Below are 57,671 nucleotides of genomic sequence, written 5' to 3' on the forward strand. Positions count from 1 at the left end.
CATCATTTTTAACCCCTCCTTTACTGGACTTCTCTCTTTTAAGTATAACTTGAAAAAAGCAAAAAAAGAGGCACAAATTCGAACTGTTCCGAGTTTGTGCCTCTTTATAAAAATCAAGTGCCTTAAGTTAATGACATTGCAAGTAATTGCTGCGCTTTTTTGGTCTTTCTAAGATCAAAAGATGTTTCATAATCAAAAAAATCTTACAGCCATTTGCGTATCTTTCTGAAAAAGGGGAAGATGTAAATGGAGCTGACTGGTCAGCGTTTATTATTAAAGGAATGGTGTACGTTTTATCCTCAGGCTGATTTGACGCAGGCTGAAAAAATTCCTGCAATGGTGAAGCTTAATAAGGATTGGGTGTGTCAGCGATGTGGTGAAGTCTCTCAAGAAAAGGTACCCGCAGGATTTTTCTACTGTCCGGCTTGCTTGACCTTGGGACGTGTGGATAGTAATAGTTCGCTGTATTTCTTTCCTATTAAAAAGGCCGTTCCGAAAAAAGTGGTTCTCACCTGGTCGGGAATACTTTCAGATGCGCAGCAGAAAATTGCTGATGCTTTACTTAAGGATCAGCTTAAGGGGTGTTCCTTTCTGCTTTGGGCAGTCACTGGCGCGGGGAAAACAGAGATTCTTTTTCCGCTTTTAAAGAGTCTTTTAGAGAAAGGCAAGCGAATTGCTGTGACTTCTCCGCGGGTAGATGTTTGCAATGAAGTTTTTCTTCGCTTTCGCCAAGCCTTTCCTGATGAAAAAATTAGCCTTTTTCATGGACAGGAACGAAAAGATGCAGGCGATCAGTTTGTCGTGTGCACCGTTCACCAGCTTTTACGTTATCACGATTTTTTTGATTTAGTGATCGTTGATGAAGTCGATGCTTTCCCCTATGCTGAGGACCCCTTACTGCATCGAGCAGTAGACACCGCGCAGAAAAGAGAAGGAAAACGTGTGTATTTAAGCGCGACACCGGATAAGGCGTTAAAAAAGACTGTTGATCGGGTTTATTATTTGCCAGCACGTTATCATCGCCGCAAGCTGCCCGTTCCGCAAGTGTTGTTCTCTTGGCGCTTAGAGAAATACTTACTTGCAGGTCAATTGCCAAAGAAGGTTCTGACTAAAATAACCGATTTGCTAGAGAAAAACAATGTTCTATTTTTTTGTCCCAATATCTCTTTACTGACAAAAATAGCAACATTTATCCAAGATATATTCTCAGATATTCGGTTGACGACGGTTTTTTCACAGGATCAGGAACGTCTAATTAAGGTTGAAAATATGCGTGCAGGAAGGTATCAATTACTTTTAACAACGACTATTCTTGAACGTGGAGTAACCTTTGAAAGAGTATCGGTCATCGTATTGCAGGCTTCTCATCGTGTCTTTAAAAAATCCGCACTGGTGCAGATTGCTGGTCGAGCGGATCGTAAAGGAGAGTATTCACAGGCAGAGGTGATTTTTGTTACCAGTGAACAAACCACATCAATCAAATCAGCAATTAGGGAAATTAAAAAGAACAATCAGCAAGCGTTAAGGGAAGGCTTGATCAATGCGCTGTAGCTGCTGTCAAAAAGAACTGGTGAGTAATCTTACCATACGAGAACTGTTTCACTCTGCAAGTTTGAGGTGTTATCACTGTGAGAAGTTATTTACAAAAATTGATCAAGCCACTTCTTGTCCAGGCTGTGGGCGCCCAGAGTCACCAGAACTGTGTTCGGATTGTCGTTTATGGCAGCAAGAGCTTGGTTTTGTAATGAAAAATAGAAGTCTTTTTCAATATGATGAAGGCTTTCGCAAGTGGATCGAAGCCTATAAATTTACTGGAGATTATCGTTTGCGCGGAGCATTTGTCAATGAACTCGAACAATTTCTGCACAATTATCGAGACTATTTAATTTGCCCACTGCCGCTTTCAAAGGAACGATTTGAACAAAGGGGCTTCAATCAGGTTCGCGGCTGTTTAGAACTGACGAAACTGCCCTTTAAAGATTTGCTGCAACGCAAGGAACTAGCTCCGCAGTCAGAAAAATCACGTAAAGATCGCTTGGAAATGGAGCAGCCATTTGAGTTAAGGGTAGCAAATGGAAAAATTAGAAATCAAAAAGTTTTATTAGTGGATGATGTTTATACAACGGGGCGGACGCTTTTTCATGGTGCGGAATTGCTTTTTAGAAATGGCGTGGAAACGGTGGAAAGCTTGACTTTTGCACGTTAAAATGTATCGTTTTTGATTATGAAATTGATAGCGATTTACTTTGCAAAAGGATTAGATTTCGATATAATAGAGTTAAGAAGAAGAGGTAAGAGTGGTCCTTCCTTATCTTCAGTTGGCAAGACGAAAGGGGCAATACGTATGTTCAAATATAATGTTCGTGGGGAAAACATCGAAGTTACTGAGGCTATCCGCAATTACGTTGAAAAGAAAGTAGGAAAGTTAGAACGCTACTTCACTGATGTTCCGGACGCAACTGCTTATGTCAATTTAAAAGTATACACAGAAAAAACGGCAAAAGTTGAAGTAACGATTCCATTACCTTACTTGGTTCTTCGGGCGGAAGAAACTTCACCAGATTTATATGCAAGTATTGATTTGGTTGTGGATAAATTAGAACGTCAGATCCGCAAATTTAAAACAAAAATTAATCGCAAAGCTCGTGAAACGGGCGTGCCTGAACGTGAAGTCGAAGTGTTAGTGAACGCAGAAGATTCAGAAGAGTCTGAATTAGAAATCGTTCGTACAAAACGTTTGTCATTGAAACCAATGGGCAGCGAAGAAGCTGTTTTACAAATGAACATGCTTGGACACAACTTCTTCATTTTTGAAGATGCTGAAACAAATGGTACAAGCATTGTTTACCGTCGTAAAGATGGTAAATACGGCTTAATTGAAACAGATTAATAAGCGTTTATCGCCTTCCAGCAGCTGCTGGAAGGTTTTTTATTTTCATTGAAAATAAAGTTTTGGGATATAGAGCCTTTTTTTGCGAGAATTGTCCTTGATTCTCCTTGACCCTAAAGAAAATCACAAAAAAAGATTAATCATTACATAAGTCGCGCTTTATTCGCCGCGAGAAGTTTCTTTTCTCAAGGACTAATGATAAAATATACTAGCGGGTTTCTATCAAAAAATAGAAAATGAAAAGAAATAAAGGAGTAAGGTAAACGAATGGCAAACTTTCTGAGACGAATGATTGAAAATGATAAAAAAGAATTAAAACGATTGAGCGGGATTGCTGACAAGGTCGAAGCCTTTTCTAGCGACATGGAAAAATTGTCGGATGGACAATTACGTGGCAAGACCGAAGAATTTAGAGGACGTTACCAAGCGGGAGAAACGCTGGATGACTTATTACCAGAAGCTTTTGCGGTAGTTCGTGAAGCAGCGAAGCGTGTTCTGGGGCTATATCCTTATCACGTCCAATTAATGGGCGGGATTGTTCTGCATGATGGGAATATTCCTGAAATGAAAACCGGTGAAGGTAAAACGTTGACAGCAACGATGCCGGTTTATTTGAATGCCTTGACTGGTGAAGGTGTCCACGTCGTAACAGTTAATGAATACCTAGCTACACGTGACTCCACAGAAATGGGTGAATTGTATAACTTCCTAGGTTTAAGCGTTGGGTTGAATATCAATTCAAAAACCTCTGATGAAAAACGTGAAGCATACAATTGCGACATCACCTACAGCACGAATAATGAACTTGGCTTCGACTACTTGCGTGACAACATGGTGGTTTACCAAAGCCAAATGGTTCAACGTCCATTAAACTATGCGATTGTCGATGAAGTAGACTCGATCTTGATTGATGAAGCGCGGACACCATTGATTATCTCTGGTGCAGCTGAAAAATCAACAGCTCTTTATACACGAACTGATAATTTCGTAAAACGTTTGAAAGAGGATGAAGATTTCAAGATCGATATCCAATCGAAGACGATCGGGCTGACTGAACAAGGGATTGAAAAAGCAGAAGAAAACTTTGGTCTAGAAAACTTATACGACTTAGACAATACTGCGTTGACTCATCACTTAGATCAGGCATTGCGAGCAAACTTCATTATGATTCGCGATATTGATTATGTGGTGCAAGAAGGTAAAGTTTTAATCGTTGACCAATTTACTGGACGGATCATGGATGGTCGTCGTTACTCTGACGGTCTGCATCAGGCGATTGAAGCAAAAGAAGCGGTTGAGATCGAAGACGAAACTAAAACGATGGCAACCATCACCTTCCAAAACTATTTCCGGATGTATAAAAAATTAGCCGGGATGACAGGTACGGCCAAAACAGAAGAAGAAGAATTCCGTGAAATTTATAATATTGAAGTAATTCAGATCCCGACAAACCGTCCGATTATTCGGGAAGACCATGCAGATTTGTTGTATCCAACTTTGGAAAGCAAGTTCCATGCAGTGGTACAAGATATCAAAGAACGTCATCGCAAAGGCCAACCAATCCTAGTTGGTACAGTTGCTGTTGAAACATCTGAACTGCTTTCAAGTATGTTAGATCGCGAAAAGGTACCACATGAAGTCTTAAATGCGAAAAACCACTTTAAAGAAGCAGAAATTATCATGAACGCTGGACAAAAAGGCTCGGTAACAATCGCAACCAATATGGCGGGTCGAGGAACTGATATCAAGTTAGGCCTTGGGGTCGTTGAATTAGGTGGTCTAGCTGTAATCGGTACTGAACGTCATGAATCTCGTCGTATTGATAATCAGCTTCGTGGACGTTCAGGTCGTCAAGGAGATCCAGGGGTTTCTCAATTCTACCTTTCATTGGAAGATGATTTGATGAAACGTTTTGGTTCTGAACGGATCAAAGCTTTCTTGGATCGCATGAAGGTTGAAGACGAAGATGCCGTGATCCAAAGTAAAATGCTGACTCGTCAAGTAGAATCTGCTCAAAAACGAGTAGAAGGAAATAACTATGACACGCGTAAAAATGTCTTGCAATACGATGACGTGATGCGGGAACAACGGGAAGTCATTTACAAACAACGTCAAGACGTTATCATGGGCGAAAAGGATTTGTCTCCGCAATTGTTGAACATGGTGCGTCGGACAATTTCTCGTGTGGTTGACAGCCATACGCAATTAGAAAAAGATAATTGGAATCTTGAAGCTTTGGCTGATTTTGCCGGAACAACCTTGGTTCATGAGGATTCTGTTTCAAAAGCTGATTTTGAAGGCAAAACACCAGAAGAAATGAAAGATTATTTATATGGTCGCGCCAAAGAAGTATTTGACACAAAAGTATCGCAATTGCAAAGTCCAGAACAATTGCTGGAATTTGAAAAAGTGGTCATCTTGCGTGTGGTGGATACGAAATGGACAGATCATATTGATGCGATGGATCAATTGCGTCAATCAGTCGGCTTGCGGGCGTACGGACAAAATAATCCGTTGGTAGAATACCAAACAGAAGGCTACAAGATGTTTGAAGATATGGTTGGAGCCATCGAGTTTGAAGTAACACGTCTATTCATGAAAGCGGAGATTCGTCAAAATGTCCAACGGGAACAAGTTGCTCAAAATCAACAAGAGCATCCTGTAGAAGCAGACGGAGATCCGAAGAATTTGACCCATACTAAGCAAAAGCCGGTTCATGTGGAAAAAGTTGGTCGGAATGATCCATGTCCATGCGGCAGTGGTAAAAAATACAAAAACTGCCATGGTAAGGGACAATAATTTTCTACGATAAGTAAGGAACCTTCGGAACGGGACATAGCTGCTATGTCTCGTTCTTTGCGAGTTCGTTCGACTGTGATATTATTCTATCTTTACAAGTTGTCACAGGATCTTTAAGAATGTATATAATAAGATTTAGTTTTGAATGGTTGGTTTTACGGATAATTCTATCCGGAAGAAAGAAGGAATAGATTTGGAAAACGCAGAAATACGTAATTTGTTAGATACGATGCAAGAGCAAGTCGCAAGCTTCAGGGGGTCTCTTTGACCTAGAGCAGTTAGAAGAGGACATCGCCGAAGCTGAAAATCAAATGTCTGCACCAGGCTTTTGGGATGATTCGGAAAAAGCGCAGGCCTTGATCAATCGCAACAACACGGCGAAAGAAACCTATGATCAATTTCAAGCGATCGCTGGCGAAACAGATGAATTAAACCTGATGTGGGAAATGCAGCAAGAAGAGTTTGATAGCGATCTGCAAGAGGAGCTGGAAGAACGTTTAATACAATTGCAGGAAAAGATATCTGGATTTGAGTTGTCGCTATTATTAGATGCTCCTTATGATAAAAACAATGCGATTGTTGAATTGCATCCGGGTGCTGGTGGAACAGAATCACAGGATTGGGGCTCCATGCTTTTACGGATGTATACGCGTTGGTCTGAGCAGCATGGTTTTTCAGTTGAAACAATTGATTACCAATCAGGTGATGAGGCTGGGATCAAGAGTGTCACCTTGATGATCAAGGGAACGAATGCTTATGGCTATTTGAAATCAGAAAAAGGGGTTCATCGGTTAGTGCGAATCTCGCCGTTTGATTCAGCGAGTCGTCGTCATACTTCTTTTTGTTCTGTCGAGGTCATGCCTGAATTAGATGAAAATATTGAAGTTGAGATCAATCCAGATGATTTGAAGGTCGATGTTTATCGAGCTAGTGGAGCAGGTGGTCAGCATATCAATAAAACATCTTCAGCCGTACGGATTACGCATTTGCCTACTGGTACAGTTGTTGCCAGCCAAGCGCAGCGCTCACAATTCCATAATCGCGAGACCGCGATGCAAATGCTGAAAGCAAAACTTTATCAATTAGAAATTGAGAAGAAGGAACAAGAAGCAGCCGCGTTACGTGGAGAGCAAAAAGAAATTGGTTGGGGCTCGCAAATTCGTTCTTATGTTTTTCATCCTTATTCTATGGTGAAGGATCACCGTACCGAGTATGAGACGGGAAATGTGCAGGCAGTGATGGATGGCGAGTTGGATCCTTTCATTGATGCTTACCTGAAATGGCGCTTGGCACAAGAGTCCTAAGTTTAAAATGAAATCTAATTGTAAAGTTATGAAAGCCTGTTGCAATGTTGGCATGCTATAATAGCAAAGAATTTAAGAGGATTTGGAGAGATAAAGCATGATTGAAATGCAGGATGTAACAAAAAAATATCCTAATAAGACAACAGCTGTGCGTGGGATTTCGGTCCGTATCGATCAAGGTGAGTTCGTCTATGTCGTTGGTCCCTCTGGTAGCGGAAAATCTACCTTTATTAAGTTGATGTATCGTGAAGAAAAAGCCACATCGGGGAAAGTGTTAGATGTTGCCCGTCATGATTTATTAAAGATCAAAAATAAAGAAGTGCCTTATTTACGTCGTGATGTCGGCGTCGTTTTCCAGGACTTCAAATTACTGCCTCGTAAAACGGTCTATGAAAATGTAGCTTATGCTATGCAAGTAATCGGTCGTAAACCGCGGGATATCAAAAAACGTGTTATGGAAGTTTTAGACCTTGTTGGTTTGAAACACAAAGTCCGCGTATTCCCAAGTGAATTATCTGGAGGAGAACAACAACGGGTATCGATCGCACGAGCAATCGTGAATACACCGAAAGTGTTGATCGCCGATGAACCGACCGGAAATTTGGACCCAGATACTTCTTGGGAAATCATGCATCTATTAGAACGAATCAATAATCAAGGGACGACGATCGTAATGGCAACCCATAACAAAACGATCGTAGATACCATGCGCCATCGTTTGATCGCGATTGAAAATGGCTTGATCGTTCGAGATGAAGCGGAAGGAGAATACGAGTTTGATGATTAGAAATTTCTTCCGACACTTGTTGGAAAGTATCAAGAGTGTGAAGCGTAATGGCTGGATGACTCTAGCATCAGTCAGTGCCGTAACAATCACATTGACGATGGCGGGAATTTTCATGGCTTTGATCATGAACGCGACAAAATTGGCCCAAGATGTTGAAGGCAATGTTGAAGTAACAGTCTTTGTTGATATTGGTACGAAAGAAAAAGAATTAAAAGAATTAAAAACCGAGTTGCAAGATATCAGTCATGTGGATAAAGTGACGTATTCAAGTAAGCAAGAGCAATTAAAGAAATTGCAAAAACAAATGGGTGATGCCTGGGACCTATTCGAAGGCGACAGCAACCCGCTCTATGATGTGTATGTTGTAAAAGCAACTGATGCCCAATATATTCGTCCCGTGACTCGTGAAGCGAGCCAATTAAGCAATGTCTTCCGAGCAAATTATGGCGGAAATTCAGCCGATCGGATTATTCAAATGGCGAAAGTTGTCAGAACTTGGGGCTTAGCCGCTGCGGCATTATTAGTCTTTGTAGCTATTTTCTTGATTTCGAATACGATTCGAATCACGATTATTTCACGTAAAACAGAGATTCAAATCATGCGTCTGGTAGGTGCGAAAAATGGTTATATTCGTTGGCCGTTCTTCCTTGAAGGCGGATGGATTGGATTGATTGGTTCCATTGTGCCAATCTTGATCTTAACTTATGGTTACTCACAGGTTTATGGCTTAGCTGCCCCTTATCTATTGCAATCTAACTTAGAATTGCTGCGTCCAAACCAAATCGTATGGATATTAGATATCACGATGGCGGTCGGCGGGTACTTGATTGGTTCATTAGGATCAGTTATCTCGATGCGTCGTTTCTTAAAAATCTAACAAATCAAAGCTTCTTCGAAAAATTTCGGAGAAGCTTATTTTTTGCCTCAATTAGTAAAAAATCCTATCCCTTGATTTTTTTGCTAAAAGCTCCTAGAATGAATATCAATTGAATAAAGCGCTACCGAGCAAGGGAGCCAATTTCATTAGGTCATTGAAGAAATTGGACTCCCTTGTTTTGCGTGTTCAGCTTTTCACAGTTTAATGAACTGAAGAGGGTTGGGAATACTAAATGTTCCAACGGTTTCGTTGAACCGTATGCGTAGTGAAAATTTAGATTATTAATCGAGGGGGAATTTTTATCATGGCATGGGTATCATTAATTGTAGCAGGAGTTTTTGAAATGTTTTGAGCAACAACGATGAAATTGAGCGAAGGTTTTAGTAAAGTGAATTATTCACTTTTGACAATAATTGGTATGATAGCCAGTTTCTATTTTTTATCGAAGTCATTACATTCGTTACCGATGAGCTTAGCCTATCCAATTTGGACAGGGATTGGCGCTGTCGGCTCCATTTTAATTGGTGTTTTTTTATTTAAGGATCATTTGTCGCTTCTGACTAGTTTTTTTGTTGTGCTTTTAATTATAGGAATTATTGGAATCAAGGTTACTAGCGGACATTAAGCAGAAAGTAGGTTAAACTATTTTTAGCAAAAGTTCGGGGAGGATCTTATGATTAAAACAACGGATGAACTAACACCACAAGAACTATTGACAATAATGCAGGCTCGTACTGCAGTTTTTGTTGTTGAGCAGGAGTGTCCTTATCAAGAAGTCGATGAGGCTGATCGATCGGCGTTGCATGTGTGGCTCGAAGAAAATGGCAGATTGCAGGCCTATGCACGAATTTTAACTGAAGAAGAAACGATCCATTTTGGCCGTGTATTAGTCGTTAAAGAATATCGCGGACAGCAATTAGGACGAAAAATCGTGTCGAAAACACTAAATGAAATTGAGACTCGGTATCCGAATCGCCCGGTGGTCATTTCGGCACAAGCTCACTTAGCTGATTTTTACCACTCGTTTGGTTTTGAAAAAAATTCTGAGGTTTATTTAGAAGATGGAATCCCTCACATAGAAATGATTTTTAGAAATGGAAAAAATCACTAACGCCGATTGTTTACAATCTGTATTATCTCGGCTATCCTTTAGTAGAAGGAGTGTGGGAAGATGTCATTTGTGACAGGGCACTTGGGATTACTTTTCCTGATTATCAATACTATTTTATCATTTATCATTGTTTTTCGAGAACGTAAGGATACGGTCAATACGTGGGCGTGGCTATTAGTTTTGACGTTTATCCCCGTTCTCGGGTTTATTTTATACGTCTTTTTTGGAAAGGGAATCTCCAAGGAACGGATCTTTGATTTAAAGATGCAGACCAAAATCGGGATGAACGTCGAGGTCCAACAGCAACAGCGGGCACTAGCACGAGGCCTTTTTCCAAAACCGACAACGAACCAAGTCGATCCGAAGCAGTTGATTTATATGCTGACGATGTTTGAGAGTTCGTTGTATACCACCAATAATGAGGTCATACTTTACATTGATGGACGTGAGAAGTTTGATGCTTTAATTAAGGATATTAATCGGGCAAAGTACCATATTCATATGGAATACTATATTTATCGCGCAGACGAGTTAGGACTTGAAGTTCGGGAAGCTTTAGTAGCAGCTGCTTTACGTGGTGTAAAGGTCCGTTTGCTCTTAGATGCTTGGGGATCAACGCAAGTCAATCGCCGTTTTCTTTCTCCGTTGATCGAAGCTGGCGGAGAAGTCGATTTTTTCTTTCCGCTATTTTTACCGTATTTGAACCCGCGAATGAATTATCGTAACCATCGAAAAATTGTCGTAATTGATGGCGAAATTGGGTATACGGGCGGCTTTAACGTTGGCGATGAGTATCTTGGCTTAGTCGAAAAATTTGGGTATTGGCGGGATAATCATCTACGTATTCATGGTCATGCTGTGTATACGTTGCAGAACCGCTTTTTAATGGATTGGAATTCTCAGCAGAAACACGAGCTGGTCTATCAGCCTGATTATTTTCCTGAGATTGAATCAGAAGGAAAATTAGCGTTGCAAATGGTGAGCAGCGGGCCAGACAGTGAGCATGAGCAGATTAAATTGACTTATTTAAAAATGATCAATTTAGCAAAAAAAGAAATCTTGATTCAGACACCCTATTATATCCCGGACGCACCAATTCACGAGGCATTAAAGCTGGCACTATTATCGGGAGTCAAGGTACGGATGCAAATTCCGAATAAGCCGGATCATATTTTAGTTTATTGGGCAACGTACTCCTTTGCGGCTGAATTACTGGAATATGGGGCAATTATCGAAACCTATGAAAATGGTTTTATTCATGCGAAGACAATGATCATCGATGGTGGTATTGCTTCGGTCGGGTCAGCCAATATTGATGTTCGTTCATTCAAGTTGGATTTTGAAGTAAACACGATTGTTTATGATGCAGAATTTGCTGAGGAAATACGTGACGCTTTTTATAAAGATTCGATGAAATCTGAGCTTCTTACACAGGAAAAATATGATCAACGCGGGATTATTATTAAGTTCAAAGAGGGAATTGCACGTTTGATTTCACCACTTCTGTAAAAATCATTTGCGCTTTCATGGGTTGATAGTATAAAATGAACTAGCTTGTTTAGTGAATCTATCGTTTAGAAAATGATAATGTTAAAACGAATAAGGATTACTTTAAAATGAATAAGGAGATTTTTCATGAAGAAATGGTTAATTCCTCTTTTAGGTACGCTTTTACTTTTGTCCGGTTGTTCGAAATGGATCGATCGCGGCGAATCAATTACTGCTGTCGGATCATCGGCCTTGCAGCCTTTAGTTGAAACAGTGGCTGAAGAATATCAAAGTAAAAATCCTGGCAGATTCATCAATGTTCAAGGTGGAGGAAGCGGTACGGGGCTGAGTCAAGTCCAATCAGGTGCGGTTGAGATCGGAAACTCTGATTTATTTGCGGAGGAAAAAAATGGCATTGATGCGAATAAATTAGTTGATCATAAAGTAGCGGTCGTTGGGATTACGCCGATTGTCAATAAAGGTGTTGGCGTAACCAACATTTCGTTAGAGAATTTGCGTAAGATTTTTCTTGGCGAAATCAAAAACTGGAAAGAGCTTGGCGGGAAGGAACAAGAAATCGTTATTCTAAACCGAGCAAGCGGAAGTGGGACACGTTCTACTTTTGAGCAATGGGTCTTAGATGGAAAAACAGCGATACGTGCCCAGGAACAAGATTCAAGCGGAATGGTTCGCCAAATTGTTGCTGACACACCTGGTGCTATCAGTTATACAGCTTTTTCATATGTTACAAAAGAAGTTCAAACACTGAATATCGATAATGTTGAACCGACAGATGAGAATGTGACGACCAATCGTTGGAAAATTTGGGCCTATGAGCATATGTATACCAAAGGAAAGCCAACAGAGCTAGTTGCCGATTTTCTTGATTATATGCTTTCAGATGAAGTTCAAGGAAAAGTCGTTTCTCAGCTTGGGTATATTCCGATCTCTGAAATGAAAGTTGAACGTGATTGGCAGGGAAATGAAATAAAATAAGTTGAAATACCGTTTCGAAAGTTTTCGAGGCGGTGTTTTTTTATAATGGGTGAAATAGGAGGGATGAAAGATGTACTATCCAATTCAACTGCCTTTTTTGTTAAATGAAGAGTTTACGCGTGTCATGATTTATTATGAAAAAGTAGTGCCTGAATGTAAGGAGTTTGTCTTGTGTTTTTGGTCGATGTGGTCGAAAGCACAGGATCAAGTTCGTGTGAAGAACGTAATCATCGCAGATGGCTGTATTGATCTGATTGTGGACTTCGACCAAAAGATGATTTTTTTCACAGGAAATCAACAAACCGATTTTGATTATGAAATTGAGACACCGGCACGCTTTTTTGGTGCTCGCATGATGCCTGGGGCTTTTCATCAATTAACTGGTTTATCAGCAGAAGCGGCAATGGATGCCTTCATTTTACTACAGGATATTTTTGATGATTTTGATCAGAAACAGTTTTTTACAAATACATTTGAGAAAGCGCAAGAAATTTTTCAAAGCTATTTGATGAAAAAATTCGAAGAGTTGCAGCCCAATGAGTTTACTCAGCTTTTTCCGCGATTGTCTCAAGCAATCCCACAAACCACAAAAAATTTGTATGAGCTGCTTTATTTTAGTCCGCGTCAATGCCAACGTGTCTTTATGAAAAATTTTGGATTAACACCTAAAATGGTTTTAAGCATTCTGCGTTTTCAAAAATGTTTGGAGATACTGACCTCGGAGCAAGCAAAGCCTGCAGATATTTTAGCAGTCACGAATTATTATGACCAACCGCATTTTAACAAAGATTTTAAACATCATTTAGGAATCACACCGCTGGAATTGATGGCCCGATATAAAAAGTGACGCATTTTTACAATACGTTTTTACTTGTCCTTGATAAAATTAGGCTATAAATTGAGGAGGCGGTTAGAATGTACAAAAATATTACAACGAATTTAATGGTAGCAAGTGTGGATGCATCGGTGAAGTTTTATCAAGAGGTTTTAGGACTAGAAGTGGTGGCTTCTGTTCCAGCGAAGGATCAGACATTACAATTTGCGATTCTCGCTAAAGAAGCCATGACATTGATGCTGCAGGAAAAAGGGAATTTAAGTGAAGAGTATCCGATATTAGCTGCGGAAAAAATTCAACCATCTATCACATTGTATATTACGGTTGAAAATTTTGAGGAATTCTATACGACTATTAAAAGTAACTATCCAATTTATACCGAACCCCATGCGACATTTTACGGAGCAAAGGAATTTGCCATTACAGATCCGGATGGGTACGTGTTGACCTTTACTGAGTATAAAGAAGGGTGATCAAAGATGAAAAGTGATCTACAAGCGATCCCGGGTATTGGAAAAAATATGGCGCAGCATTTAATCGATGCGGGTTATCCGACTGTTGAGTCATTGAAAAATCAAGATCCTGAGGAGATCTATCTAAAGGATTGCGTGAATAAGGGAGAGAAAGTCGATCGTTGCGCCTTGTATGTTTATCGTTTAGCCGTGCATTATGCGGAACACGATGGTGTACTTCCGCGGGATAAGCAGAATTGGTGGGATTGGAAAGATAGCTAAACAATAAGAAAAAGTCTCGTGAAACATCACGTTCAAACTTTGCCAGTCTTTGGCTTAGCTTGATCGTGTTTTTTTGTTTTCAAGCAGTTCAGTTGCGGTGATGCTCTCATCTGGTTTACACTTTCTTTACAAATGTCATGGAAGCGTTACAGGAGGTTAAAAAGAAATTGATTTTCAACAGGTAAAATGATTTTGTTGGTTTGTAAAAAACCGAATGGATTAGTTTGTAGGAATCAGGAGGAGTAGGCCTTGGAAAATGAAGATGTAAAAAAAGCGCTGACGACAAAATCAAAGCGCGCGAGAATCGAACAACGAGGACGCTTTGTTAGTTTTATTTGTATCGCATTGATCGTGTTTGTTGTTGGAGCAATTTTTTATTTTGTAGCAAGCAAAGGGTTATCAACCTTTTTTGTAGATAAGATTAATGTGTTTGACTTTTTATTTGGAACGGTTTGGAATCCTAGTGCAACAGGACCAGATGGCAAGCCGCTAGTTGGTGCTTTACCGATGATCTTAGGATCGTTTATGGTTACCTTTTTATCGGCTATTGTAGCAACGCCTTTTGCGATCGGTGCTGCGGTCTTTATGACTGAAATTTCTCCAACTAAAGGACAGCGGTTTTTACAGCCGGTCATTGAATTACTTGTAGGGATTCCTTCAGTTGTTTATGGATTTATCGGTTTAACAGTGATCGTACCATTTATTCGTTCGATTTTTGGCGGTACGGGATTTGGGATCTTATCTGGGACATTTGTTTTGTTCGTTATGATCTTACCAACCGTAACTACGATGACCGTGGATACGTTAAAATCAGTACCGCGTCATTATCGTGAAGCCTCACTGGCTCTTGGTGGCACACGCTGGCAAACAATTTACAAAGTTGTCTTGCGTGCGGCAATACCAGGAATTTTGACTGCGGTCGTTTTTGGGATGGCTCGTGCTTTTGGTGAAGCCTTAGCGATCCAAATGGTGATCGGGAATGCGGCATTGATGCCAACAAGCCTGACCACTCCAGCATCGACATTGACTTCGATTTTGACAATGGGAATCGGAAATACGATTATGGGCACAGTAGAAAATAATGTTCTGTGGTCATTGGCATTGATTCTATTATTCATGTCTTTAGTTTTCAATATCTTGATTCGCTACATTGGAAAGAAGGGGGAGATCAGCAATGGATAAAGCAAAACGTGCAGATAAAATCGCAACGGGCATTCTATATGCCGTCTCTGGCTTGATTGTCGCAATCTTAGCTTTTCTGTTACTTTATATTTTGATTCGCGGTTTGCCGCATGTTTCGTGGGAGTTCTTGACCTCGCCTTCGAAGGCTTATCAAAAAGGCGGCGGGATCGGAATTCAATTATTTAACTCGATCTACTTATTGCTGATAACGATGATTATTAGTCTTCCTATTTCGTTAGGCGCAGGCATTTATTTGTCTGAATATGCGAAGAAAAACTGGGTTACCAATGTTATTCGCACGTCGATCGAAATTTTGAGCTCGCTACCTTCAGTGGTTGTTGGTTTGTTTGGCTTCTTGATTTTTGTTATTCAATTTGGTTATGGCTTTTCAATCCTTTCAGGTGCGTTGGCTCTAACATTGTTTAACCTGCCATTATTAACAAGAAATATCGAGGAATCACTAAGAGCGATTCATTATACGCAACGGGAGGCAGGCTTGGCTTTAGGCTTGTCACGTTGGGAGACCGTTACAAAAATTGTCGTACCAGATGCTTTGCCAGGAATTTTAACCGGGGTTATCCTAAGCTCTGGCCGAATCTTTGGCGAAGCGGCAGCCTTGATCTATACAGCTGGACAAAGCGCGCCAGCTTTGGATTTTACCAACTTCAATCCATTAAGCGTTTCGAGCCCGTTAAGCATTTTCCGGCAAGCAGAGACTTTAGCTGTGCACATATGGAAGATTAACACTGAAGGAACGATGCCTGATGGGACTTCTGTTTCAGCGGGGGCTTCGGCGGTCTTAATCTTGGCAGTCTTATTGTTTAACTTCGGAGCACGAGCAATCGGTAAGCGACTGCATCGAAAAATGACCTCAGCTTAAAATAGTTACCTTAGTAGGAACTAGGATGTCAGTTCTGCTTTTCGCAGGAAATATCGAACTAGGAGAAATGCAATGAAAGAATATAATTGGGAAGAGCGTAACATCATCAGAATGCCTGGTGAAATCGCCTTGCATACGGAAGATTTACATGTTTATTATGGGGATAATGAAGCCATTAAGGGTGTTGATCTTGAATTTGAAAAAAATAAAATCACCGCTTTGATTGGGCCTTCGGGTTGTGGGAAATCAACTTATCTACGTTCGTTGAATCGGATGAACGATGGCATTGCCAGCGCCAGCGTGACTGGCAAAATCGTATATAAGGATGTTGATGTCAACGCCTCAAATATCGATGTTTATGAAATGCGCAAACGTATTGGCATGGTGTTCCAGCGTCCGAATCCTTTTAGTAAATCGATTCGCGACAACATCACTTTTGCGTTAAAGCAGCACGGGATGCGTGATAAACAGCAATTAGAAGAAGTGGTTGAAACAAGTCTGAAGCAAGCGGCTTTATGGGATCAAGTAAAGGATAATTTAGATAAAAGTGCCTTGGCTCTATCTGGGGGTCAGCAACAACGTCTATGTATTGCACGAGCTATTGCAATGAAGCCGGATATTTTACTATTAGATGAGCCCGCTAGTGCGTTGGACCCAATCTCAACAGGTACCGTCGAAGAAACCCTGGTTCAATTGAAAGAAAACTATACGATCATCATTGTGACCCATAATATGCAGCAAGCAGCTCGGATCAGTGACTATACCGCCTTTTTCTATTTGGGCCATGTTATTGAGTATGACGAAACAGCCAAAATCTTTACGCGACCGAAAATCCAAGCTACAGAAGATTATGTATCAGGTCACTTTGGTTAATATCAGTTCCTCTTTTGCAGTTGGTAATAATTGAGTAAATTACTTTATAAGTAGCCGAAACATACTAAATACAACCTAGAGGAATGATATACGGCTTGAAGATCAGACTAATTTTTCTGGAAAGAAAAATTAATTCCTAAATATGAAAAAGGATGTCAGTTCCTCTTTTCGCAGTTTGTAATAATTGAAAGAGGTATATAATGAGCAGCCGAACCATACAAAAACCAACCTAGAGGAATGATATACGGCTTGAAGATCAGACTAATTTTTCTGACAAGAAAAATTAATTCCTAAATATGAAAAAGGAGCGAACGAATGTCGAAAATTATTACTTCCAAAGACCTTCATTTGTATTATGGCAAAAAAGAAGCTTTGAAGGGCATTGATATGGAAATAGAAAAAGGCGAGATTACAGCGATGATCGGACCATCCGGTTGCGGCAAGTCGACCTATTTGCGTTCGTTGAATCGAATGAACGATTTGATTCCCGGCGTGACAATTACTGGTAGCGTGATGTACAAGGACAAAGATATTTACAGTCCGAAGACAGACACAGTTAAATTGCGGAAAGAGATCGGTATGGTGTTCCAACAACCAAATCCTTTTCCATTTTCGATTTACGAGAATGTCATCTATGGGTTAAAATTAAAGGGTGAAAAGGATAAAAGCAAACTTGATCAAGTCGTGGAAGAAAGCTTGAAGGCTGCGTCGGTTTGGAATGATGTCAAAGATAAGCTGCATGAGAGTGCGTTATCCTTATCCGGTGGACAACAGCAACGGGTTTGTATCGCACGAGTATTAGCGGTCAATCCGGAAGTGATTCTAATGGATGAACCGACAAGCGCATTGGACCCAGTTTCAACAGGAAAAATCGAGAACATGCTATTGGAATTAAAAGAAAATTACACGATTATTATTGTTACCCACAATATGTCACAGGCATCACGGATCTCAGACCGCACTGCTTTCTTCTTACAGGGCGAGCTGATCGAGTTTGATAAAACCAAGAAGATATTCTTAGATCCAGCAAAACAAGAAACCGAAGACTACATTTCAGGAAAATTTGGCTAGAGATAAAAGGAGGGCAACGATGTTACGTACACAATTTGAAGAAGAGCTGTTAAATCTTCACAATCAGTTTTATGAAATGGGCATGATGGTTTCAAGCGCCGTGCACAAATCAGTCCGTTCATATATTGACCATGATAAGAAATTAGCACAAGAGGTTATTGATCATGATATCGAAATCAATGACATGGAAGTCCGTTTGGAGAAAAAAAGTTTTGAAATGATTGCCCTGCAGCAACCAGTTACGACAGATTTGCGCACGATCATTACGATCATGAAGGCCAGCTCTGACTTGGAACGCATGGGGGATCACGCGGTGTCAGTAGCGAAATCAACGATTCGTCTAAAAGGCTTACCGCGGATATTAGAAGTTGAAAAAGAGATTAATGAAATGTCTAATTACGTGAAGAAAATGGTGGACAATGTTTTAATCGCCTACGTGAAGACAGATGAAAAGGATGCTCGCATGATCGCAAAAATGGATGAGCGGGTTAATGATTATTTCCAAAAAATCTATGATATGACGACCAATACGATGGAAAAAGAATCTGATACCATCATCAGCGGAACGGATTATCTACATGTTGCAGGTTACCTAGAACGCGTGGGTGATTATGTGACGAATATCTGTGAGTGGATCGTTTACTTAGCCACAGGAAAAATTACTGAGTTGAACAGTAATCGCAACGAAAATTTTTAAATCTTATGCCAGTTAGAAAAAATCTAGCTGGTTTTTTTACATTTTAAATAGGAAGAAACACAATCTTCAGAAAGTCGGATAAAAAGATGGGTCTTTAGTCCTATGACAAATACCTAAAAACATTGCATAATATGAATGTAAACAAAAGTAATCTATTTGCTTTTTGAAGGAGGCAATTTCTATGAATGAAAGACAACGAATTTTGGAATTAGTTAAAAAAGGTATTTTATCAACTGAAGAAGGTTTGGATTTATTAGAAAGCATGGCTAAGGCGAAGGATGAGGCGCAGATTAAACAAGCTGCGGATAAAGTGGATTCTTATCACCGCGACCAAGCAACAAATTTAGTTGATGAATGGGAAACAGGAAAAGACACAGAAGATGTTAAAGGATCTGAAGAACAGGACTTGGAAGATCTTGAGGCTTACTTCGATGATTTAGCGACAGAAGCGAATCAGATTTCTGCTCGAATTGATGAAATCAATCAAAAGAGAAATGAATTGAAAGCCGCGCTTCATGAAAAACAAGAAGTTTTGATGGAGTTGGACACGAAGGAAGAATTGGATACATTATCAGAAGAAGATGATGACATTCGTGAAGCGGTAGAAGATGAAATCGATGGCTTGAAAGAAAAAATCGCCAAGCTAGAAGAAAAAGTTGCTGAAGAAGAAGAAAAACTGAAAAATGTACAAGACGATCAAAGTGAAAATCGCAAAGAACGTAATCGTACACGGTTTGATATTCCAGACGATTTGAAGGACCAAGCAAGCGAAACTTTCTCGCAAGTTGGTGAAAAATTGGGAGAAGCCGGCGTTCAATTAAGCCGCTTAATGAAAAAGACTTGGAAAACCGTTTCTGATACAGTTGAAGAAAATGTTGACTGGAAAGACTTCAACGTCAAAGTTCCTGGTCTAGTAACGTCTAAGTTTGAACATCAATTCTTATATACGGATGTTGAACCAACCTTGATTGATATCAAATTAGCAAATGGTAAAGTTACCTTAAAGGCTTGGGATGATGCAGCTATTAAAGTAGATGCCAAAATCAAACTTTATGGTAAAATGAATGAAGCAACGCCATTACAATCATTAATGGAACGTAGCCAGATCGAAGTGAATGATGAACATATCTCATTCCAAATCCCGAATAAACGCGTTCAAGCGGAATTAGTCTTCTACTTGCCAAAACGGACCTACGATCACGTTGCAGTAAAATTACTAAATGGTGATTTGAATGTCGAAGAGATGGATGCCAAAGATGTATATGCTAAATCAACAAACGGCAATATCACTTTCAAACATATTGATGCGACAATGCTTGAAATCCAAGGGGTCAACGGCAACATCGAGATTCGCGAAGGCGCGATCCTAGATTCGATTATCGAAACCGTTAATGGAAATATCGTTACGAAAGCAGCGATTCAAAATTATGGTATCTCGTTAGTCAATGGTGATGTGAAACTGACGGCTGGTCATGATAGCTTACAAAAAATTAAAGCCAGCTCAGTGAATGGTAATGTTAAAGTTTCTTTAGGAAAAACAATCGGCTTGGAAGGCTTAGCCAAGACAAGCTTAGGCAGTATTAATGATCGCTTATCAAACTATGAAGTGATCAGAGAGAAAAAAGAAAAGACCAATCGTTTATTGCAATTCCGTCGAGTTGCCGATGATATGGCGAAGATCGATGTTTCGACAACGACTGGTAGTATTTTCTTGAAAGATTTCGACAATTAGGAAATAATAAGGAAGGAAGATTCATATGCAAAAGAGATTACAAAAGTCACGAACAAATGTGGTACTGACAGGTACCTTAGCCGGGATCGCCGAATACTTCGGAATTGATCCAACAATCGTGCGTGTGATTTATGTTTTCTTAAGTTTCGGCTTACTCGGCTCACCGGTCATCTTATATGTCATTTTAGCATTGGTGATCCCTTCAGGTCCGAGAAGTCGGGATTCTTATGGACACAATAATCCATACTACGGAAATAACGACTACAATAACTATGAGAAAAAAGCGTCTCGCCAACGTAAGAAAGCAGACAAAATCGACGATGATGACTGGAGCGACTTTTAATGACTTACCTACAGCGCTTAATAGCTAATGCACTGATCTTTATTTCACTGTCAGTGCTCTTTCCTAATCAGGTATATGTGGAAAGTCTAATGATGGCTATTACCGCAAGCTTTGTCCTATCCATTTTAAATACTTTAGTGAAACCAATTCTGGTGCTACTTTCACTACCGTTGAATATTATGACTTTGGGATTGTTTAGCTTTGTGATTAGCGCTGGTATGCTGCAATTGACTTCCAACTTATTAGGAAATTATCGTTTTGGCTTTTCCAGCTTTGCCATCTCAATTCTGGTGGCTGTCGTCATGGCGATTGTCAATGCGATCGTTTCAGATCATAATATCGATAAGTACACGGATAGGTAATTTACCTATCCGTTTTTTGTCAGTTTTTCTTCCTGCTTCAGCAGGTTAGAAAAATGATATGCGTACGAAGATACAACTATTTTTCCGTTTTTTGGAAAAATAATTCCTTAAAAGTGAGCTAGTTGTCAGTTCTGCTTTTCACAGAATGATATGCGTAATGAGAGTCGGACTAACTTCTTTTTTTTAAAGTTAATACCTTTAACCCGACTTAGCTGTCAGTTGACAACCTATTTTGCAATCAAGAAGGCTGTGAAAAAGTCTGATAAAGTTTAATTGAATGATCTCCAACTCTGGGCTTTATAAATTATTTGTAAAGCCTTTTTTTATTCTTACTTGGAAAACTGTCTCCACCTAGTCACCCCATGGATAAAATGATAAAATAGAGCGGAAGTGTAGAAAAGAGGGATTATATGGCTGAAACAGTAAAAGTAAAAGAACTAGTAGATAAGCTTTCATTAGAAGTAGTAACTGGCGATGAAGAGAGTCTGGAACGGGTCATCACCACCGGCGATATTTCTCGTCCCGGCTTGGAGTTGACCGGCTATTTTAATTATTATTCTCATGATCGTTTACAACTTTTTGGAAATAAAGAAATTACCTTCGCGGAACGTATGATGCCAGAAGAACGTTTGATGGTGTTGCGTCGGATGTGCAGCGATGATACACCGGCTTTCATCGTTTCTCGTGGATTGACACCGCCAAAGGAAATGATCGAAGCTGCTAGTGAACGGAATATTCCGGTATTGAGTTCACCGATTTCAACCTCGCGTTTATTAGGTGAAATCTCAAGCTTCCTAAATGGCGGTTTAGCACCACGGACGAGTGTTCATGGGGTATTAGTCGACGTTTATGGTTTAGGCGTGCTGATCCAAGGGGATAGCGGTATCGGTAAAAGTGAAACCGCGTTGGAATTAGTTAAACGCGGACATCGCCTAATCGCAGACGATCGTGTCGATGTTTACCAGCAGGATGAACTGACACTGGTTGGTGAACCGCCAAAAATTTTGCAGCATTTAATCGAAATTCGCGGAATCGGAATCATCGATGTGATGAATCTATTTGGTGCTAGTGCTGTTCGTGGATCAATGCCTGTTCAATTGGCTGTTTACCTGGAAAGCTGGTCCAAGGATAAGAAATATGATCGCTTAGGCAGCGGCAACACAGAAGTAGAAATCGCAGAAGTAAAAATTCCGCAAGTGAAGATTCCTGTGAAGACTGGACGAAATGTCGCGATTATTATCGAAGTTGCGGCAATGAATTTCCGTGCGCGTACGATGGGCTACGATGCAACGAAGACCTTTGAAGATCGTTTAACCCAATTAATCGAAGAAAATTCTGGGCAGTAAGATGATTGCTCAAATAAATCGTGTCGCCTTTGAATTGTTTGGTCTTCAAATTTATTGGTACGCGATTATCATCGTCTCAGGAATTGCGCTTGCTCTATGGATGTCTAACCGAGAAGCAGTAAGAGTCGGGTTGAAGGAAGATGATATGACGAACTTCATACTATGGGCACTGCCAATCGCGATTATCGGTGCTCGTTTGTATTACATCCTGTTTGATTTAGGACCGTATCTTGCTGATCCGATCCAAATATTCAATACACGAAGCGGCGGGCTAGCTATCTATGGCGGATTGATTGCGGCAGTCATCGTATTGATTGTGTACACTCGCCATAATTTTATTGATCCATGGCTATTTTTAGATGTGGTTGCGCCAGGGGTAATGTTGGGACAAGCAATGGGTCGTTGGGGGAATTTCACGAACCATGAGGCCTATGGCGGAGAAACGACGCGTCAATTTTTAGAGAGTCTGCATTTGCCGCAGTTCATAATTAACAATATGTATATTGACGGTGCTTTTCGACAACCGACTTTTTTCTATGAATCAATGTGGAGCCTACTAGGACTTATCCTAATTTTGATTATTAGGAAAAAAGTCGCGGTTAAACGTGGAGAATTGTTCCTAGGCTATGTGATATGGTACAGCTTTGGACGTTTCTTTATCGAAGGGATGCGGACAGACAGTCTCTATTTCTTTGGTGGACTTCGCGTCTCTCAAGTGTTATCACTGGTTCTTTTTGCTGGAGGGCTTGCTCTGTTGTACTATCGACGAAAAAAACGAACAGACATCAAGTTATATGAACGTAATCAGGGAACCAATCAAGCCTTGATATGAGAACCTATTATCAGTTTATGCTATGATAGTAAAAAGAACTTTCTTACGAAATAAATTATTTACTATGTTATTAATTCGATCAAGTATTTAGGGAATTGTTATCTTGTTTGACATCTCTATTTGCAATCGAATGCGCTATTATGAACTAGGAGGAAATTTCTTTGAAACAAAAAGTTGCAGTTTTAGGCCCGGGATCTTGGGGGACAGCGTTAGCACAAGTATTAGCCGAAAATGGACACGAAGTAAGACTTTGGGGAAATCATGCGGCACAGATTGATGAAATCAATACTTACCATACGAATCGCCATTACTTACCGGATTTAAAAATTCCTGAAAGCATTAAAGGCGAGAAAAATCTGAAGGATGCTGTGAAGGATGCAGATGCCGTTCTTTTCGTAGTTCCTACAAAAGCTATTCGTTCAGTCGCTCAGGAATTTGCTAAAGTGGCCGAGAACAAACCTGTGATTATTCACGCAAGTAAAGGGCTCGAACAGGATACGCATAAACGAATTTCTGAGGTTTTAATCGAGGAAATTCCTGAAGCATATCGTCAAGGAGTTGTCGTTTTATCTGGACCAAGCCATGCAGAAGAAGTAGCGGTTCACGATATCACAACGATCACTGCTGCCTGTAAAGATGAAAAATTAGCAGGATATGTGCAAAAGCTGTTTATGAACGAATACCTTAGAATTTATACGAATCCAGATGTGATTGGTGTCGAAATGGGTGCAGCTTTAAAAAATATCATTGCTTTAGGAGCTGGAGCTTTGGCAGGACTTTCCTACGGAGATGATGCTAAAGCGGCTATTATGACTCGGGGACTAGCTGAAATCAGTCGCTTAGGCGTTGAAATGGGTGCGAATCCGTTAACGTTCATCGGTTTGAGCGGTGTCGGTGATTTGATCGTAACCTGTACTTCCGTTCACTCACGCAACTGGCGTGCTGGGAATCTATTAGGAAAAGGCCATAAGCTAGATGAAGTTCTAGATAATATGGGCATGATTGTCGAAGGGGTTTCAACGACGAAAGCAGCCAAAGAGCTTGCTGATAGTCTGAAGGTCAGCATGCCGATTACAGAAACAATTTATGACGTTTTATACAATGACAAAGACGTGCGTCAGGCTTGTCGTGATTTGATGATGCGTGAAGGTACGTTTGAAAATGAATTTACTTTAGAATAGAAAGAGTGGGATAAGATTCATGCGAGTAAAAAAAGCAGTTATTCCAGCCGCTGGGTTGGGAACAAGATTTTTGCCAGCTACAAAAGCAATGGCTAAAGAAATGTTACCTATCGTTGATAAACCAACGATCCAATTTATTGTGGAAGAAGCATTAAAATCCGGGATCGAAGATATTTTGATCGTAACTGGCAAGGCCAAACGACCAATTGAAGATCACTTTGATGCGAATATTGAATTAGAAATGAATTTACAGGAAAAAGGCAAAACAGATTTATTGAAGTTGGTTGAAGAAACAACTGATGTGAACCTGCACTTTATCCGTCAATCACACCCTAAAGGACTAGGTCATGCTGTTTTACAGGCTCGGGCATTTGTTGGCAATGAACCATTTGTTGTCATGCTTGGCGATGATTTAATGGAAGATCGTGTACCATTGACGAAACAATTGATGAACGATTACGAACAAACACACGCGTCGACAATCGCGGTGATGCGCGTGCCTGAAAAAGAGACTTCAAAATATGGAATTATTAATCCAGGCGAAGAAGTTTCTAAGGGATTATTCAATGTAAAAAACTTTGTAGAAAAACCAAAACCAGAAGAAGCACCAAGTAATCTGGCAATCATTGGTCGTTACTTGCTAACACCGGAAATTTTTGAAGTGTTAGCATCGCAAAAACCAGGAGCAGGTAATGAGATTCAATTAACCGACGCAATTGATACGTTGAATCGTACACAACGCGTTTTTGCCCATGAGTTCAATGGCAAACGCTACGATGTCGGTGATAAGTTTGGCTTCATGACAACAAGCATTGAATACGGCTTGAAGCATCCTGAAATCAAGGATAAATTACATGATTACATCATCGCTTTAGGTAAAGAATTAAGCGGACAAAACAAAGTGAAAAAATAATTTTCCTAAGCGCAGTCATAGTACTGCGCTTTTTATATTGACTGTTATTTTTAAATGGTAAATTATTGGTTTTTTAAATGCCAATCATCACTATAATTAATAGAAAAGTTTAGTCTTTTTGTTATATAATGTCTCTTGAAAATAACTAAATATAAAGAGGAGAATGAATGAAAACTTCCCGCTTAAATAGAGAAATCGTGATCGAATGTGCAATGAGCTTGGTTCATGAGTCTGGCATCCATGGCTTGAGACTGAATAAAATCGCTGAACGACTTGAGGTCAAGTCACCTTCATTGTATACGCATACAGGAAGTATTACCGAATTACGTCAAGCAGTAGTCATACGAGCAATGGAGGAGTTTCGTGAGAAGTTAGTAGACTCCTTACTTGGCAGAGCAAATCTGTATGCATTTATTGAACTAGGTAAAACATGGGCTGCCTATGCGGAAAAAAACAATGCTTTTTATACTGTTTTTTACGAAAAGGATTACATAGACTTTTATGAAGAAAACATTTCTTTTTTTCTAAGAGCGGCATTTGAACGAATTTTTCTAGAATGCGACCTGACTGATCAAGAGGCACTTCAAGTTGAGCGTGTCCTGACGAGTTATTTCCGCGGTCATGCAGATAGCTTCATTGACAGCAGTTTTGATGAGACGGATTTGATTAGTGATTTAGAGATTATTTACAATGGTATCCTGCAAAATTTTACGAAGGTATCTCAATGAATTAATTGAGATATTTTTTTTATTAGAGTTGATTACAATTCTTTCTCTTTCATTAATTTCTTTGGGAATGGTATAATTTAAGTTAGCATAATGAGTGAAAAATGAGAGGAGTGATTGAATGAGTTTAGGCGGTATTGCGGCAATTATTGCGGCACTCGCATTTGTTGTGTTGGTCATCTTTTTAGTGCGTGTCTTGAGTCAGGTCTCAAAAACAGTTGAGAAAGTTGAGACAACAGTGACTGAGGCGAATACAACAATCGATGTTCTTACAAAAGATGTTGATTTACTCATGCAGCAGGTGGAAGGATTATTGGTCAAAGGAAATCACTTGCTGAATGATATTAATGGGAAAGTGGAAACGATTGATCCATTGTTTACAGCGGTGGCTGATTTAAGTCAGAGTGTTTCTGATTTAAATACGACAAGTCGTAATCTGGCTGGAAAAGTTGGCGGTGTCAGTAAGAATGCAGCAAAGGCTGGCGTCGCAGGAAAAGTTGGCGCGACAACGATGAGATTCTTTAGAGATCGTAAGACAACAACGAAAACGGAGGGATAAAAGCATGACGAAACGTGGAAGATTTTTTGCAGGAGCCTTAATTGGTGGAACGGCAGCAGCTGTAGTAGCATTGCTATTAGCACCAAAATCGGGCAAAGAAATGCGTGAAGATTTAGCGAAGAAGACAGATGAATGGTTAGACTTAGCTTCAGATTATACCGATGATTTTGTCTCAAAGACTAGTGAAGTGGGATCGATTGTAAAGGATCGTGCTTCTGATTTAGGCGATCAAGCGAGTGACTTAGCTTCAAATGTGAAGAGTAAAGTAAGTGATTCAATGGATGACATGGATGATATTACTTCTGATACGTTGGAAGATTTAAAACGTCAAAGCTCTGATCTATCTGATCGTTTCCGCAAAGCAGCCGGCGATGCCAAAGATGTTGCAGAAGATGCTTCAGAGGATATCGTGATCGATGTTAAGGAGACAAAAGAAGAGGCGAAGGAAACTGTTACTAAAGGCGCCGATGAGTTAGCAGATAAAGCAAAAGAAGTAAGTGAAGAAAAACCGGCCTTCGAAGAAGTTAAAGAAGAATTAAAAGAAGAAGTCGAAAAAAATAATCCGGAATAAAAATTCTAGTCCTCAGCTTTGAGGGCTATTTTTTATGCAGAAAAATCGGTTTGTTCAATAAATTCTTTCAAGAAATTGTCTTATTTTTAAAGTGTTGCGTGCGCAACGCCTGTTGTTGCTGTAATCTCAAGGCATAGTAAATAATAATAGAGGAGTAACGAAAATTGGAAATAGGAAAAATCATTCGTTCAAAAAGAGAAGAATTGAAGATGACGCAACAGCAATTGGCGGATCAACTATATGTAACAAGACAAACGATTTCAAAATGGGAGCTGGGAAAAAGTGAACCCGACGCGCTTTCAAAAAAAGGTTTGGAAAAAATCTTGGCCGTTCAATTAGTGCAGGAGTCTTCTTCAAAAGAAAACGAGGAGGAACATGTTGTGAAGAAAATTCAGTGGTTTGTTGGTCTGGTTCTATTTGGGATCGCTTTTTTACCCTTACGCTTTTTATGGGTGATGATGCGCCGATACTGGAAGCAGCCTTGGATTCGTTTTGCTGTCATGCCAGTGCTTTTATCTTTTATACTATGGTATTTGCATTCGCTTAAGGACAATGTCTTCTATTTGTTTTTAGCAATGATTGTAGCGGCATACTTGATTACCAGTTATTACTTTTTTGGCGATCGTGAAGGAGTAAGGGATAATTAAAAAAAAGAGTGATCCTTATCAATTAAGATAGCTAAGGATCACTCTTTTTTTCTATAAGATAATCAACTCTTTTGGAGTCTTAGTAAATGGAATGCATCCGTCTTTTGTCACATAAATGCAGTCTTCGATTCGAACACCGACATCATCTGGTAAATAGATGCCTGGTTCAATTGAGAAGCACATGCCTTCTTTGACTACTAAATCATTACCACCAACGATTTGTGGAAACTCATGAATGGTTGTGCCGATTCCATGACCTAGGCGATGATTGAAGTATTCTCCATAACCATGGCTTTCAATCACATCACGTGCGATTTTATCAAGTTCGCCACAGGTAATCCCCGGTTTTACCGCTTCTTGCGCACTTAATTGCGCTTCTAGGACGATATTATAAATATCCTTTTGGTGATCGGTTGGTTTTCCGCAGGCAACAGTTCTTGTCGCATCGCTGCAGTAGCCGTTAACGATCGTCCCCAAATCAAACAAGACTAATTCGTTTTCTTTACAAGTATTTTTTCCTGGTGTGCCATGCGGACTAGCAGCGTTTGGTCCAGCCAATACTTCGGTAGGGAAGGACATTTGTTTGATGCCTTTTTTCTTCAATTCATATTCGATTTCCGCTACGATTTCTTCTTCAGTCACACCTGGTTTCACGTGTCTGAAGCCAATTTCAAAAGCGAGATCCGCCGTTGAACCAGCTTCTATTAAGTGTTGGCATTCGTCTTCGGTTTTATATAATTGTAATTCTTGAACTAACGGAGTCAAATCAGCGGAAAAATCAGCAGCTGGGAAGGCTTCGCTTAACCGCAAGTAGCGGTCCAAAACTAATTGATTTTTTTCTAACGCAATTTTTTTAGGCGAACCGTAACGTTTTTTGATTTCATCCACGATGATTGAAAATGGGTCTTGGCTATCTAAGTAGCCGACGACATCATATTCAAAACTGCTGGCTTTAGCATCTTCTACTTCAAGACCAGGTGCGAATAAAAATGGGGCTTTTTCAAGTGGAATGAATAACGCTAGTACACGCTCCATGGGATTACTGTCGAAGCCTGAGAAATAGCCAATGTGACTTGCATCAGAAACATAAGCTAAATCTACGTTGTTTTTTTGCATCCATTTGCGTAATTCTGAAACTTTTTCTTGGTTCATTAAAACATCCTTCTTTCTTTCAGCTTATTATGATTGTATCACTAATAAATTTTATTGAAAAACGATTCTTATAAAACGCTTACAAAATTTTAAGAAAAAATGTGTAAAACGGTTGCAATCAATGAAACAACGTGCTATTATCTTTTAGAAATGTAAATGATATTTTCTGAAAACAATTTTAAAGGAGCATATCCATGGAAAAGCAAACAATTACGATTTATGATGTTGCCCGCGAAGCAAATGTTTCAATGGCGACCGTTTCTCGTGTGGTCAACGGCAACCCCAATGTGAAACCAACAACACGTAAAAAGGTGTTAGAAGTTATTGAACGTCTAGATTATCGTCCAAACGCTGTCGCACGAGGACTAGCAAGTAAGAAAACAACGACAGTCGGTGTAATCATTCCAGATGTCAGCAATATGTTTTTCGCGTCATTAGCGCGGGGAATCGACGACATTGCTACAATGTACAAGTACAATATTATTTTGGCTAACTCAGACGGCGAAGCGCAAAAAGAAGTAAATGTGCTGAACAATTTATTAGCAAAACAAGTAGACGGAGTAATCTTCATGGGTCATCGCATTACTGATGAAATTCGTGCGGAATTCTCACGTTCAAAAACACCGATCGTTCTAGCTGGTTCAATCGATCCAGATGAACAAGTCGGCAGTGTAAACATCGACTACAAAGCAGCAACGAAAGAATCAATCGACTTACTTGCAAAACATGGCAATAAGAAGATTGCCTTCATTAGTGGCGCTTTGATCGATGCCATCAACGGACAAGCTCGTATGGGCGGATACAAAGAAGCATTAGCTGAAAATGGCTTGGATTACAACGAAGGCTTGATCTTTGAAGCACCTTACAACTTTAAAGAAGGTTTAGCATTGACTGAACGTATCTTAAATAGTGGGGCAACAGCCGCTTATGTAACCGATGATGAATTAGCGATTGGCTTATTGGATGGTTTAATCGACAAAGGTGTGAAAGTACCTGAAGACTTTGAAATCATTACAAGCAATGATTCATTACTGACAGAAGTAGCTCGTCCACGTCTAAGCAGTGTGACACAACCGTTGTATGATATCGGTGCTGTCGCAATGCGTCTATTGACAAAAATGATGAACAAAGAAGAGATTGAACAAAAAACGATCGAATTGCCACATGGTATCTTCGAAAAAGGTTCAACAAAAGAATAATTTTAAAAAAGCTGCGCCGATTTGGGTGCAGCTTTTTTGTAAAATATTCTACATCGTCGAAGGATGACGTCGAGCAAAGTCAAAGAAACGAAATTTATCCACTTGATGACGGCTTTCGGTGTATTGGAACTGACGGGCATCACTAGTAAAAACGCGGCTCTTTACTGAAACGATGTTGATGTCATGCTGATTGAGATCAAGCAGCTCACGATCTTCATCAGTCAATGCATCAATCGTAATTTCTTTTTCGGCGAAGGAAATGGTTAAACCAAGTTGATTTTCAAAATAACGATAGATAGAGTCTTTCGCAATTTCCGTATCTAACTCTGGCACGATAGTCGTTAGCAGTATATCTTTATCGAGAATCACTTTTTTCTGATCAATGGCACGCGTGCGGATCAATTCCCAACAAACAGCTCCTGTTTCAAAGCCTGTCACACGGGCTGTTTTATCATCAATCACAATTTTTTTAAGACTAACAACCTCGGTACTACTTTCATAGCCATAAGAATTCTGCAATTCTTTGTAGCTGGTCAGACCTGATACAGGAAATCGCAATTGCTCCCGCTTCAAAACGAGTGACCCCTTGCCCTGGATTTTCTGAATATAGCCATTTGCCATCAAAAGAGATAAGGCTTTGCGAATTGTGTCACGTGAGACATGATAGCTTTGCCGCAGTTTGTTCTCGCTAGGCAGGTAATCTCCCGCTTCATACACACCCTTTAGAATTCCACGCTCAATTGCTTGATAGATCACTTCATAGTTTTTCATCGTATCCTCCTTCTATATAAGAAACTAATTTTGTGTTTTGATGAACGATCATATATTAACTTGTCCGTATATGTATTTTTATTATACGAATAAAGATTTAGAATGTAAAACGCTTTCTGCTGCTTCAACAAAATTAAAATGAGTAAATTTTTATTTTACAGTTAACTTGTTGGGTAACCTCCGAACCTGTTTGTAGTTGTAATACCGATATTTCGCTTTTAAAACTGACTACGGCTTATTTGAATGAGTGTTTTCTCATAAATAGTATTTCCACTCGAATGTAAGCGATTTACAAATGAAGCAAAACCTTTTATAGTAAATGTATCAGCTGAACTTATCCATACAAGTTAAAATTATTCGGAGGGAAAAAAAGATGGGAAAATATGAAAAGGATACAAAGGACCTGCTGGCGGCAATTGGCGGCAAGAAGAATATTTCCGCGGTTACCCACTGTGCCACACGGATGCGGTTTGTCCTAAATGATCCAAAAAAGGCCGATGAAGCTAAGATTGAAGATATTCCTAGTGTAAAAGGGATGTTTACCAATGCCGGTCAGTTTCAAGTAATCATCGGAAATGATGTTGCCGTATTTTATAACGAGTTTGCCAAAGTTTCTGGGATTGAAGGTGTTTCAAAAGAAGCAGCAAAATCAGCAGCCAAACAAAATCAGAATCCAGTTCAACGCGCCATTACTGTTTTAGCAGAAATTTTTACACCATTATTACCAGCAATTATTGTCGGCGGTTTGATTTTAGGATTTCGTAATATTTTAGAAGCTGTACCAATGGGCTGGCTAGATGGTCAAACGATTGTTGAAGCTTCAACATTTTGGAATGGTGTAAATGGCTTCTTATGGTTACCAGGTGAAGCAATCTTCCATTTCTTACCGGTAGGAATTACTTGGAGTATCGCCCGTAAGATGGGGGCTACGGAAATCCTTGGAATTGTGCTCGGGATTACACTGGTTTCTCCACAATTGTTAAATGCATATGCAGTGAACGGAACAACTGCCGCAGAAATTGTGAAAAATTGGACATGGGACTTCGGATTTTTCACCGTAGATAAAATCGGTTACCAAGCACAAGTTATTCCAGCGATGCTGGCCGGTTTCTTACTTGTTTATCTAGAACGCTTCTTCCGAAAACATATACCAGAAGCAGTGTCGATGATCTTCGTGCCATTTTTCTCTTTGATTCCAACGATTTTAGCTGCACATATTATTTTAGGTCCAATCGGTTGGAAAATCGGAACGGCTATCTCTGCTGTCGTGAATGCAGGATTGACCTCTAGCTTCAGCTGGTTATTTGGTGGGATTTTCGGGGCATTCTATTCGCCGCTGGTGATTACGGGTCTGCATCATACCACGTTGGCGATTGATTCACAGTTGATTGCCGACTTTGGCTCTACGAATCTATGGCCAATGATTTGTTTATCAAATATCGCTCAAGGGGCCGCTGTTTTGGCAGTCGTATTTGCTCATCGCGGCAACAAAAAAGAAGAACAAGTATCGATTCCATCGGTTATTTCTGCTTGGTTAGGGGTTACTGAACCTGCCATGTTTGGGATTAACTTGAAATACACCTATCCATTTATCGCAGCGATGATCGGTAGCGGGATTGCAGGTCTATTTATTACACTATTCAAAGTTCGCGCCTTATCAATTGGTGTTGGCGGGTTGCCAGGGATTTTAGCCATTCGCCCACAGGATTATTTGATTTTCGCCATCGGTATGGTGATTGCAATCGCAGTGCCATTCTTATTGACACTGACTTTCCGTCGCATTGGTTTATTTAATAAACTTGATCGGGTTGAAGAAGGCAATGTACCGACTTTAGGCAGCGAGGCCACTAAAAAGGCTGGTGCAGTCGTTGAATTATTTGCTCCAATTGCAGGTATGCTGCATCCATTAAGCAGTGCCAAGGATCCAGTTTTTGCTGAAGGCATGATGGGGCAAGGCGTTGTGATTGATCCTAGTGAAGGCAAACTATATGCGCCGTTTGATGGTCAAATCAGTCTGCTATTCCCAACGAAGCATGCAATCGGATTAGTCAGCACGGAAGGTACTGAAGTATTGATCCACATAGGAATCGATACAGTACAGCTAGATGGAAAATACTTTACCAGTCATGTGAAGCAGGGTGACAGTGTCAAAAAGGGCCAGCTTTTGATGGAATTTGATGTGGAGGCGATCAAAGGCGAAGGGTATGAGGTACAAACCCCAATCATTGTGACGAACTCAACTGATTTCCAAGTGGACCCCTTGTTGGAAGAAACAGCGGTCACAAGTAATGAAAAAATCTTAATTGCAACAGAATTATAGAAAGCTGGAGGGCAACATGAGTTTTAAAGAGAAGGTAATTTACCAGATTTATCCCAAATCATTTTTGGATACCAATCAAGATGGGGTAGGAGATCTGCCGGGAATTGAAAGAAAATTGCCATACTTAAAGCGTTTGGGTGTAGATATGGTTTGGTTAAGTCCAATCTATCCGAGTCCGCAAAATGATAATGGCTATGATGTTGCAGATTATACAGCAATTAACCCAATGTTTGGAACAATGGATGATTTTGAAAGCCTGATGGCAACCGCCAAAGAAAATGGTATCGAAATCATGCTGGATATGGTCTTCAACCATGTCTCTACTGAGCATGAGTGGTTTCAAAAAGCATTAGCCGGTGATCAGAAATATCAAGATTACTTTATTTTAAGAGACGAACCGACCGATTGGGTTTCTAAATTCGGCGGCAATGCTTGGGCGCCCTTTGGTGATACGGGTAAGTATTATCTGCATTTATATGATGTTACCCAAGCTGATTTGAATTGGCGAAACCCAGAAGTGCGTGAAGAGCTGTTTGAGGTTCTGCGCTTTTGGATGGAAAAAGGTATTAAGGGTTTCCGCTTTGATGTTATCAATGTCATCGGTAAAGACGAAGTGTTGATTGATTGTCCAGAAAATGACGGCAAACCAGCCTATACTGATCGTCCGATTGCTCATGAATTTATCCATATGATGAATCAAGCGACTTATGGAGAAGACACTGAAATCATCACAGTTGGTGAAATGAGTTTTACCACAGTAGAGGACTGTATCTTATATACAAATCCTGAGCGTGAAGAATTAAATATGACCTTCAATTTCCACCATTTAAAAGTGGACTATAAAGATGGAAAAAAATGGACCTTGATGCCGTTTGATTTTGCGAAGCTGAAAGAATTGTTTCATACATGGGGAACGCAAATGAGTGAGGGAAGTGGCTGGAACGCACTTTTCTGGAATAATCACGATCAGCCTCGAGCGCTAAATCGTTTCATTGATGTGGATAACTATCGGGTAGCAGGCGCAAAAATGTTAGCCAGTTCGATCCACCTAAATCGAGGAACGCCTTATATTTATATGGGAGAAGAAATCGGGATGGTCGATCCAGATTTCGATACGATGGAACAATATGTCGATGTAGAAAGTTTGAACGCCTATCAAGAGCTGTTGCTAGCAGGCAAGTCCGAACAAGAAGCCTTCGAGATCGTCAAAGCCAAGTCTCGTGATAATTCTCGTACGCCGATGCAATGGGATAGCGGCGAATACAACGGATTTTCAAAAACAACGCCATGGTTATCACTAGGAAAATCGGCTGATGAGATCAATGTCGCAAAAGAACTGCAAGAAGGGTCAATCTTTACCTACTATCAACAATTGATCAGATTGAGAAAAGACTATCCAGTGATTGCAAAAGGCAGCTACGAGGCTTTTTTACCTGAGCATCCGCAAATTTACGGTTTTGTGCGCCGCCTAGAAGAACATTCACTGCTGGTGCTTAATAACTTTTTCCCAACAGAGACTACGATCAACATACCGGAAGAATTTTTGACTGGAAACATATTGATTGATAATTATGAGACGGAAGTTGTTGATGAAGTAATCACACTCAAACCGTATCAAACAATTGCCATCTATCGTTAAAAAAACGCGTGAGCAACTCTGCTCACGCGTTTTATTTCGTCAAATCAATTCGTTTATTCACTAAATAAATCAATAGACCGCCTAACGACATAGAAAGTAATTCACCTAAACCGATGATCAGCCAATTGAAGAAAAACGGTGCTTGATAAAAGAAGGTCAATTGACCGGCCACCGTAAACATGGAAAAGGCAAAAATCAATGTGGTGATAATCATTTTTTTCTTAAGGCTGGTGATTTTTTTAGTTACAGCTCGACAGATCAGTAAAACGATCAATGTGGAGATACTGCCGAAGAGCACATCAACAATCCCAAGCGGAGAAGCCAGATTGGCAATCGCTACGCCTAAAGTTACTGCGATCGTATAGCGTTTGTTGAACAGGGGTAAAAAATTGAACATTTCTGCCAAACGAAATTGGATCGCTCCAAAGCTTATAACAGATAGAACAATCGTGACAGCGACATACAATCCTGTCACAACGGCCATTTTAGCCGTATCAGTAGTCGTCCAGCGTTGAGCTGTACTTTTTTCAAGGTGCATTTTTATCATTCTCCTTTACAAGACATCGTCTCGTTAATAACTGCGGCCAAAGGATTGAAGTGCCGCAGTGCGATTTTCTCGCTAACATTTATCTTAGAGGATTCTATAAAAAATGCAAGCTATTTTAATAGCCAACCGCCGTCAACTGGCAAAATAGTTCCTTGCATGTAGCGTGCTTCTTCGCTAGCTAGGAACAAAGTGGCATAAGCTACTTCTTTTGGTTTGGCCCAACGTTTAACAGGCGTTTCTTCAGCCACCCATTTCGCCATCTGTCCATCGCCAGAAAAGTCTGCCTGATTCATGGGTGTCTCAATTGCACCAGGAGCAAGGGCGTTGACATGGAGACCTTTAGCGGCGTAGTCCAATGCAAGCTGTTTAGTGAAGCCGACAATGGCATGCTTGCTAGTGGTGTAAGCAATACCGCCTCCGCCAGCGACTAATCCGGCAATCGAAGCCATGTTAATCACCGTTCCTCGATTCCCCAGTAGCTCAGGTAATAATAGCTTGGTCAATGTAAACATGCTTTTTAAATTGGTATCTAAAATCTTTTCCCAAAGGTCATCCTCCGTCTTAGCCAAGGGCAAATAATCATCCAATACTCCAGCAGTATTCAACAAGATATCGACCTTGCCAAAAATTCCGTGACATGTTTCGATGGCTGCTTTCAAGCTATCTTTGTCTCGAACATCACCCAGGTGATAGGCGAAATGATTGGGATAACATTTTTGCATTGCTGATAAATTCAACTCTTGCTGGTCAAAAGCAAAGACACGAGCACCGGCCTTTAAAAAAGCCTGTGCTTGAGCAGTACCGATACCAGAGGCTGCGCCAGTGACGAAAACAGTTTTATCAGTAAAATCAAAGGTCATCATTCGACGATTTTCCAGTCTTCTGCAAGAATATCGCAAACTGTCGGAGCAAAGCTTGAAAAGCCTTCATCAGCCGTTTTAATCAAAAAGTAAGGCGTCACTGGTGCACCGTCAAATACTTCACCCTCAACCAATGTGACATATAACTCGAAACCGCCCCAGCCTTCACGAATAATTTTTGCGCCTTTTTTTAATTCGGGTAATATTTCTTCAAACGTCAATTGTAGTTCCTCCATTCAAAAAATTCTTTCTTTTGGTAGAATACCAAAAAGTCAGTAACGCCACAAGAAGAGTAAGAAGGGAGAAAAAGACCTCTCCGAAAAAAGAGAGGTCTTTGACTATTAATCATCTGTTTCTGTATCGTTATCTTTGTTCTTGGCGTTAACCTTGTTACGCGTATTCCAATAGGCCTTGTAATCATCGTCATTTCCGCCAATCCCAAATTCATAGGAATTATCTGCTGGGCCATCCTTTGCCCAAAGAGAAGTGGTTTCGCCACTAGGAACTTGATAGTTCGTTCCATTATGGTTAACTTTGCCCGGCTTCAGACCAGTAAAGTCAGAAACTTTAATTTGCTTCACATCATCAGACAATTCAAATTTCTCGTCTTCACCGAAAATCGTTGGGTTGACTTGATAAATTCTAGCGGCAAGATAGGCCATATAGGTCGCTGTCCGATTTCCCGCACCATCGTTCATTGGTTTATTATCATCTCGACCAGTCCACGTTCCTAACGTAATAGTCGGTGTGGAAACGATCAGCCAGTTATCGGCATAATTATCTGTAGTACCAGTTTTACCGACCCAATCCGCAGTACTTAATGGATAGTTAACACCACTTAAGATGGACTTGAAGGGAGTGGTGTGTTGTTCATTGATTACACTGCGCATCATATCATTCATAATTGATGCAGTTGCTTTTGAGTAGACCTGAACTGGATTATCCTTGTGCTTATAAATCTCTTTGCCGGTACTATCAGTAATAGAATCAATCAGGTATCCTTGCTGATAGACGCCGTTATTCGCTAAGGTTTGGAATCCGTTGACTTCAGTTAAGGTTGAAACATTTGTTGTTCCTAATGGTGCGGCTTCAACACCCCAGTCATTAGAAGTCGGGTAATTCATCTTCTTTAGATAGTTGTCATAGGCAAATTGATCGGAGCCTTTGTTCGTTAATAAGTCCTGATACACATGGTAGGCAGTAATATTGGTCGATTCAACAAGTGCCTGTCTTGTGGTCTGGAAGGTTTTTGACCCTTTGTTTTCAGCATTTTTCAATTCTTTACCAGCGTCATCACCATGTTGATACTTCATTGGATAATCGGCGATACGTGAAGCACTTCCTAGCAAACCTTGGTCGATTGCTGGTCCGTAAACCAATACCGGTTTGATTGAAGAGCCTGCTTGTCGTGAAGTATCAAAGGCGTGGTTGTTTTGGTTTGTATTGTAATCACGACTGCCGACAAAACCATAAATTCTACCCGTGCTGTTATCCATCATAACGGTCCCTGGTTCAACAGTAGCTCCAGAGCCATCGTCTAAGTATTGCCCATATTCAGCGACGCCTAATTGCATCGCGTCATAAATATTCTTATCAATCGTTGATTTTACAACCAATCCTTGATTTTGCATTTTCACTTTGGCTTGCTCTACGTAGCGGTTGCGAACATCGTCTTTGCTGTAATCAGCATCACTGACCCCATCTTCTTTGGCTTGTTGTTTCGCCACGATACTGATGGCTTCATTATAGACGGTGTAGTACAAGAAGCCATGTTGTTGAACCTCTACAGCTTGACGACCTTGGAAGTCTTTTGAAAGATCATATTTCTTGGCATCTTCATATTCCTTTTTAGAGATCATCTGCTCACGATACATATTGAACAATACATCGTCTTTTCGATCCATCCCAAGGGAATAATCCTGCTTCAAATCACCAGTGTTTGTGTAGGGACTGTATACGATCGGACTTTGTGGCAGCCCTGCAATAAAAGCAGATTGAGGAAGATTTAAGTCTTTTGCATGTACCCCAAAGATTCCAATCGCAGCTTCTTCAACGCCAGCAATATTTTGTCCTTTATTATTACGACCGAAAGGTGAGACATTTAAGTAAGCTGTCAAAATTTCGTCTTTACTTAAATATTTTTCCAAATCTAATGCTAGGACGATCTCGTTCGCTTTCCGTTTGAAGGAAGTCTCATTCGTTAAAACTTGTTGCTTGACTAGCTGCTGAGTCAGAGTAGAACCACCTGATCCCGCACCAAAGCCTACAACTTCTCCCAAAAGAGCTCGTACGACTGCTTTTGGTACGACACCTCGGTGTTCATAGAAGTTTTCATCTTCAGTAGCGACTAAGGCTTTTTTTACCCATGGAGAAATCTCGTCAGAATTGATTTTTTCTCGAATTGGATCAGCCTGAATTGTTGCTAATTCGCGATCATCTGCATAAAGCAATTTTGATGATTCCGCGATATCGCCGACTTTTTGCTTCATTTCCGATTTTGTAGGTGTCGGTGTTCCTTCTACAAGATGGGCAAAATACCCAGCACCGATTCCGACAACGAGCATGCCTCCTAAAAAGAGCACAACGACTAAGCCAAGCAGCAATGACTTGACTACTCGCAAAGAGACATTTAGTGCAAAAGGTCCTCCAAGACTCGTTCTTGATTTGCTTTTGCTGCTCTTTTTCGGTTGCTTATTTATTTTTTTCTTGTGAGCCAAAAAGTCCACCTCATTAGATTCTATCATTTTAATTATCTGTTGAATTATAGCAAAGTTTTACTTCTATTAACAAGCGGATGCAATGTTTGTAATCAAAACTTCAACTAATTGTTAAGTAAAACAAAACAAACATTATTATATTGTCCGGCTTTCTTTTTGCTACTGGCTCGTTTTTCTTGATCTAGAACTTCGAAGAAATCTGACGAATGGCTTTTATTTCCTTGTTTTTTCGGTTAATATGGGAAAGTATAAGTCATTTAAAAATGATATGCGTAATGAGTATATGTCTAACATTTAGTTAGCGCATCAAAAATAATTAGGAGGAAAAAATATGCATTCAGACTTTTTTCAAGAACTAAAAGCCCGTGGCTTAATTTTTCAAGTAACAGATGAAGCAGCCCTAGAAAAACAATTAAACGAAGAGTCTGTTAAACTATATATCGGCTTTGATCCAACAGCTGACAGTCTGCACATTGGTCATTTATTACCAATTTTAACGTTGCGTCGTTTCCAACAAAACGGACACGTACCAATCGCTTTGGTTGGCGGCGGAACCGGAATGATCGGTGATCCTTCATTTAAAGATGCAGAACGTCAATTGAATACGTTAGATACCGTTCAAAGCTGGTCACAAAGTATCAAAAATCAGCTTTCAGGGATTATTGACTTTGAAAACAAGGAAAATCCAGCAATAGTCGCTAATAATTATGAATGGTTAGGCGAATTAAAGCTGATCGACTTTTTACGTGATGTTGGTAAGAACTTTACAATCAATTACATGATGAGTAAAGAAAGTGTTAAACGCCGGATCGAATCGGGAATTTCCTACACAGAGTTCGCTTATCAGTTACTACAGGCCTACGACTTCTACGAGTTAAACAAACGTTATGGTTGTCTCTTACAATTAGGCGGCAGCGATCAATGGGGCAATATCACATCAGGGATCGAATTGATCCGTCGTGAAGAAGGTAAACAAGCCTTTGGTTTTACAATGCCTTTGATCACAAAAGCCGATGGTACAAAATTTGGTAAAACAGAAGGAAATGCGGTTTGGTTAGACGCAGAGAAGACCTCACCATATGAGTTCTACCAATTCTGGATCAATACAGATGACCGCGATGCCGTTAAATTCTTGAAATACTTTACCTTCTTGAGTTTGGAAGAAATTGATGCGATCGAAAAAGAATTCACTGCAGCTCCAGAACAACGGGCGGCACAAAAGGCCTTAGCCAAAGAAGTGACTGTTTTAGTTCATGGAGAAGAAGCATACAATCAAGCGGTGCACATTTCTGAAGCGTTATTCAGCGGCGATGTGAAAAACTTGAATGCAGCAGAGATCAAACAAGGTTTTAAAAATGTACCTAATTATCAAGTTCAAGCAGGTGACGACTTGAATTTGGTTGAGATTCTGATAACAGCAGGCATCGAAGCGTCTAAACGCCAAGCTCGCGAAGATATCAACAATGGTGCGATCTACATCAATGGCGATCGCGTACAAGATGTGACCTACACATTAAGTGACCAAGATAAATTAGCGGATGAGTACATCGTTGTTCGTCGTGGGAAGAAAAAATATTTTGTTTTACAATTTTAATTGTAATTGCGAAAGGGATTGTACCAGTTTTTGGAGCAATCCTCTTTCTATGTAGTGATGGGAAAGCGTTTTAGAAGTAGGGTGAGGTGAGCATTTGGGAGCAATATTATTAAACTCGTTAGGATTATTTGTTATTATCTTGATAGGCTATTTAACGAAACGATTGAACTTATTGATGAAGGCAGACGGCTCGATGATCTCAAAGATAGTCGTTAATGTGACACTGCCAGCCGCGATTATCGTGAATCTGCAATATTTGGCAGTAAAAAACCAATTGCTGTTGTTAATCCTTGCTGGTTTAGTATTAAATCTAGTGATGATTCTAATCGGTCATTTTTTATCTAAAAAACAGGAGCAGGTAGAACGAGAATTTTTGATGTACGGTGTTTCTGGCTACAATATTGGAAATTTCGCGATTCCCTTTGTTCAGAGCTTTATACCGCAGGCGATTCCGATTCTATCCTTTTTTGATATTGGCAATAGTGTTATGCTGGCGGGCGGCTCAAATGTAGTAATCGAAGGCATCAGTGGCAGTGATGAAGAACGACCGAGCGTAAAAAAAGTTCTCGGAAGATTGTTTCGATCGGTGCCGTTTCTCTGTTACTTGATCATGCTGTCCTTGCGAATTTTAAAGCTTGAGTTACCAGAAGCCGTTTTTCAGATCGCCCAGCCAATTGCTAATGCTAATACGTTTTTGTCGATGTTTATGATTGGTTTGTTTTTGGAGCTTCGCTTGCCGAAAAAGGATTTATCATTAGTTGGACGTGTGTTAGCAATCAAATATGGGGTGGGCTTATTGCTGGTAGTTCTTTTTATGTTACTACCGTTTCCGGCAATGATCAAAATCGTTTTATGTCTTGTTTCAGTCGGACCGATTCCGACATTTGGTGTGATCAACAGTGTAGCTGCAGGAATGCGCGCAGAAGTGGTGGGTTTTACCTCTTCGCTTAGTTTCTTAATCAGTTTGCCATTGATGACGAGTTTATTGTTATTCCTATAAATAAAAAATCTGGAGGTTTTTATGTTAATTGGTTCTCATGTAAGTATGAAAGGCAAAGAAATGTTATTAGGTGCGGCACAAGAAGCAGCGAGTTATCAAGCATCAACGTTTATGATTTATAGCGGAGCACCGCAAAATACTCGCCGTAAACCAGTCGATGAGATGAATATCCCAGCTGGGGAAGCATTTATGAAGGAGCATGGGCTATCAAATATTGTCATGCATGCACCATATATTATTAATCTTGGTAATACGAACAAGCCAGAAATGTTCCCTTTTGCAGTCCAATTTTTACGCGATGAAATTATGCGAGCGGAAGCCTTGGGAGCGATGCAGATTACGTTACATCCAGGAGCTCACGTTGGTGCGGGAGAAAAAGCTGGCTTAGACCAAATCATCAAAGGACTAAATGAAGTATTGACCAAAGATCAGCGGGCACAAATTGCTTTAGAGACCATGGCAGGTAAAGGCACGGAGTTGGGTAAAACCTTTGAAGAGCTGGCTTATATTATTGATGGCGTCACGTTGAATGAAAAGCTCTCAGTGACTTTCGATACCTGTCATACAAATGATGCTGGGTACAATGTTAAGGAAGATTTTGACGGAGTATTAGATGAGTTCGATCGTGTGATTGGGTTGGATCGCTTAAAAGTCGTTCACGTGAATGATTCGAAAAATCCAATGGGCTCTCACAAGGATCGTCATGCAAACATTGGTTTTGGTACGATTGGCTTTGATACTTTGAATGCCATTGTTCATCATGAAAAGTTGAAAGACTTACCAAAAATCTTGGAAACACCTTACGTGGGAGAAGACAAAAAGAACCAAAAACCACCGTATGGTTTCGAAATCGCTATGTTGAAATCACAGCAGTTCGATCCAGATCTATTAGCAAAAATTCAAGCGCAATAAAATAAGGCACCTGTTCGTCATTTCGAGCAGGTGCCTTTAAGCTTATTCTCTAATTTGTCCATCACCGTAAATAATGTATTTATTGGAAGTCAAATGTTCCAATCCCATTGGTCCGCGGGCATGCAATTTCTGGGTAGAAATGCCGATCTCCGCACCAAAGCCAAACTTAAAACCATCTGTGAAACGGGTCGAGGCATTGATATAGACAGCTGCCGCGTCAACTTCTTTTAAGAATTTTTGCCCGTTATGATAGCTGTCGGTGACGATTGCCTCGGAATGTTTGGAGTTATAGTAATTGATGTGCTCGATGGCTTCTTCAATGGAAGCAACGACCTTGATTGCCAAGATATAGTCTAAGAATTCGGTTGCCCAGTCTGCTTCAGTTGCTAAATCCGCCTGTTTCAAATGCTTTAACGCCTCTGCATCTCCTCGTATAGTAACTAATGGTGTCAATTCTTTTTCTATCAGAGGTAAGAACTCTGCTGAGATTTCCTTGTGAACGAGTAACGTTTCGATCGCATTACAAACGGAGGGACGTTGAACTTTAGCGTTTTTTACAATGCTTAGTGCCATGTCCAATTGTGCGGCAGAATCAACATACACGTGATTGTTACCAGTTCCTGTTTCGATCACTGGCACCGTCGCGTTGCTTTTCACGCGTTGGATTAAACCTGCACCACCACGGGGAATTAACACATCTAAATATTCGTTTAAGCGCATCATCTCATTCGCGACATCATGTGAAGTGTCGCTGACAAACTGAATCATAGCAGGATTCAACTGGCAGTTGCACAGTGTCTTTTGCATAAGCTCCACTAATGCTTGATTTGAATGGAAGGCTTCTTTGCCGCCACGTAAGATGACAGCATTTCCTGATTTGAAACATAAACTAGCCGCATCGGTCGTCACGTTTGGCCGAGACTCAAAGATGATTCCGATCACACCTAAAGGGACTCGTTGTTGACCAACCATCAATTGATCCTCTGTCCGCCACATTTTCTCCACGACACCAATTGGATCTGGCAAGGCCGCCACCTGACGGATGCCTTCAGACATTTCCTTGATTCTTTCATCGGTTAAACGTAAACGATCGATCATTGGATCAGGAATCCCGTTATCCTTTGCTCGACATAGATCTTGTTGATTTGCAGTCAAAATAACTGCGGCATTGTTTTCCAAATCTTCAGCCATCTGCAGCAAGCAGTCATTTTTTTGAGTAGTTTCTAACTGGCCCAATTGTTGCGCAGCGGAGCGGCTCTGCTGCCCTAAGGTATTCATCAAGTTATCCATGTTTTTCCTCCTTAAATAATGTTCCGACATCAACTCCAGCTAAAATATCAAAAATTATTCTGGGAGGTTTCCCATTGGCTAAAACCATGGCACTTTTTGCTTCTAAAATTCGTTGCGCTGCTTTCAATTTGCTGACCATACCGCCAGTGCCAAAGCGGCTGCCTTCACCGCCGGCTTGATCCATCAACGTTTCATTGATGGTTGAAACAGTCGAGTATAGAATTGCGTGTTTGTTGGTTGAGGGATTGTCTGAATAAAACCCGTCAATGTCACTCAACATAATCAGCACATCTGCTTCCATTAATTGTGCGACGATGGCGGAAAGTTCATCATTGTCTCCGAACTTTCGCGTATGATCCATTTCATCAACTGCGACAGTATCATTTTCGTTAATAATCGGAACGATCCCCATTGAAATGAGCTGCTCTAATGTATTGATTACATTTTTGCGGCTTTCGGGTAAATCTACCACATCTCGAGTCAATAGTACTTGAGCGGTTTGTTGACTATAGACTAAAAAACGTTGGTTGTAGATGTGCATCAATTCAGATTGACCCACGGCCGCAACTGCTTGCTGCACAGGGATTTCCTGCGGCCGTTCCGGGATTCTAAGTTTGTCCATTCCAACGCCAATCGCGCCAGAAGAGACCAATATTATTTCTTTGCCTTGATTTCGAAGGTCAGTTAATACGAATGCTAATTGATCAATTCCAGCGAAATTGATCTTGCCATTTGGATGGATCAAGGAACTTGTCCCGATCTTCACCACGATCCGATTGACGGATCTTAAAAAATCTCTCATGTTTCCACCTCTTCACTTAGCCACCAGCGAGGAAGATATTGTTTTGCATTTTAGCATATTCTAATCTAAATTTCATCAATTGTTTAAAATTTACTGGAAATTTTTTTTGATCATGAAAATTTGTTTCAATTTAAAGACGTCTAAACTTCTATGTACTAATATAGAAAGTGAAAAGCTTTCTTTTTCTAGGCCAATTAATAAGATTGGACTAAAAATCTTCTAGATTGATTTGAAGTTTCTTAAAACGGCTTTTCTTTTAGAGTATCTTTTAGTAAAATATACAAGAATGTGTCAGGAAAGGAGCGGTGAAAATGGTATCAACTGGAATTGTAGTATTAATCGCAGTAATCGCTGCACTATTAGGTGCTGTCGGCGGTTTCTTCTTAGCTCGTAAATATATGCAAGACTATTTCAAAAAGAATCCTCCAATCAACGAGGATATGTTACGTCAAATGATGATGTCGATGGGCCAAAAACCTTCAGAAAAGAAAGTTCGTCAAATGATGCAGCAAATGAAAAACCAACAATAATTTTGAAAGGACAATCGTCTCTGGATGGTTGCCCTTCTTTTTTTGGCAGTTGTACTTTTCGAGTATGGTGGCATTTGCGATGAAGTCAATTTGTTAAAGCAGAAAAATTCACACGGAGTTTAGTTAGATCGTATGTGTGATGAGAACCAAACTAATTTTTCCGTCTTTTGAAAAAATTAATCCTTATTACTGAGTTAGCTGCGAATTTGCAAAACTGACAATTAGTAAGCAGATTTGTCGACAGAAGATAGTTTGGGTTGTAAAGTATAGGCGAATGGGAGGAATGTCTGAATGTATGATGTAATAGTTATCGGCGCGGGTCCAGCAGGGATGACCGCTGCCTTATATGCTTCACGTTCGAATCTAAAAGTTCTGTTGATTGAACGTGGTGCGCCAGGCGGACAAATGAACAATACCGCTGAAGTAGAGAATTATCCAGGCTTCGAATCAATTATGGGTCCAGAGCTTGCGATGAAGATGTATGACGGGGTCACAAAATTTGGCACGGAAAATGCCTATGGAATCGTACAGGATATCGTTGATCACGGTGATTACAAGGAAGTCATCACTGAAGATAAAAGCTATCAAACTAAAACGATTATCGTTGCTACAGGGTGTGTTCATCGTAAATTAGGCGTGCCAGGTGAAGAATCATTTGCAGGCCGCGGAGTCTCTTATTGTGCTGTCTGTGACGGTGCCTTTTTCCGCAATAAACGTTTGATCGTTGTCGGCGGAGGCGATTCAGCGGTAGAAGAAGCGATTTATTTAACACGCTTTGCTTCTGAAGTCGTGATTGTTCATCGTCGTGATGAATTGCGCGCACAAAAGATTATTCAAGATCGTGCCTTTGCAAATGAAAAAATTTCATTTATTTGGGACAGTGTTGTGGATGAGATCGTCGGTAACGAAATGGTCGTAACAGGCGCACAAATTCGCAATGTAAAAACGGGTGAAGTTCATTTGGAACCCGCTGATGGAGCCTTTATCTATGTTGGCTTGGAACCATTGACAGAACCATTTAAAAATAGTGGTATCACCAATACTGCTGGCTGGATTGAAACGGATCAAGAAATGAAAACAAAAATTCCTGGTGTCTTTGCGATTGGAGATGCCCGTGAAAAAGATTTACGTCAAATCACGACCGCTGTCGGTGAAGGCGGAATCGCTGGTCAACAGGTTTATAAATACATCGAAGCACAAAATTAATTGATTTTGGAAGAAGAAGGCAAAGTTCATTTACCTTCTTCTTTTTTATCTCTTTAGTAGACTTTTCTAACATCACAAGGTACAAGTTTTCTTTGCTGAATATAACAGTAATGGTATACTTAAATGGTAAGAAAAATTTTGAAAGAGGTGTGTTTCATGTCTTGGGAACAAGTTTATGAACAATGGATTGATTCAGATAAATTAGATGAAAAAATGCGTAAAGAATTACAAGACTTAGGCAAAGACCCAGAGTTGAAAAAAGATGCGTTTTATAAACAGCTAGAATTTGGAACAGCAGGTATGCGGGGTGTCTTAGGCCCTGGTGTCAATCGAATGAACATTTTTACTATTCGTCAGGCAACTGAAGGCTTAGCTCGTTTCATGGATACGCAAGATCCCGAAACGAAACGCCGCGGTGTGGCGATTGCTTATGATTCACGCCACATGTCACCAGAATTTGCAATGGAAGCCGCTAAAACGTTAGCGAAGCATGACATTCCTTCCTTTGTATTCGAAAGCTTACGTCCAACACCAGAATTATCTTTTGCCGTTCGTTTTGAAAATGCCTTCACTGGTATTATGATCACGGCATCCCACAATCCAGCTGAATATAATGGCTACAAAGTCTACGGTGAAGATGGCGGACAAATGCCGCCAGAAGATGCAGATGCACTGACAAAATTCGTTCGTGCTGTAGAAAATCCATTAGAAGTTGAAGTGCTATCTGATGATGAAGTCGAACATAGCGGCTTGATCAATATTATTGGCGATGAAGTCGATTCAGAATATCTGAAGGAAATCAAATCAGTGACCATCAATCAAGAGTTGATCAATGAAATGGGTAAAGAGCTAAAATTAGTTTACACACCATTACATGGAACAGGTAAGATGTTAGGGGAAAAGGCATTAAAACAAGCGGGCTTTGAAAAATTTGTTTTAGTTCCTGAACAAGCAATCGCTGATCCAGATTTCTCAACAGTAAAATCACCAAATCCTGAAGAACATTCTGCCTTTGAATATGCAATTAAATTAGGCGAACAAGAAGGAGCAGACTTGTTAATCGCGACAGACCCGGATGCAGATCGTCTTGGTGCGGCTGTTCGTTTGCCAGATGGACGTTACGAAGTCTTGACTGGAAATCAAATCGGAGCAATCATGATTCGCTATATCTTGGAGGCCCACAAGCAAGCAGGCACTTTACCAGAAAATGCGGTGGTCTTGAAATCAATCGTATCAAGTGAGTTGGCAACCACAATTGCTGATTCTTATAATGTGAAGATGGTCGATGTCTTAACCGGCTTCAAGTTTATTGCTGAAAAAATCCAACAATATGAAGATGACCATTCGCAAACCTTCATGTTTGGCTTTGAAGAAAGCTACGGCTACTTGATTAAATCCTTTGTCCGTGACAAAGACGCGATCCAAGCATTAGTTTTACTAGCTGAAGTTGCCGCTTACTACAAAAAACAAGGCAAGACGCTATACGATGGCTTGCAAGATATTTTTGAAGAGTATGGCTATTATGCGGAAAAAACGATTTCAGTTACCTTGAGCGGTGCTGAAGGGGCCGAACAGATCAAAACGATCATGGGCAATCTGCGTAACGAAGCACCAAAAGCTTTTGCGGATGTCGCCGTAACAATGACAGAAGATTTTAAAACATCGAAAACAATCGATGCCGATGGAAATGAATCAGCGATCGACATGCCTGCTTCAGATGTATTAAAATACACCTTAGCGGATGAAACGTGGATTGCCGTTCGTCCTTCTGGAACAGAACCAAAAATCAAATTCTACATCGGCGTAAAAGGGGATTCTCATGAAGCTGCTGCAGAAAAAATTACTACGTACGAAGCAGCCATCCGTAAAATCGCCGAATAGAGTAAATGAGGGCTATAAATGAAGGAACACGAAGAAGTTCAAGCGGTCAGTCAATTTTTTAAAATCTTGAGTGATCCCACACGGTTAAAAATTTTAATGTTTTTAAAAGAGGGAGAACGGAATGTTTCATCTATCAGTGAAACGCTGGGGATGGAACAGTCAGCGGTTTCTCATCAATTAAAATTATTACGTGATAACCGTTTAGTCAAAGCACGTCGTGATGGAAAGGCCATGCTTTATAGTTTAGATGATCAGCATGTCCTAGATGTTTTAGAGCAGACCTTTCGTCACGTCACGCATCAATAAAAACGGGCTTTTCCAAAATTTTTGGAAAAGCTCTTTTTTTTTGCAGAAATTTTGTTATACTGATAGCTAACTATTAGAATACGATGAAATTACTTTTAATATGAATGTAATTTAACGGAGGCGGATTATGGAAAAAGCAGTCAAGGTAGGTCTATTAGGTTTAGGTGTAGTTGGTACTGGTGTCTTAGAAATTTTAGCAGATCATAAAGATAAAATTGAAAAAAGTATTGGCGGCCCCTTGGTTGTAACGAAAGCCTTGATTCGACCAGAAGAAGATAAATCTGCTTTAGCAGAAAAATATCAATTGGAATTGGTTACTGAATTGGACGCGATTTTAAATGATCCAGAGATCGCTATTGTAGTAGAAGTGATGGGACGGATCGAACCAGCCAAGACCTTTATCAAAAAAGCACTTATGGCTGGTAAAAATGTTGTTACAGCGAATAAGGATTTATTAGCACAGCACGGGACTGAGTTAGTCAATCTAGCGCGGGAGCAGCAGCGCAATCTATATTATGAAGCTAGCGTCGCCGGTGGTATTCCAATCTTACGAACGATCGCTAACAGCTTAGCAGCAGATGATATTACCGAAGTTCTTGGAATCGTCAATGGAACGACCAATTATATGTTGACTAAAATGGTCCAAGAGCATCGTACGTACGATGAAACACTGAAGGAAGCGCAAGAGCTAGGATTTGCGGAAAGTGATCCAACCAATGATGTGGATGGGATTGATGCCGCATATAAAATGGTTATTCTAAGCAAATTTGCTTTCGGGATGTCTATTACGATGGATCAAGTCAAGATCAAAGGAATTCGCGGCTTGGCGGCAGAAGATGTGTCGATTGCTGATCAACTGGGTTACACGGTAAAACTGATCGGTTCAACGATCAAACAAGACGACACAATCTCGGTGGAGGTTGGACCTGTCTTAGTACCCCATGAGCATCCGCTTGCTTCAATCCATAATGAAATGAATGCTGTTTTTGTTAAGAGTTCAGGAATTGGCGAATCAATGTACTATGGTCCGGGAGCTGGTGCACGCCCAACGGCTACCAGTATCGTGGCGGATTTGATGACGATCGTGAATAAGATGAAGAAAAATACTGTCGGTCATCGCTTCACTGGCTATACCCAACCAACCAAAATTACTTCACCAGATGAAAACATCAGCAAGTACTTCTTATCGTTGGAAATGCCTGATGAGCCAGGTCAATTTTTGAAACTGGCTGAGATCATGACAGACACCAAAGTTGGCTTTGAACAAGTCGTCCAAGAAAAAGGCGACGGTGAAAATGCACGGGTAGTCTTGATCACACACGAGACATCAGAAACGAAGATGGCAACGATCCAACAGGAAATCAAAGAAAAAACAAATTATAAATTATTGTCATTGATGAAAGTTATGGGGGAATAAATATGTACGAAGGTCTATTAAAACAATATAAAGAGTATTTGCCAATCACTGATAAAACGCCTCAAATCGCATTGGCTGAAGGAAACACGCCATTGATTCCGTTAAAGAATCTATCAAAAGAATTGGGCATTACACTTTATGGGAAATATGAAGGCTTGAATCCAACTGGTTCCTTCAAAGATCGTGGAATGGTGATGGCTGTGGCTAAGGCTGTGGAAGACGGTGCAAAAGCGATTATTTGTGCCTCAACTGGTAATACGAGTGCCGCCGCTGCTGCCTATGCAACACGTGCAGGCATCAAGGCGTATGTTGTGATTCCAGATGGGAAGATCGCAATGGGTAAATTGGCTCAAGCGATCGCATATGGAGCAGATATTATTTCGATCCCCGGAAACTTTGATGAAGCCCTAAAAGCAGTTCGTGATATTGCGGAAACAGAAGCGGTTGCTTTAGTAAATTCAGTGAATCCTTATCGTTTAGAAGGACAAAAAACAGCGGCGTTTGAAATTTGCGAACAATTGGAAAAAGCGCCAGATGTATTGGCAATTCCTGTTGGAAACGCCGGAAATATTTCTGCCTATTGGAAAGGCTTCAAAGAATGGCATGAGAAAAAAGGCACAGAATTGCCACGGATGCACGGTTTCGAAGCAGAAGGTGCGGCGGCAATTGTTCAGGGAAAAGTCATTGAACAACCAGAAACAGTAGCAACAGCGATTCGGATCGGTAATCCTGCTAGCTGGAAATTAGCCGAAGTGGCTCGCGATGAATCAAATGGCTATATCGATTCTGTAACAGACGAAGAAATCTTAAATGCGTATCGCAAGGTCGCTTCTCAAGAAGGTGTTTTTGTGGAACCAGGTTCAGCAGCATCATTAGCTGGTGTGATTCAGCATGTGAAGAATGGTCGGATCAAGCCAGGTGAAACAGTCGTAACAGTCTTCACAGGTAACGGTTTAAAAGATCCCGATACAGCGATCAACGAAACCGACATCAAAATCAATAAGATGAGTGATTTGGAGGATATGCGCCGACATTTACGTGAAGGAGTGGCGTCTCTATGAAAATTCGCGTCCCAGCAACCAGTGCCAATTTAGGCCCCGGCTTTGATTCGTGTGGGATCGCGTTGTCTCAATATTTGACGATCGATATTGGTCCGGAAACTAAAAAATGGCAAATCAAACATCAGTTGGGCAGCAGCATCCCTTCGGATGAAAAAAATCTATTGATTCAAACGGCATTAGATCTCGCGCCTACGTTAAAACCGCATCAACTCACGATGACATCAGACATTCCGATCGCTCGTGGATTAGGCAGCAGCTCTTCTGTTGTCGTAGCGGGAATTGAATTGGCCAATCGTTTAGGAAATCTTGGAATGACGCCGCAGCAGAAAGTGACGTATGCAACCAAGATCGAAGGCCATCCCGACAATGTGGCTCCAGCGATTTGTGGAGACTTTGTAGTGGCAAGCTATAATAATGATGAAGTGAATTTCGTGAAGCATACCTTTCCTGATTGTGATGTGATTGCATTTATTCCCAATCATGAGTTGCTGACTTCAGAAAGTCGCGCGGTTTTACCGAAAGAGTTGTCCTATCAGGATGCGGTCAAAGCTAGCTCGATTGGAAACGTAATGATCGCGGCAGTTTTGAATGGTAATTTGCCGCTAGCTGGGAAAATGATGGAAAAAGATATCTTGCACGAAAGCCATCGCCAGCACCTTGTTCCACATTTGAAAAAAATTCGAGAATTTTGCAAAGCTTACGGTGGTTATGGCAGCTTTTTAAGTGGCGCAGGTCCGACTGTCTTAGTCTTGACCCCGCCTGAAAATACTGAAAAATTAGTCACGGCCTTGAAAGCCTTCGATCATGAAGCATTGATTGATGTACTTTCTGTTGAAAAAGAAGGCGTGCAAATATTTTAATTGCGTAGAAGAGAAGAGTACAACTGATCGGACTTGACAGAGAGCTTCGGTAATTGAGAAGAAGCAGCAGCGATTCGTTGGAAGATGGCCTTGGAGCAATTGTCAGTGAGACACGGGAATGCCCGTTACAGCAGTTCGCAGCAATGCGACTAAAGATCAGTCTTGTGAGAGGCTGATAAATTAAGGTGGTACCACGGCACTCCCGTCCTTTCAGCTATGAAAAGACTGGAGTGTTTTTTATATTACGAAAACAATTGAAAATGACAGGTATGAGAAAAATTATGAGCAATAATCGTGTTAAAAAAAATGATAGTAGGAGGAACAATCATGGAATTTGAAACAAAATGTTTACATGCGGGGTATCAGCCGGGAAATGGAGAACCACGAGTATTACCGATCGTTCAAAGTACAACCTATGCTTATGACTCGACGGATGAGATTGGAAAACTATTTGATTTGGAAGCAGCGGGGTATTTTTATACACGTCTGGCAAATCCAACGACTGGTGCAGTAGAAGAGAAAATCGCGGCACTAGAAGGCGGTGTAGGAGCATTGTGTACATCATCCGGGCAAGCAGCCACCTTTTATGCAGTGCTGAATATTTTAGAGGCTGGAGATCATATGATTTCTTCTAGCTATATTTATGGCGGGACCTACAATCTGTTTGCTCATACCCTTAGAAAAATGGGAATTGAAGTGACATTTGTCGATCAAGATGCCTCAAAAGAGGAATTACTGAAAGCAGCGAAACCAAATACGAAAGCCATTTTTGGCGAAACAATCGCTAATCCCGCGGTGAAGGTGTTGGATCAAGAAAAATTTGCATCTGTAGCAAAAGAGCTGGATATTCCTTTTCTCATTGACAATACGTTTGCGACCCCATACTTTTGTCGACCATTCGAGTTTGGCGCAGATATCGTGATTCATAGTACGACTAAATATTTAGACGGACATGCAGTGCAAACAGGCGGTGTCATCGTTGATGGCGGGAAATTTAATTGGAATAATGGCAAATTTCCTCAGCTTTCAGAGCCTGATGAAACGTATCATGGTATCGTTTATACAGAAAAATTTGGACAAGCGGCATATATCACCAAAGCACGTGTGCAATTAATGCGCGATTTAGGCGCCACGCCTTCCCCGCAAAATTCATTTCTGCTTAATTTAGGAATGGAGACATTACCGGTTCGGATGGATCGCCATTTTGAAAATGCAGTGAAAATAGCGAAATACTTAACTGAGCAAAAAGCAATTAAACATGTGTATTATCCTGGTTTAGAAAGCGATGAAAACTACGATTTGGCGCAAAAATATGTGCCGAGTGGACTTTGTGGCGTTATTTCTGTTGAATTCGCAGAAGGAAAAGAACAGGCAGCCAAGTGGTTAGACGCATTGGAACTTGTTTCATTAGAAGTTCACGTGGCGGATATTCGTACGTGTGCGTTGCATCCTGCAACCTCGACGCACCGCCAACTGACTGATGAAGAGTTGCAGCAGGCAGGAATTTCACCAGGGCTAGTTCGCCTATCTTGCGGAATCGAAAATGTGAATGATCTCCTTGCTGACTTGCAACAGGCCTTTGATAAATTGGAGGGATAATTCATGCCGATTCGCTTAGAGCCTGATTTTCCGGCAAAGTCTGTTTTGGAGTCTGAAGATATTTTTGCGATTGATAATTCCCGGGCGGAGCAACAGGATATTCGACCGCTAAAACTATTGATTCTAAATTTGATGCCAAATAAGATCGACACAGAAATTCATCTGCTGCGTTTGATCAGTCAAAGTCCTTTGCAGATAGATGTGGATTTTTTGAAGGTAGCTAGCCACGAACACAAGCATACTAGTAAGAATCATTTGGATAAGTTTTATTTGGATTTTTCACAGGTAAAAGAGACTTGTTATGATGGTTTGATTATTACTGGAGCACCAGTGGAGCAAATGGCCTTTGAAGAAGTCGATTATTGGTCTGAGTTAGTAGAAATCATGGAGTGGAGCCAAACGTCAGTTACTTCTGTTGTTCACATTTGCTGGGGAGCACAAGCAGGGCTATATTATCATTTTGGAGTTGATAAGATTCCTTTTGAGGAAAAATTATTTGGTATCTATAAACAAGATATCGAGCATCAATTCCGATTGTTTAGAGGCTTTGATGATCGTTTTTGGATGCCGCAGTCACGATATACGGGAATCAATGAAGAGCAGGTACGTCAGGCAAAAATCAAAGTGATCGCTAAGGATGAGGAAGAACGCTCCGCGATCTTAATCTCAGAGGATGAGCACGATGTCTTTTTGATGGGGCACTTTGAGTATGCGACTGATACTTTAGAAAAAGAGTACTTGCGTGATCATGAACGGGGAATTGATACGGCGAAGCCCGCAAATTATTATGAGAACGGCAAAATCTATAATTATTGGCGTGCGCAGGCACATTTGTTTTATCACAATTGGCTGAATGATGTGTATCAAATAACGCCTTATCGCTTAGAAAAGATTCGTGAATTACAAAAAGAAAGAAAGCTGAGATCAATTTGATCTCAGCTTTCTTCTTCCATAAAGTAATAGCTATGGTCTTCTAAATCCAACGCGCTCATGATCATTGCTGCCGTTTCTTCGATCGAAAGTGTGGCAACGTTAATAATCTCGCAGCCTAACTTGTGATAAAGTTCGTTGGCAAATTTCAGCTCTGCTTGAATCTTTTCGCGATCGGAATAGGCTGTTTCGGGGTTTAACCCGTAAGCTCGCATCCGTTCTTTACGGATACCAATCAATACTTCAGGATCATTGGTCAGTCCAACGATTTTCTTCGGATCGATCTCAAATAGCTGTTTAGGAATATGTGCTTGCGGAATCAGTGGTAAATTAGCAACTTTTAAATTTTTATTAGCTAAATAAAGACTTAGTGGTGTTTTTGAAGTTCTTGAAACGCCAAGTAACACAACATCGGCCTCTAAGAAGCCGCGAGGATCTTTTCCGTCGTCATATTTAACCGCAAACTCCATGGCCTTAATTCGTTTGAAATAGTTTTCGTTCAGGTGATGTAGTGCGCCACGTTCGCCAGTAGGCTCTAAATGAGCACGTCGTCCAATTTCACTCACAACCGGATTCAACAGATCCATCGTAAAGAGTTCCTCATTGTCACAAAATTCTTTAGCAATCTTAGATAATTTTGGATCAATCAATGTATAGATGATCATGCCGTTTTCGGCTTTGGCGTCATTTAAGGCTTTCATCAATAATTCTTCCGTGTGCACGAAGGTCCGCCGGAAGAGACAGAATTCTACAGTAGGATACTGTGCCATTGAAGCTTGTGCTAGCTTCGATGCAGTTTCTCCCGCAGAATCGGAGATGATGAAAATAGTGACTAACTCGTTTTGTTTTTCGCTATCCATAAAGAAAATCTCCCTTGCAATCAGTAATAATTTATTATACCATACACTTTATTCGGAATCATTACACTTTGAAACGAGGGATAATATGACACAGACGACGTTATTAGAAAAAGCTCTGACGAAGGTCAAAGAAAATGGATTCAAGTATACTAAAAAACGTGAAACTCTTTTAGACTACCTGATCAAATCCAACCGCTATGTTTCCGCCCGTGAGGTTTATGATCATATGAATGGTCAATTTCCAGGATTGAGCTATGATACCGTGTATCGCAACTTAAGAGAATTTTGTGAGATTGGATTAATTGAAGATACAGAACTGCAAGGAGAGATGAAATTTCGCTTTAGCTGCAGTGAAAATTTTGAGCACCACCACCATTTTATTTGTACTGTTTGCGGCATGACGAAAGAGATCCATATGTGTCCCATGAACTTCTTTAAAGAACAGCTGGATGACTGCGAAATTGAAGGCCACCGTTTTGAACTCTACGGTCGTTGTGCAAAATGTCAAAAAGTTAATGGATAAATTAAGAATTAAAATTCTTCAGTACCTTGACTCAAAATAGCCCATTGGATATAATGACTTATGGACGGTCTTGTTTATTGAAAGCATATTTCAATAACAAAAACGGTTACATTTCAAGCCCGGAGGGAGGGAATTTATATGTCAAAAACAGTGGTTCGTAAAAATGAATCTCTTGACGATGCTCTTCGTCGCTTCAAACGTTCCGTTTCAAAAGCAGGGACTCTGCAAGAATCTCGCAAACGTGAATTTTATGAAAAGCCAAGCGTGAAACGTAAGAAAAAATCAGAAGCAGCTAGAAAACGTAAGAAATTCTAGTATGTCAACGGAGTGATTCTATTGTCACTACTTACTACCTTGAATGAAGACATGAAGCAAGCGATGCGAGCAAAAGATAAAGAGACTTTGCAAGTGATCCGGATGCTTAAAGCTTCGATTCAAAATGAGCAGATTAAAAAAGGTCAGGACTTAAATGACGAAGAAGAATTGACTGTCTTATCTCGTGAGATGAAACAGCGTCGAGATTCTCTAACCGAGTTTGAAAAAGCTGATCGCACCGATTTGGCCGATAAGGTCAAAAAGGAAATCGTAATTGTTGAAAAATATTTGCCGGCTCAACTTTCTGAAGATGAGATCCGCGCGATTGTTACAGAAGCAATTGCAACAACAGGAGCGACTTCACCAAAGGAATTTGGGAAAGTAATGGGTGCAGTGATGCCGAAAGTCAAAGGCAAAGCCGATGGCAATCAAGTCAACGCAATCGTCAAAGAGCTTCTAAACAAATAAGCAATAATGAAAGCCGGGAGATCATTCTCCCGGCTTTTTTGCGAGTTCAACTTTTCGCAGTTTGTTAAAGTACGAGATGAATAATATGGTCTCGGCTAATTAATATTGTGCGAGGTTTAGTCGAATCGTATGCACACGAAAATCTTTAAAATAGATTCGTGATTTCGTCTTAATCAAAGTCAGGTATAGCTAATATTTAAGCGAAAGTTTAGACAATTTTTCTTTTATTTAGAGTGTGGTATTATAAGAAGGAATGATTTATGAAGGGATGAGCGCTTGTTGAATAGCAACGATTTTGAGTCGTTAGAAATAAAGCTTGATGGAAAAGATGACATCAGTATGCTTTTAGGTACCCACGATAAACATGTTAAATTTTTAGAAGAGAATACAGAGACGACGATCAATACTCGCGGTGAAATGATTCAGATTATTGGACCAAAGGAAGAGGCCAAACTGGTAGGAGATATCATTCGCACCTTGCAGATTTTGATTGATCGCGGGATTAAAGTTGCAACACCAGATGTCATGACCGCATTGCGTTTAGGACGTGAGAATCATCTGGATGAGTTCGTTATGATGTATGAAGAGGAATTATTGAAGGATCGTAATGGAAAACCCATCCGTCCTAAAAATATAGGACAGAGCCGCTACATAGCAGCAGTACGTAAATCGGATGTTGTTTTTGGCGTGGGACCCGCTGGGACTGGTAAAACCTATTTAGCGATTGTCATGGCAATTGCTGCACTGAAAAAAGGGGAAGTACAGCGAATTATTTTGACTCGTCCGGCAGTTGAAGCTGGTGAGAGTCTTGGATTCTTGCCTGGTGACTTGAAGGAAAAGGTGGATCCTTATTTACGCCCGATGTACGATGCTTTGCACCAAATTTTCGGCGTAGAACACACGAATCGCTTATTAGAACGCGGAGTGATTGAAATTGCCCCGCTTGCTTACATGCGTGGTCGTACGTTAGACGATGCCTTTGTCATTTTAGATGAGGCTCAGAATACGACGATCTCACAAATGAAGATGTTTTTGACGCGCCTTGGGTTTAATTCTAAAATGATCGTCAATGGTGATACTTCTCAGGTGGATCTGCCGAAGGGACAGGTTAGCGGTCTGATTCATGCCGAAAGAACCTTAAAAGGAATCAAAAAAATACGCTTTGTGAACTTTGAAG

The 57,671-nt window shown here is 40.5% G+C and carries 58 protein-coding genes (1 of these 58 running past the window's edge); 49 read left to right on the forward strand and 9 right to left on the reverse strand.

The window, feature by feature from the left end; all coding sequences use genetic code 11:
• Positions 1-246: 246 nt before the first annotated feature.
• From KQI58_RS00005 to KQI58_RS00150, 30 genes are all read left to right on the forward strand, one after another.
• A complete protein-coding gene (locus tag KQI58_RS00005; RefSeq protein WP_216405348.1) occupies positions 247-1,551 on the forward strand; it encodes a DEAD/DEAH box helicase in 1,305 nt (434 codons plus the stop codon).
• Between the two features lie 193 nt (positions 1,552-1,744).
• On the forward strand, positions 1,745-2,206 hold the full coding sequence (locus KQI58_RS00010; RefSeq protein WP_253295697.1) for a ComF family protein: 462 nt from the start codon (positions 1,745-1,747) through the stop codon (positions 2,204-2,206).
• A 138-nt stretch (positions 2,207-2,344) separates the two neighbouring features.
• On the forward strand, positions 2,345-2,890 hold the full coding sequence (hpf, locus tag KQI58_RS00015) for a ribosome hibernation-promoting factor, HPF/YfiA family (RefSeq protein WP_067622946.1): 546 nt from the start codon (positions 2,345-2,347) through the stop codon (positions 2,888-2,890).
• A 267-nt stretch (positions 2,891-3,157) separates the two neighbouring features.
• A complete protein-coding gene (gene secA / locus KQI58_RS00020; RefSeq protein ID WP_216405352.1) occupies positions 3,158-5,689 on the forward strand; it encodes a preprotein translocase subunit SecA in 2,532 nt (843 codons plus the stop codon).
• A 193-nt stretch (positions 5,690-5,882) separates the two neighbouring features.
• Positions 5,883-6,993, forward strand: a protein-coding gene (gene prfB, locus KQI58_RS00025) for a peptide chain release factor 2 (RefSeq protein ID WP_216405354.1) whose coding sequence is annotated in 2 segments (ribosomal slippage) — positions 5,883-5,954 and positions 5,956-6,993 — 1,110 coding nt in all. Because the reading frame shifts where the segments join, the coding sequence is not laid out codon by codon here.
• Positions 6,994-7,090: 97 nt separating this feature from the next.
• The gene (gene ftsE / locus KQI58_RS00030) at positions 7,091-7,780 is read left to right on the forward strand and encodes a cell division ATP-binding protein FtsE (RefSeq protein ID WP_016181267.1); all 690 of its coding nucleotides are present in this window, start codon (positions 7,091-7,093) and stop codon (positions 7,778-7,780) included.
• Positions 7,773-8,657, forward strand: coding sequence for a permease-like cell division protein FtsX (ftsX, locus tag KQI58_RS00035; RefSeq protein WP_216405913.1), 885 nt, complete (start codon positions 7,773-7,775; stop codon positions 8,655-8,657). The genes ftsE and ftsX overlap by 8 nt, the downstream gene beginning before the upstream one ends.
• A 361-nt stretch (positions 8,658-9,018) precedes the next feature.
• Positions 9,019-9,282: a DMT family transporter gene (locus KQI58_RS00040; protein ID WP_253295699.1), complete on the forward strand. Its 264-nt coding sequence runs from the start codon at positions 9,019-9,021 to the stop codon at positions 9,280-9,282.
• A 48-nt stretch (positions 9,283-9,330) separates the two neighbouring features.
• Positions 9,331-9,768 (forward strand): GNAT family N-acetyltransferase, encoded by a 438-nt coding sequence (locus KQI58_RS00045; RefSeq protein WP_216405356.1) that lies wholly within the window; start codon positions 9,331-9,333, stop codon positions 9,766-9,768.
• 60 nt (positions 9,769-9,828) lie between these two features.
• Complete coding sequence (cls, locus tag KQI58_RS00050) at positions 9,829-11,277, forward strand: cardiolipin synthase (protein ID WP_216405358.1); 1,449 nt, start codon at positions 9,829-9,831, stop codon at positions 11,275-11,277.
• A gap of 126 nt (positions 11,278-11,403) precedes the next feature.
• Positions 11,404-12,252, forward strand: coding sequence for a phosphate ABC transporter substrate-binding protein PstS (locus KQI58_RS00055; RefSeq protein ID WP_216405360.1), 849 nt, complete (start codon positions 11,404-11,406; stop codon positions 12,250-12,252).
• A 70-nt stretch (positions 12,253-12,322) separates the two neighbouring features.
• Complete coding sequence (locus tag KQI58_RS00060; RefSeq protein WP_216405361.1) at positions 12,323-13,099, forward strand: helix-turn-helix domain-containing protein; 777 nt, start codon at positions 12,323-12,325, stop codon at positions 13,097-13,099.
• 68 nt (positions 13,100-13,167) lie between these two features.
• Positions 13,168-13,560 carry a VOC family protein gene (locus KQI58_RS00065; protein WP_216405369.1) on the forward strand — a complete coding sequence of 131 codons (393 nt, stop codon included), beginning with the start codon at positions 13,168-13,170 and terminating at the stop codon, positions 13,558-13,560.
• 6 nt (positions 13,561-13,566) lie between these two features.
• On the forward strand, positions 13,567-13,821 hold the full coding sequence (locus KQI58_RS00070) for a helix-hairpin-helix domain-containing protein (RefSeq protein ID WP_216405372.1): 255 nt from the start codon (positions 13,567-13,569) through the stop codon (positions 13,819-13,821).
• 249 nt (positions 13,822-14,070) lie between these two features.
• A complete protein-coding gene (gene pstC / locus KQI58_RS00075) occupies positions 14,071-15,003 on the forward strand; it encodes a phosphate ABC transporter permease subunit PstC (RefSeq protein WP_016181276.1) in 933 nt (310 codons plus the stop codon).
• A complete protein-coding gene (pstA, locus tag KQI58_RS00080) occupies positions 14,996-15,883 on the forward strand; it encodes a phosphate ABC transporter permease PstA (RefSeq protein WP_216405374.1) in 888 nt (295 codons plus the stop codon). The genes pstC and pstA overlap by 8 nt, the downstream gene beginning before the upstream one ends.
• A 72-nt stretch (positions 15,884-15,955) precedes the next feature.
• The gene (gene pstB, locus KQI58_RS00085) at positions 15,956-16,756 is read left to right on the forward strand and encodes a phosphate ABC transporter ATP-binding protein PstB (protein ID WP_216405376.1); all 801 of its coding nucleotides are present in this window, start codon (positions 15,956-15,958) and stop codon (positions 16,754-16,756) included.
• Between the two features lie 315 nt (positions 16,757-17,071).
• Positions 17,072-17,827 (forward strand): phosphate ABC transporter ATP-binding protein PstB, encoded by a 756-nt coding sequence (gene pstB, locus KQI58_RS00090; RefSeq protein WP_216405378.1) that lies wholly within the window; start codon positions 17,072-17,074, stop codon positions 17,825-17,827.
• A 19-nt stretch (positions 17,828-17,846) separates the two neighbouring features.
• A complete protein-coding gene (gene phoU / locus KQI58_RS00095) occupies positions 17,847-18,524 on the forward strand; it encodes a phosphate signaling complex protein PhoU (protein ID WP_216405380.1) in 678 nt (225 codons plus the stop codon).
• A gap of 181 nt (positions 18,525-18,705) precedes the next feature.
• Complete coding sequence (gene liaX / locus KQI58_RS00100) at positions 18,706-20,256, forward strand: daptomycin-sensing surface protein LiaX (RefSeq protein ID WP_216405383.1); 1,551 nt, start codon at positions 18,706-18,708, stop codon at positions 20,254-20,256.
• Between the two features lie 25 nt (positions 20,257-20,281).
• On the forward strand, positions 20,282-20,599 hold the full coding sequence (locus KQI58_RS00105) for a PspC domain-containing protein (protein WP_216405385.1): 318 nt from the start codon (positions 20,282-20,284) through the stop codon (positions 20,597-20,599).
• The gene (locus KQI58_RS00110) at positions 20,599-20,961 is read left to right on the forward strand and encodes a phage holin family protein (RefSeq protein ID WP_216405387.1); all 363 of its coding nucleotides are present in this window, start codon (positions 20,599-20,601) and stop codon (positions 20,959-20,961) included. Before KQI58_RS00105 ends, KQI58_RS00110 begins: the two co-directional genes overlap by 1 nt.
• 410 nt (positions 20,962-21,371) lie before the next feature.
• Positions 21,372-22,307 carry an HPr(Ser) kinase/phosphatase gene (gene hprK, locus KQI58_RS00115; RefSeq protein WP_216405389.1) on the forward strand — a complete coding sequence of 312 codons (936 nt, stop codon included), beginning with the start codon at positions 21,372-21,374 and terminating at the stop codon, positions 22,305-22,307.
• Between the two features lies 1 nt (position 22,308).
• Positions 22,309-23,139, forward strand: coding sequence for a prolipoprotein diacylglyceryl transferase (gene lgt, locus KQI58_RS00120; RefSeq protein WP_216405391.1), 831 nt, complete (start codon positions 22,309-22,311; stop codon positions 23,137-23,139).
• 161 nt (positions 23,140-23,300) lie between these two features.
• Positions 23,301-24,320 (forward strand): NAD(P)H-dependent glycerol-3-phosphate dehydrogenase, encoded by a 1,020-nt coding sequence (locus KQI58_RS00125; protein ID WP_216405393.1) that lies wholly within the window; start codon positions 23,301-23,303, stop codon positions 24,318-24,320.
• A gap of 19 nt (positions 24,321-24,339) precedes the next feature.
• Positions 24,340-25,233, forward strand: a complete 894-nt coding sequence (gene galU / locus KQI58_RS00130) for a UTP--glucose-1-phosphate uridylyltransferase GalU (RefSeq protein ID WP_216405395.1) — start codon at positions 24,340-24,342, stop codon at positions 25,231-25,233.
• 167 nt (positions 25,234-25,400) lie between these two features.
• A complete protein-coding gene (locus tag KQI58_RS00135) occupies positions 25,401-25,961 on the forward strand; it encodes a TetR/AcrR family transcriptional regulator (RefSeq protein ID WP_216405396.1) in 561 nt (186 codons plus the stop codon).
• Between the two features lie 118 nt (positions 25,962-26,079).
• The gene (locus KQI58_RS00140; RefSeq protein ID WP_216405398.1) at positions 26,080-26,517 is read left to right on the forward strand and encodes a DUF948 domain-containing protein; all 438 of its coding nucleotides are present in this window, start codon (positions 26,080-26,082) and stop codon (positions 26,515-26,517) included.
• A gap of 4 nt (positions 26,518-26,521) precedes the next feature.
• Positions 26,522-27,088, forward strand: coding sequence for a YtxH domain-containing protein (locus tag KQI58_RS00145; protein WP_216405400.1), 567 nt, complete (start codon positions 26,522-26,524; stop codon positions 27,086-27,088).
• A gap of 164 nt (positions 27,089-27,252) precedes the next feature.
• On the forward strand, positions 27,253-27,735 hold the full coding sequence (locus KQI58_RS00150) for a helix-turn-helix domain-containing protein (protein ID WP_216405402.1): 483 nt from the start codon (positions 27,253-27,255) through the stop codon (positions 27,733-27,735).
• 51 nt (positions 27,736-27,786) lie between these two features.
• Here KQI58_RS00150 and KQI58_RS00155 read toward each other — a convergent pair whose 3' ends face one another.
• Positions 27,787-28,887: a M24 family metallopeptidase gene (locus KQI58_RS00155; protein WP_216405404.1), complete on the reverse strand. Its 1,101-nt coding sequence runs from the start codon at positions 28,885-28,887 to the stop codon at positions 27,787-27,789.
• Positions 28,888-29,081: 194 nt separating this feature from the next.
• On the opposite strand from KQI58_RS00155, the gene ccpA reads away from it, so the two are divergent.
• Positions 29,082-30,086 (forward strand): catabolite control protein A, encoded by a 1,005-nt coding sequence (gene ccpA / locus KQI58_RS00160; RefSeq protein ID WP_016181293.1) that lies wholly within the window; start codon positions 29,082-29,084, stop codon positions 30,084-30,086.
• Positions 30,087-30,134: 48 nt separating this feature from the next.
• Here ccpA and treR read toward each other — a convergent pair whose 3' ends face one another.
• Positions 30,135-30,857, reverse strand: a complete 723-nt coding sequence (gene treR / locus KQI58_RS00165; protein WP_216405405.1) for a trehalose operon repressor — start codon at positions 30,855-30,857, stop codon at positions 30,135-30,137.
• Positions 30,858-31,230: 373 nt separating this feature from the next.
• Here treR and treP point away from each other — a divergent pair, with 373 nt between their 5' ends.
• Entirely contained in the window at positions 31,231-33,177 is a 1,947-nt protein-coding gene (gene treP / locus KQI58_RS00170) for a PTS system trehalose-specific EIIBC component (protein WP_216405407.1), read from the forward strand.
• A gap of 16 nt (positions 33,178-33,193) precedes the next feature.
• Positions 33,194-34,816: an alpha,alpha-phosphotrehalase gene (treC, locus tag KQI58_RS00175; protein WP_216405409.1), complete on the forward strand. Its 1,623-nt coding sequence runs from the start codon at positions 33,194-33,196 to the stop codon at positions 34,814-34,816.
• A gap of 31 nt (positions 34,817-34,847) precedes the next feature.
• Here the strand turns inward: treC and KQI58_RS00180 are convergent, their stop codons facing one another.
• From KQI58_RS00180 to KQI58_RS00195, 4 genes are all read right to left on the reverse strand, one after another.
• Positions 34,848-35,354 carry a QueT transporter family protein gene (locus tag KQI58_RS00180; RefSeq protein WP_216405411.1) on the reverse strand — a complete coding sequence of 169 codons (507 nt, stop codon included), beginning with the start codon at positions 35,352-35,354 and terminating at the stop codon, positions 34,848-34,850.
• Between the two features lie 119 nt (positions 35,355-35,473).
• A complete protein-coding gene (locus KQI58_RS00185) occupies positions 35,474-36,226 on the reverse strand; it encodes a 3-oxoacyl-ACP reductase (protein WP_216405413.1) in 753 nt (250 codons plus the stop codon).
• The gene (locus tag KQI58_RS00190) at positions 36,223-36,444 is read right to left on the reverse strand and encodes a DUF2829 domain-containing protein (RefSeq protein WP_016181299.1); all 222 of its coding nucleotides are present in this window, start codon (positions 36,442-36,444) and stop codon (positions 36,223-36,225) included. The genes KQI58_RS00185 and KQI58_RS00190 overlap by 4 nt, the downstream gene beginning before the upstream one ends.
• A gap of 120 nt (positions 36,445-36,564) precedes the next feature.
• Positions 36,565-38,940: a transglycosylase domain-containing protein gene (locus tag KQI58_RS00195; RefSeq protein ID WP_216405416.1), complete on the reverse strand. Its 2,376-nt coding sequence runs from the start codon at positions 38,938-38,940 to the stop codon at positions 36,565-36,567.
• 331 nt (positions 38,941-39,271) lie between these two features.
• Between KQI58_RS00195 and tyrS the strand changes: the two genes are divergently transcribed.
• From tyrS to KQI58_RS00210, 3 genes are all read left to right on the forward strand, one after another.
• The gene (gene tyrS / locus KQI58_RS00200) at positions 39,272-40,534 is read left to right on the forward strand and encodes a tyrosine--tRNA ligase (RefSeq protein ID WP_216405418.1); all 1,263 of its coding nucleotides are present in this window, start codon (positions 39,272-39,274) and stop codon (positions 40,532-40,534) included.
• Positions 40,535-40,628: 94 nt separating this feature from the next.
• The gene (locus tag KQI58_RS00205; RefSeq protein ID WP_216405420.1) at positions 40,629-41,534 is read left to right on the forward strand and encodes an AEC family transporter; all 906 of its coding nucleotides are present in this window, start codon (positions 40,629-40,631) and stop codon (positions 41,532-41,534) included.
• Positions 41,535-41,555: 21 nt separating this feature from the next.
• Positions 41,556-42,446, forward strand: coding sequence for a deoxyribonuclease IV (locus KQI58_RS00210; RefSeq protein WP_216405422.1), 891 nt, complete (start codon positions 41,556-41,558; stop codon positions 42,444-42,446).
• Positions 42,447-42,488: 42 nt separating this feature from the next.
• On the opposite strand, the gene KQI58_RS00215 is transcribed toward KQI58_RS00210, so the two are convergent.
• Positions 42,489-43,736, reverse strand: coding sequence for a glutamate-5-semialdehyde dehydrogenase (locus tag KQI58_RS00215; RefSeq protein WP_216405424.1), 1,248 nt, complete (start codon positions 43,734-43,736; stop codon positions 42,489-42,491).
• Positions 43,729-44,538, reverse strand: a complete 810-nt coding sequence (gene proB / locus KQI58_RS00220; protein WP_216405426.1) for a glutamate 5-kinase — start codon at positions 44,536-44,538, stop codon at positions 43,729-43,731. Before proB ends, KQI58_RS00215 begins: the two co-directional genes overlap by 8 nt.
• A 311-nt stretch (positions 44,539-44,849) precedes the next feature.
• On the opposite strand from proB, the gene KQI58_RS00225 reads away from it, so the two are divergent.
• The 9 genes from KQI58_RS00225 to KQI58_RS00265 all read left to right on the forward strand — a co-directional run bounded on the left by KQI58_RS00225 (position 44,850) and on the right by KQI58_RS00265 (position 54,331).
• Positions 44,850-45,068 carry a YneF family protein gene (locus KQI58_RS00225; protein WP_010740033.1) on the forward strand — a complete coding sequence of 73 codons (219 nt, stop codon included), beginning with the start codon at positions 44,850-44,852 and terminating at the stop codon, positions 45,066-45,068.
• A 291-nt stretch (positions 45,069-45,359) separates the two neighbouring features.
• Positions 45,360-46,274 (forward strand): thioredoxin-disulfide reductase, encoded by a 915-nt coding sequence (trxB, locus tag KQI58_RS00230; protein WP_216405428.1) that lies wholly within the window; start codon positions 45,360-45,362, stop codon positions 46,272-46,274.
• A gap of 156 nt (positions 46,275-46,430) precedes the next feature.
• A complete protein-coding gene (locus KQI58_RS00235) occupies positions 46,431-48,155 on the forward strand; it encodes a phospho-sugar mutase (RefSeq protein WP_216405430.1) in 1,725 nt (574 codons plus the stop codon).
• Positions 48,156-48,173: 18 nt separating this feature from the next.
• The gene (locus tag KQI58_RS00240; protein WP_216405432.1) at positions 48,174-48,461 is read left to right on the forward strand and encodes an ArsR/SmtB family transcription factor; all 288 of its coding nucleotides are present in this window, start codon (positions 48,174-48,176) and stop codon (positions 48,459-48,461) included.
• 127 nt (positions 48,462-48,588) lie between these two features.
• Positions 48,589-49,878 (forward strand): homoserine dehydrogenase, encoded by a 1,290-nt coding sequence (locus KQI58_RS00245; protein ID WP_216405434.1) that lies wholly within the window; start codon positions 48,589-48,591, stop codon positions 49,876-49,878.
• Between the two features lie 2 nt (positions 49,879-49,880).
• Positions 49,881-50,939 carry a threonine synthase gene (thrC, locus tag KQI58_RS00250; RefSeq protein ID WP_216405436.1) on the forward strand — a complete coding sequence of 353 codons (1,059 nt, stop codon included), beginning with the start codon at positions 49,881-49,883 and terminating at the stop codon, positions 50,937-50,939.
• A complete protein-coding gene (gene thrB / locus KQI58_RS00255; protein WP_216405438.1) occupies positions 50,936-51,799 on the forward strand; it encodes a homoserine kinase in 864 nt (287 codons plus the stop codon). The genes thrC and thrB overlap by 4 nt, the downstream gene beginning before the upstream one ends.
• 327 nt (positions 51,800-52,126) lie before the next feature.
• Positions 52,127-53,398: an O-acetylhomoserine aminocarboxypropyltransferase/cysteine synthase family protein gene (locus KQI58_RS00260; RefSeq protein ID WP_216405440.1), complete on the forward strand. Its 1,272-nt coding sequence runs from the start codon at positions 52,127-52,129 to the stop codon at positions 53,396-53,398.
• A gap of 3 nt (positions 53,399-53,401) precedes the next feature.
• On the forward strand, positions 53,402-54,331 hold the full coding sequence (locus KQI58_RS00265; protein WP_216405442.1) for a homoserine O-succinyltransferase: 930 nt from the start codon (positions 53,402-53,404) through the stop codon (positions 54,329-54,331).
• 2 nt (positions 54,332-54,333) lie between these two features.
• Here KQI58_RS00265 and KQI58_RS00270 read toward each other — a convergent pair whose 3' ends face one another.
• Positions 54,334-55,188, reverse strand: a complete 855-nt coding sequence (locus KQI58_RS00270) for a pyruvate, water dikinase regulatory protein (RefSeq protein ID WP_216405444.1) — start codon at positions 55,186-55,188, stop codon at positions 54,334-54,336.
• A gap of 85 nt (positions 55,189-55,273) precedes the next feature.
• On the opposite strand from KQI58_RS00270, the gene KQI58_RS00275 reads away from it, so the two are divergent.
• The 4 genes from KQI58_RS00275 to KQI58_RS00290 form a co-directional block, all read left to right on the forward strand.
• The gene (locus KQI58_RS00275) at positions 55,274-55,711 is read left to right on the forward strand and encodes a Fur family transcriptional regulator (RefSeq protein ID WP_216405446.1); all 438 of its coding nucleotides are present in this window, start codon (positions 55,274-55,276) and stop codon (positions 55,709-55,711) included.
• A gap of 138 nt (positions 55,712-55,849) precedes the next feature.
• The gene (rpsU, locus tag KQI58_RS00280) at positions 55,850-56,026 is read left to right on the forward strand and encodes a 30S ribosomal protein S21 (protein ID WP_002356740.1); all 177 of its coding nucleotides are present in this window, start codon (positions 55,850-55,852) and stop codon (positions 56,024-56,026) included.
• Positions 56,027-56,047: 21 nt separating this feature from the next.
• On the forward strand, positions 56,048-56,494 hold the full coding sequence (locus KQI58_RS00285) for a GatB/YqeY domain-containing protein (protein ID WP_048721501.1): 447 nt from the start codon (positions 56,048-56,050) through the stop codon (positions 56,492-56,494).
• Between the two features lie 339 nt (positions 56,495-56,833).
• Positions 56,834-57,671: the 5' portion of a PhoH family protein gene (locus KQI58_RS00290; RefSeq protein ID WP_216405915.1), read on the forward strand. It continues 83 nt past the right edge of the window; 838 of the gene's 921 nt are visible here — the first part of the coding sequence; it begins with the start codon at positions 56,834-56,836; the stop codon falls past the right edge of the window.

Origin of the sequence: Enterococcus raffinosus (genome assembly GCF_018917525.1) — a bacterium.
GTDB classification, from domain to species: domain Bacteria; phylum Bacillota; class Bacilli; order Lactobacillales; family Enterococcaceae; genus Enterococcus_A; species Enterococcus_A raffinosus_A.

Coding starts and splice junctions, on each gene's coding strand:
- treP (WP_216405407.1), top strand. CDS start 31,231: ATGGGAAAATATGAAAAGGATACAAAGGACCTGCTGGCGGCAATTGGC.
- KQI58_RS00155 (WP_216405404.1), bottom strand. CDS start 28,887: ATGAACCAAGAAAAAGTTTCAGAATTACGCAAATGGATGCAAAAAAAC.
- KQI58_RS00105 (WP_216405385.1), top strand. CDS start 20,282: ATGCAAAAGAGATTACAAAAGTCACGAACAAATGTGGTACTGACAGGT.
- ftsE (WP_016181267.1), top strand. CDS start 7,091: ATGATTGAAATGCAGGATGTAACAAAAAAATATCCTAATAAGACAACA.
- proB (WP_216405426.1), bottom strand. CDS start 44,538: ATGAGAGATTTTTTAAGATCCGTCAATCGGATCGTGGTGAAGATCGGG.
- KQI58_RS00265 (WP_216405442.1), top strand. CDS start 53,402: ATGCCGATTCGCTTAGAGCCTGATTTTCCGGCAAAGTCTGTTTTGGAG.
- KQI58_RS00185 (WP_216405413.1), bottom strand. CDS start 36,226: ATGATGACCTTTGATTTTACTGATAAAACTGTTTTCGTCACTGGCGCA.
- pstA (WP_216405374.1), top strand. CDS start 14,996: ATGGATAAAGCAAAACGTGCAGATAAAATCGCAACGGGCATTCTATAT.
- KQI58_RS00210 (WP_216405422.1), top strand. CDS start 41,556: ATGTTAATTGGTTCTCATGTAAGTATGAAAGGCAAAGAAATGTTATTA.
- KQI58_RS00225 (WP_010740033.1), top strand. CDS start 44,850: ATGGTATCAACTGGAATTGTAGTATTAATCGCAGTAATCGCTGCACTA.
- hprK (WP_216405389.1), top strand. CDS start 21,372: ATGGCTGAAACAGTAAAAGTAAAAGAACTAGTAGATAAGCTTTCATTA.
- rpsU (WP_002356740.1), top strand. CDS start 55,850: ATGTCAAAAACAGTGGTTCGTAAAAATGAATCTCTTGACGATGCTCTT.
- KQI58_RS00235 (WP_216405430.1), top strand. CDS start 46,431: ATGTCTTGGGAACAAGTTTATGAACAATGGATTGATTCAGATAAATTA.
- ftsX (WP_216405913.1), top strand. CDS start 7,773: ATGATTAGAAATTTCTTCCGACACTTGTTGGAAAGTATCAAGAGTGTG.
- galU (WP_216405395.1), top strand. CDS start 24,340: ATGCGAGTAAAAAAAGCAGTTATTCCAGCCGCTGGGTTGGGAACAAGA.
- KQI58_RS00270 (WP_216405444.1), bottom strand. CDS start 55,188: ATGGATAGCGAAAAACAAAACGAGTTAGTCACTATTTTCATCATCTCC.
- trxB (WP_216405428.1), top strand. CDS start 45,360: ATGTATGATGTAATAGTTATCGGCGCGGGTCCAGCAGGGATGACCGCT.
- KQI58_RS00045 (WP_216405356.1), top strand. CDS start 9,331: ATGATTAAAACAACGGATGAACTAACACCACAAGAACTATTGACAATA.
- lgt (WP_216405391.1), top strand. CDS start 22,309: ATGATTGCTCAAATAAATCGTGTCGCCTTTGAATTGTTTGGTCTTCAA.
- KQI58_RS00260 (WP_216405440.1), top strand. CDS start 52,127: ATGGAATTTGAAACAAAATGTTTACATGCGGGGTATCAGCCGGGAAAT.
- ccpA (WP_016181293.1), top strand. CDS start 29,082: ATGGAAAAGCAAACAATTACGATTTATGATGTTGCCCGCGAAGCAAAT.
- KQI58_RS00010 (WP_253295697.1), top strand. CDS start 1,745: ATGAAAAATAGAAGTCTTTTTCAATATGATGAAGGCTTTCGCAAGTGG.
- KQI58_RS00005 (WP_216405348.1), top strand. CDS start 247: ATGGAGCTGACTGGTCAGCGTTTATTATTAAAGGAATGGTGTACGTTT.
- pstB (WP_216405378.1), top strand. CDS start 17,072: ATGTCGAAAATTATTACTTCCAAAGACCTTCATTTGTATTATGGCAAA.
- cls (WP_216405358.1), top strand. CDS start 9,829: ATGTCATTTGTGACAGGGCACTTGGGATTACTTTTCCTGATTATCAAT.
- treR (WP_216405405.1), bottom strand. CDS start 30,857: ATGAAAAACTATGAAGTGATCTATCAAGCAATTGAGCGTGGAATTCTA.
- KQI58_RS00275 (WP_216405446.1), top strand. CDS start 55,274: ATGACACAGACGACGTTATTAGAAAAAGCTCTGACGAAGGTCAAAGAA.
- thrC (WP_216405436.1), top strand. CDS start 49,881: ATGTACGAAGGTCTATTAAAACAATATAAAGAGTATTTGCCAATCACT.
- liaX (WP_216405383.1), top strand. CDS start 18,706: ATGAATGAAAGACAACGAATTTTGGAATTAGTTAAAAAAGGTATTTTA.
- pstB (WP_216405376.1), top strand. CDS start 15,956: ATGAAAGAATATAATTGGGAAGAGCGTAACATCATCAGAATGCCTGGT.
- KQI58_RS00070 (WP_216405372.1), top strand. CDS start 13,567: ATGAAAAGTGATCTACAAGCGATCCCGGGTATTGGAAAAAATATGGCG.
- treC (WP_216405409.1), top strand. CDS start 33,194: ATGAGTTTTAAAGAGAAGGTAATTTACCAGATTTATCCCAAATCATTT.
- KQI58_RS00135 (WP_216405396.1), top strand. CDS start 25,401: ATGAAAACTTCCCGCTTAAATAGAGAAATCGTGATCGAATGTGCAATG.
- KQI58_RS00180 (WP_216405411.1), bottom strand. CDS start 35,354: ATGCACCTTGAAAAAAGTACAGCTCAACGCTGGACGACTACTGATACG.
- tyrS (WP_216405418.1), top strand. CDS start 39,272: ATGCATTCAGACTTTTTTCAAGAACTAAAAGCCCGTGGCTTAATTTTT.
- KQI58_RS00145 (WP_216405400.1), top strand. CDS start 26,522: ATGACGAAACGTGGAAGATTTTTTGCAGGAGCCTTAATTGGTGGAACG.
- KQI58_RS00215 (WP_216405424.1), bottom strand. CDS start 43,736: ATGGATAACTTGATGAATACCTTAGGGCAGCAGAGCCGCTCCGCTGCG.
- KQI58_RS00040 (WP_253295699.1), top strand. CDS start 9,019: ATGAAATTGAGCGAAGGTTTTAGTAAAGTGAATTATTCACTTTTGACA.
- KQI58_RS00140 (WP_216405398.1), top strand. CDS start 26,080: ATGAGTTTAGGCGGTATTGCGGCAATTATTGCGGCACTCGCATTTGTT.
- secA (WP_216405352.1), top strand. CDS start 3,158: ATGGCAAACTTTCTGAGACGAATGATTGAAAATGATAAAAAAGAATTA.
- phoU (WP_216405380.1), top strand. CDS start 17,847: ATGTTACGTACACAATTTGAAGAAGAGCTGTTAAATCTTCACAATCAG.
- thrB (WP_216405438.1), top strand. CDS start 50,936: ATGAAAATTCGCGTCCCAGCAACCAGTGCCAATTTAGGCCCCGGCTTT.
- KQI58_RS00240 (WP_216405432.1), top strand. CDS start 48,174: ATGAAGGAACACGAAGAAGTTCAAGCGGTCAGTCAATTTTTTAAAATC.
- KQI58_RS00245 (WP_216405434.1), top strand. CDS start 48,589: ATGGAAAAAGCAGTCAAGGTAGGTCTATTAGGTTTAGGTGTAGTTGGT.
- KQI58_RS00065 (WP_216405369.1), top strand. CDS start 13,168: ATGTACAAAAATATTACAACGAATTTAATGGTAGCAAGTGTGGATGCA.
- hpf (WP_067622946.1), top strand. CDS start 2,345: ATGTTCAAATATAATGTTCGTGGGGAAAACATCGAAGTTACTGAGGCT.
- KQI58_RS00110 (WP_216405387.1), top strand. CDS start 20,599: ATGACTTACCTACAGCGCTTAATAGCTAATGCACTGATCTTTATTTCA.
- KQI58_RS00055 (WP_216405360.1), top strand. CDS start 11,404: ATGAAGAAATGGTTAATTCCTCTTTTAGGTACGCTTTTACTTTTGTCC.
- KQI58_RS00060 (WP_216405361.1), top strand. CDS start 12,323: ATGTACTATCCAATTCAACTGCCTTTTTTGTTAAATGAAGAGTTTACG.